Consider the following 52452-nt stretch of genomic DNA (forward strand, 5'->3'; position numbering starts at 1 on the left):
CTAAAGCCTGCCACAAACACGGCATCGTCGGCCATCAGGCGCAGGTCGCAGGCCAGTGCAATTGCGAGGCCTGCTCCGGCAGTAGAGCCATTGAGCGCAGCGACAACCGGGACGCGGCTGTCTACGATCTGGCGTACCAGCGGAGCATAGCGATCCAGTACGTGCGTCTGAATCTCTTCGGGAGTTGGCGAAGGATGCAAAAACTGGAGGTCAGCGCCCGCGCAGAACGTTGAGCCTGCAGCGTGCAGCAGAATAGCACGGACGTCATCGCGGTGGGCCACAGATTTCAATGTGGTGCGCAGCGCCTCGTCCAGTTCGGGGCTGAGTGCGTTACGACGATCGGGCCGGTTCAGTTGTACCGCGGCTACCGCATTATCTACAGAGACGGTAACCAGATCAGCGTGCTCAGGCATAACGAAAAGAAAGAAGGTGAGAGGAAGGTTAGAGACTGCAGCAGGGTTGTAACTCCATCAGTCTGGCGTTTCAGTAGCTACGCTCCTCGCCGCGTATGCATCTGCCCGAGGCTTCTAAACCGCAGTTTCTGAACATAGCTTTGAGGCACTGCACATACACGGTACAAACGCAGACGGTGATATGGAAGTCGCCGACCGATTCTGAGCCGAACCTTGATACCAACACGAAAGGAGGCAAGACCGCGTATCCACATCTATATTAGCGTCCTAAAGCATTAAACACGCTGTATGATGGCCAATGCCTGTTGACTGAAAGCGCTTTTCTCGTTATAATATGAATCGATGTGTAAACACTGTAAAGCTGTAATCAAAAACCTATACGTAATTGTCATTAAATAGTGGTCAATATGAAATATGTGGTTACAACATGGTGCGTGATTCTACTTGCGCTCCTTACAGGATGGGGAACATTCGTACAAGCTCAAAACGTGCAGGGCACGGTTGTTGACACTGAGGGCGAAGCGCTTCCGGGTGTTAATGTATCTGTCGTAGGTACATACCGGGGTACAACAACCGATGGACAAGGTCGCTTTGCTATTAATGTACCGTTCGATGGCGAGCCCGTCAGTCTCCGGTTCACGTTTATTGGATTTGAGCCAACCGAGCAGGTGCTTGAAGGGCCTACGTCAGACCTGCAGGTTACCATGCGAGAGAGCGTCTTTCGAGGAGACGAGATCATCGTATCCGCCTCGCGTGTTGATGAGCGCATTCTTGAGACGCCCGTGACGGTCGACCGGCTCACCGGACGCGACCTCGCATCACGCCCTTCTACCGAGCTTATGGCAAGCCTGGAGTCGCTCAAGGGCATTGATGTGAGCCGGTCCAGCATGCTCATCAGCAGCCTCTCTACGCGCGGGTTTAACAGCGCAAAGTCAGAGCGTCTCATCCAGTTGGTTGACTACACTGACTACCTCTCTCCGTCGCTGTCGATCTATCCCGGTAACATCTCGGGCCCACCACAGATCGACCTTGCCAGCGTTGATGTGATCCATGGCGCTAACTCAGCGCTCTACGGCGCCAACGCGTTTAACGGGGTGGTCATTATGAATACCCGCGACCCGTTCGAAGACCAGGGGATTGAGCTGGATGTGCGTGGCGGCACGCGCGACATGTACGACATCTCGGGTCGATATGCCGAGACGTTTGGCGACCGGTTTGCCGTAAAGCTCGTTGGGCGCTTTATGCGCGCCGATGAGTTCATCAGCAATAACTTTGATGCCCAACGGAATAGCGTCGTGCCCGGCAATAATGAAACGGGAGACCCGCGCGGATTCGATGCGGTGAACCGGTATGGTGCCATCAACCTGAGCACAAACGCCGACATTGCGCCGATCCTGCAGGGATTTGGGATCGACACCAGCACCAACAACATCTTTACGCCGGGCTTCGAAGAAGCATCGCTGGTGCCAAACGACTTCCGCGCCGGCATGTGGCAGATCAGCCCCACCGTAAGCGTGCTCCTGAGCGACGATATCAAAGCCACCTACTGGTATCGCTATGCGGAGGGGCGAGGCATCTACCAGAGCTCGAACCGCTTTCTCTTCGACGACATCAGCATCAACACCCACTCGCTGTCGCTCGAAAGCAACGATTGGACGATACGTGCCTACCGTACGGCCGACAAGCCGGGCGACACCTTCGACCTGAACCTGCTCGGTGCACTCATGAACCAGCGCGCCTACCGGATCGGCGACCGCGACCTTAGCGAACTCAGCGACACGGAGCGCGACCGGGCTAACTTCCTGCAGAACCTGGCCGTTCCGTATGCGGCAGCCTACGCAATCGTTTACGGACAGGCGTATCAGGAGGCCGTGGCAAACGGAGCCGCCAACCCGTTTGAAGTGGCGCAGCGCGAGGCCAGTGGCGTGCTCCCGCAGCCTGGACAAGACCGGTTTGCAGAGGCACGCGGCGCTACGCTCGGGCTCCCCCCCAGCGGTGCCAGCCCGGTCTTCGATATCGACTCGCAGGTGTACCACACCGAAGGGCAGTACACCCTCCAGTCTGATATCGTCGACGTTACCGTAGGAGCAAACTACCGGCAGTTCCGGCTCACCTCAAGCGGTACGCTCTTTACCGACGGCCCCAACGCCTCGCCCCTGCAAGGCGACGAAGGAGATACCCGCGCCGTGCGCGATGGTATCGATAACTACGAGTACGGCGGGTTCCTGCGCCTGCAGCGCCGGCTCATCAACGACCGTCTGAGCCTCTCGGCTGTCGGACGCGTCGACGAGTTCAAGAACTTCGATACGCAGTTTTCGCCACGGGTCTCCGGGGTGTTCTCGCTCGACGAACAGCGCCGGCATAACGTCCGTGCCAGCTACGCCCAGGCGTTCCGCGCTCCGGCTCAGCTCGACCAGTACATCTATCTCGACATCGGACCGATCCTCCTCCGCGGTAACTCTGAAAACGGATACGTAGCGGCTGATCCGTTCAGCGAAACGCCCGTGGTGCAGCAGGTTCAGGAAGAAAATCTCTTCCAGATCGACCCGCTCGACGTCGAGAAGATGAATAGTATCGAGGTCGGATACAAAGGAGCCGTCGGCGGGTTTTTTGCCGACGTTAGCTACTACCGAAGCAATTACACCGACTTCATCGGCACGCGGCGGTTCATCGGAAAGGAAGATGGCACGAACATCACCCTGGCCGACCTCGCGCGTGACGAAGACGACCCGCGCCGGGCGCGCCTGATGCAGGTGTGGCTTAACGCCGACCAGGATGTTACCACGCAAGGACTGCAGCTTGGGCTGGAGTACCGGTTCAACCGCGAGCTTACGCTAAGCGGCAACTACACGTGGTCCTCCATCAGCGATGATGAAGAGCTTCGTGGGGCAATCAACCTTGGCTTCAACACGCCCGAGCACAAGTTCAACCTTGGCGCCCGCGGCGAGCTCTTCCAGCGGCTCACCTATAACGCCAACGTACGCTGGCACAACGATTACGTCTATCAGATGCCCTTCGCCGAAGGCACCATCGAGAGCACGGCGGTCGTCAACGCGCAGCTTGGCTACAACTTCCCCGAGCTACGCACCACCGTTAACCTGGGCGGTACCAACCTCACCGATGCCAACAACATCACGGCTTACGGGTCGGCTCCCATGGGTCGCATGATCTATCTGGGTGTCTCGGTTATGTACTAACGCGTATCAACAGGCTCACTGCCTAACCATCCTACAGACATGCGATACGAGCATGCAGTAGGGGGAATGCGAGCGCTGCAAGGCTTCGCATCCAACGGGCGCCTCCGGATCTGCTCCGGGGGCGCCCGTTTGTAGGTTACGGGCATCGCGCAGGCGTATGCTCTCACCTCACGGCGAAGTCAAGGATGCGTACAGGTCACAGCGGCGTGCCCCGTGGCTGTAGACGCATAAACATATAGACGCGTAAACAAATGTAGGGGAAGCCAGATGCGAAGAGCCACCTCTCCTGTACAAGGTGCGACTCATAAAAAGAGGGACGCCGCACGCTGCGGCGTCCCTCTGGTGGATCATTATCATACTGGTGTATCACAAAAGCCGCGCTGTGCGCAAGGCTCGTCAGTACCCAGCGGCCTGCCCGTCTACGCGCGACTCAGAAGCGCCGTAGAAGACGCCCTGCTCCGCATCATACCGGATGCCCTGGTAGCGACCATAGAAGCCGCCGCCGATCGTCACGTTATGTCCGCGCTGTCGCAGGCCGCGCACCACATCGTAGTCAACACTCGACTCAATAAAGACACGCCCGCCGTCTTCGAGCGCGTCCTCAACCGAGGTCGTGGGCGCTGTAGAGTCGTAGTGGCGCCAGCGAAACGCATCCCCGGCTTCCTGCGTGTTCATCCCAAAGTCGATGATGTTGGTCAAGATCGAGAGATGCCCGATCGGCTGGTAGGCCCCGCCCATATTCCCGAAGCTAAACCAGGGCTCGCCATCTTTCGTGACAAAGCCTGGAATGATGGTATGAAAGGGCCGCTTCCCGGGCTCGTATACGTTCGGGTGGTCGGGGTCGAGCGAGAACAGCTCGCCGCGGTTCTGGAAGCTGAACCCTGTGCCCGGTACGACAAACCCCGTGCCCATGCCACGAAAGTTACTCTGAATGAGCGATACCATATTGCCTTCGCTGTCGGCCGTTGTCAGGTAGATGGTGTCGCCGTCTTCCATCAGCTCCACGCCAGTGGTAACGCGATCGGAGGCGGTATCGTCGATAAGCGCGCGGCGCTCATCGGCATACGCGTCAGAAAGCAGGCGCTCCAAGGGCGCGTCGTAAAAGTCAGGGTCGGCGTAGTGCTTGGCGCGGTCTTCGTAGGATAGCTTTTTGGCTTCGATCATAAGGTGCAGCGTCTCTTCCGTGCCAAACCCTTTCGAGGTTAGATCATAGCCTTCTAAAATCTGAAGCATCTGCAAGACGGCCGTTCCCTGGTTGTTGCCGCCGATCTGGTGCACGTCGTAGCCGCGGTAGTTCACCGATACCGGATCGACCCAGTCGTCGGTGTGGTTCTCGAAGTCCGACTTGCGCAGAAAGCCGCCGTGCTCGCGCATGAACGCGTCGATACGCTCGGCGATAGCACCCTCATAGAACGCGCTGCGTCCGTCTTCAGCCAGAAGGCGCAGGGTAGCGCCAAGGTCGGGGTTGCGAAAGATCTCGCCGGTTTCGGGGCCGCGCCCGTCGATCGTGAACGTTTCTTCAAATGCGCCGACATCGCCTATGCGGTCAAGCAGGAACGGCACGCTACGCTGCCACGACTGCGCGATCTGCTCACTTACCGGAAACCCTTCTTCGGCATAGCGGATCGTGGGGGAGAGGATCGCATCCATGTCGAGCGCTCCGAAGCGATCGTGGATCGAGAACCAGCCGCTCACCGCGCCCGGCACCGAGATCGACATCAGGTCGTAGGGGGGAATGCTGTCGGCATCGCGCGCATCCAGCTCCTGCAAGAGCTGCTCGTACGAAAGCTCCTCAGGCGAGCGTCCGCTGGCATTGAGCGCGTAGAGCGACTCCGTGTCTGCATCCCATATGATGGCGAAGAGGTCGCCCCCGATGCCGTTTCCGGTCGGCTCCATAAGCCCGACAGCAGCGTTGGCAGCGATGGCAGCGTCCATGGCGTTGCCGCCTTGCTTTAAGATATCGAGCCCAACCTGCGTAGCCAGCGGCTGGCTGGTGGCAACCATGCCGTTGGCGCCGATGACTTCAGAGCGGGTCACAAAATGATCATTGGAACGGTCGATCTGAGCATGTACATGGGCCGGCCAGGTAGCGCTCACAACAAGCAGGAGCGATAACGCGCCCAAAATGAGCGACCAGGTAGTAGAGTGCAAGTCCGTAGAGTGCAAGTCCATAGTGGGTGTAAGACAGATGAGAGTATAGCGGGCTTCCGCAGGGCTGAGATGCCGTGCAGGAGGGTACCGGGTAGATATGTAGAATACGGAGCAGGCCCAGGAAGTGAAAGGGAAGCGCCAGAACTCCGTTATATGTCGCAGCTTTGTTGAAGCCGTTGACTGCGCTGGCCGAATATACCTGCTGATCGAGCGGGCGGGGGCTCCACCGAATGCGCATTCGCGTCTGCCTATGCTTCAGCGTACACATCGGGGCTCCAGCTCGAAAGCCCCAGCTCGAAAGCCCCAGCTCGAAAGCCCCAGCGCAGATCGATGTTATAGTTATGCCAGGGCGTCTACGCTCTGGTGCAAGAGGTCCTGACTGTGGCGCGTGTCGATGGTTGGTCTGAGCTGGGCCATCAGGCTGAAGAGCCCGACCAGTACTTTGTTGATAAAGATGAAGTGATGCGACCCTGAGGTTTCGCGTAGCTGCGACCCTTCCTTGAAGCACGCTTTCAGCTCGTCATAAAAGGCGTCATCGCCAAAGTCGAACGTGTCGCTGCGGTAGGGACGCACGATAAGGCGGCCAAAGCGCTCAAAAAACGACGTGACTCGTTCACGCGTAGACGCGTTCATTTCGTCGTGCAGTATGTCGAGCTTGTGGAGCATGGTGTCGATAGCATCCTGGTTATCGTGGATGCGCGCGTTCCACAGACGCAGCATGTCGTCGCGGAAGTTCTGAGGGAAGCGCTTTACGCACCCGAAGTCAATTACGCCGAGGCGTCCGTCGTCCCGAAAGAGAAAGTTGCCGGGGTGGGCATCGGCATGCAGCGTGCAGTAGTTACTGGCAATCTGATCGTGAACGAAGTCCCACAAGAGCTGTCCAAAGTGATTGCGCCGCTCCTGCCCGGGCTGTCCGGCAAGAAACTCCTCCATGTGCTGTCCCTCGACAAACGTCATGGTAAGCACCGTCTGCGAGGTGTACTCGTGCACGGCTTCGGGCGTAACGACGCCATCGTAGTCGTACTGGTCAGCGAAGAAGTCGATGTTCTCGGCTTCGTTCTCGTAGTCGGTTTCGAGCATAAGCATCGAGCGCACCTCTTCGAAGTACTCGTCGAGGTAGGGGCCATTTACAAGACGGCCGAACAGCTGGCGCGCCACCGTCAGGTCCGATTCGATGGTGTTACGGATGTTCGGATACTGCACCTTCACCGCCACGTCGCGGCCGTCGCTGAGGGTAGCGCGGTGCACCTGCCCGATTGAGGCAGCAGCGATCGCATCCCCCTGAAACGAGTCAAAGAGCAGTTCCGGGTAGCGCCCGAGTCCGTCACGGATGCGTTTGCGCACAAGGGCCTGGTTCATAGGCGGTACCTTATACTGCGCCTGGGCCATCACGTCCATGAACTCATCGGGCAACACGCCGGTGTCCATACTCATAGACTGCGCAAGCTTCAGGGCAGTGCCCCGCAGTTTGGTGAGTTCGGCGTAGATATCTTTGGCGTTCTGGGTGTTCAGGGCTGCCTTCTGTGCGGTTTTGTCGCCCTTGCGGTTTGTGACGCGGTCTTTCAGGTAGCGTGCATAGTTGGCGCCTACCTTCAAGCCCGTTTTGGCAAAGATCTTTCCGCGGTCGAATTTAGAGGCCGGGAAATCGGTGCTGGAGTCGGAATCAGACATGGGGGGGTACGGAAAGTCGGAGGTACAAATGGTCGACCCGTTGGGCATATGCGGCACGTCTGCAGCGAGGAAGCCGTTCCAGGGGGGATGTGAGATTGTCGATGGATCTGCGCGCCGACTGGTGGCAGTCCTCCTCTGGTTTGTGGGCGGAGGCAACCGGCGCAGCGCGGCGTGCGCATCCCTCGTACCTTGACGGGTTTCGGCGGGCCTTGCTCTGTTCGATCTGCCTTTCAGGGCGGGCTGATTCAGGACCCGAAGAACCAGCGGACGACCGGCAGGCGGCTGAGGCCAAGCACGTCGACCTTGGTGGCGTACCAGGCGAGGTCGGCACCGCGCTGCACGCCGCGAAACGTGACGACCTCGGCGGTGAAGCTGACGAGCTTGTCGATGAGGGCGGTGGTGGCTTCGCGGTTGGTACTGGTGTCGTGCATCCAGAAACGGATGATGCGCAGCACAGCCTCCGTGAAGAGCGTGTACACGGGCCACTGGCGGGTCACGACGCGGTTGGTCTCCGGAACGGTGTCTTCCTGGAGCAGGCGCTGGAGCTCGGCCTGCACGTGTTCACGGAATGCAGCTTCGCAGCGAATCTGCGTGTCGAAGGTCGCCTGCACAAAAGCGCGCTGCTCTTCGAGCACATCGGTCAGGATGTAGAGGAACGTGGCGAGCCGTTCCTCGAACGAGAACTGTGCGTAGCCCTCGGTGGAGAGACGAATCAGGTGGTACTGCTCAAACACGAGCGTGTAGAACGCAGCGAGGGCGTCTTCGGGCGCATCAAAGTATGAGGCAAACGTGATGCGGTCGGTGCGAGCCACCTGGCAGATGGCTCCGGTTGTGAGCTTGCCGGGGTCGTCGTTGTAGACAGCAACGGCTGCATCAACGAGCTGCTTCTTTTCGGCAAACGCGTCAGGGTCGATGTGCATGAGTAGGGCAGAAGTAAGCAGCAGAAATAGGCAGGAATAGAGAACAGTGGCAAGTAGGTCGACAGGCACAAGCCAACCGCCGGCGAGAGGCCACGAGCGTGGCTACGGAGCAAACGAGAGCGAGTCGACCTCCACGTTTTCGACCTCGGGGATGCCGGTTGCCTCCCACAGGTCGTCGGCGTCCCAGCCACGGCGGGGGGCGTCGTTGGCGGCGCGCACTGCAGCCACCTGTTCGGGCGACACCGCGGTGGTGTCGTTGCCGAAGCTCTGGCGTACGTAGGTAAGTACGGCAGCCACCTCGTCGTCGTTCAGGTAGCTAAATCCGGGCATCACGCCCCGGTAGGTTTCGCCGTGTACCTCCATCTCACCGCGGACGCCGTGGAGCACCAGTCGAATGAGGCGGCCCTTGTCGTCGTTGACCCATGGGTTGGGCGGGGTAAGTGGGGGGAAAGCACCCGCAATGCCCGCGCCGTCGGGCTGGTGGCACGTCTGACAGCGCAGGGTGTAGATGCGTTGTCCGTACTCGTACGGATCGGCGGCAGCGCGTACGCCGTCGCCGTCGTCACCGGCACATCCGGCGAGGCTTACAAGTAACAGCCCGAAAAAGAGCAGGGCAGGAAGGCAGTAGCGGAGAAGCATGAATGCAGGGATAATCGTAGAAACGAACGGTAGTACAGCGCTTAACTCGCATCTGAAGCGTAGCGTTGCATCAACATTTCCTGAACGCTGCGTGTGTTCGTGCCGTCGTCGGCGCGTACGTAGCGCCCGTCAGGGCCGAGGACCCAGGTGCGGGGGCGTGGTTCAAGTGCAGCTTTCAGGTGGTCGATGAGGCGGTCGCGTAGCTGTTGGTTGAGCACCGGCACAGCGGCCTCTACGCGGTCGTCGAGGCGGCTGCTCTGCCAGTCGGCGCTGCTGATGTACACCCGCGGCGACCCGCTGGCCCAGAAGCAGAACACGCGATCGTGCTCCAGAAAACGGTCTACGATGCTGTGCACGCGAATGGTGTTGCTTACACCGGGCACGCCCGGACGCACGCGGCACTGTCCACGCACAACCAGGTCGATCTCCACGCCCGCCTGTGAGGCGCGGTACAGCTCCTGAATGAGATCTATGTCTGTCAGTTCATTCATTTTCAGGAGGATGCGAGCCTTGGCACCCTGTCTGGCAGCGTCTATCTCATCGCCGATGTGAGACTGCCACGTTGAGCGCATCGACTGCGGAGCGGTAACCAGTTCGTCGTAGGTCTGGTCCGGTGCGAATCCGGTAAGAAAGTGAAACAGCTGCGTTAGGTCGCGGCTGATCGCGGGGTGGGCGGTGAGCAGTCCGTAGTCGGTGTACTGCCGGGCCGTGCGTGTATTGTAGTTGCCTGTGCTGATGTGTGCATATGTGCGTGGGCCCCCCGATTCGCGCCGCACCACGAGAGCGGCCTGCGCGTGGGTTTTGAGCCCGACCACCCCGTAGGCGACGTGTACGCCCGCATCCTCCAGCTTGCGTCCCCAGGCGATGTTCTTTTCTTCGTCAAATCGTGCCTTCACCTCAACCAGGACGGCCACCTGCGTACCTTGTTCGGCTGCATCGATGAGCGCGCGAACGATAGGAGAGTCTTCAGAGGTGCGGTAGAGCGTCATCTTGATGGCGAGCACCTCTGGGTCGTCGGCGGCTTCTTCGATGAAGCGCTGTACGCTGTCTTCGAACGAGTGATACGGGTGGTGCAGCAGCATGTCGGTATCGCGCACCGCGTCGAAGAGTGAATTGTCGGGGGCACGGGTGGGATGAGGCAGATCAGGATGAAGGGTGGGGGTCCAGCTCGGAAAGCGAAGCGAGCGGTCGAAGCGCGCGTCGGGCACATGCAGGTCCGCGAGCGCGTCGACATCGGTCAGGTCGAGCGGGTCGTCGGTGGTGTATACGTCTTCGTCGGGCACGTCGAGCTTCTCCTGTAGGAACGACTGCACGCCCCGGGGCATGTCGGTGTCGACTTCCAGGCGTACGACGGGCGCAAAGCGGCGCTCGCGCAGACGTTCGGAGATCGATTCCAGCAGGTCATCGGGGTCGTCATCGTCGCGTGGCACCTCCGCGTTGCGTGTCACCCGAAACGGATAGACGCCGGCTACTTGCATCCCTGGAAAGAGCCGGTCGACATGGGCTGCGATAAGCGCCTCGATCGCGATAAACTCCATGGGGGCATTGAGCGGCACCCAGCGCTTGCGGGCTTTCGGGACCTTGACACGTGCGAAATGCTCGGTTCCGGTCGACGGGCTGGTGAGGATGACTGCAAGCGAGAGGCTCATGTTCGAGATAAACGGAAACGGACGCCCCGGATCTACAGCGAGGGGCGTCAGGATCGGCACGATATGATCTTCGACGTAGGCCGCCAGGCGCGACTGGTCCTCAGGAGGAACGTCGTTCCACGAGCGAATGGTAAGCCCGATGGCCTCTTCGGCAGCGGGCGCCACCACATGGGTCCAGGTGTCGTGGATGGTATCGTGCTGGTTATGCACCGCGCTGGTAATGAGCGCGAGCTGCTCCTCGGGCGTGCGCCCGTCGGCTCCGATGCGCACGTCGCCATTGGCCACCCGGCGTTTGAGTCCGCCCACCCGTTTGCGCACGAAGCCATCCAGGTTCGATGCGGCCAGTCCGATAAACCGAAGGCGCTCCATGAGCGGCGTGCGGTCGTCGTAGGCCAGGTCGAGCACGCGCCAGTTGAAGTCGAGCCAGCTTAGCTCGCGATTCAGGTAGAGGCTGGGATGGTCGAGCGAGGGCGACTCGGGCACCGGCTGCGGACTCAGGGCATGGTGGATGGGCAGAGAGGACACGGAAGGGGATGGGGCGGAGGCAGCCATAGCACGTAGGGCGGTGAAGGAGATTATCCGGTGGGGGGCGCGTTGAGGTACGCTTGCGACTTGACGTGTTTGCGAAGCTTATGCAGCTTCATCAGGCGGTTTTGCAGGGAGGTGACCGCGTCGTCATCTCCTGAACGGTCGGCGCTGTGTAGACGCGTGCGCACGTCATCGAGCGCTTCGTCAACGCGATCCAGCTTCAGGTAGGTCATCGCACTTGCCGCGGCTTCGTACGGACGCTCGTTCATGCGGGGTACCCGTATGTTGCGGCGGCGCTCCCAGTTCTCTGATGGACTGTACGCATCCACCCGTACCGATGCCGCAAGCTGTTGGAGCGTTTTGCCTTCTTTTCCTTGTTCAATGCGTTCGGTGCGCACGTCGCCGTTTTTGTACATACGCATCAGGCAGTTGACCAGGTCGCGTACGGGGCCTTCGCTGAACTCGTCGAGTGCCATGTGCTGGAGCACGTAACGGATCATACGTGCGCCTTTTTCGAGCATGAGGCGCAAGAGCAACCGCTCTTCAGGAAGCACTTGGGGCGGGCGCCTCGTTTCGTTGGGTTGGGGGGAGGCGTGGCGCTCGCGGTTGGTAGCAGGAACGTCGTCGTTGGGTGGGGGCGGCTGTGGGCGCGGAGCCGACGGACGCTGGGAACGATGCGTCTGCGGCTGATGGCGCTGCTCGTCTTGTTGCCGGTTTCGCTGTTGATTTCGCTTTTTTCGCTGCTGGCGGCGCTGCTTCTTGGCCTGTAGTTCGTCGCGCTGCTTCTCAAGCTGCACAAGCAGATCGCCAGGGGGAACGTCAAGCACGTCCGCAGCCTGGCGAACGTATTCACGGCGCAGGTTAGGGTCAGGAATTTCGGCGATAGCGGCCACTACATCGCGCTGCACCTCAACGCGGTCTTCCGGGGTGCTCATGCGTCCGGCTGCGTGTGCCTGGTCGACCATGAACTGCGGCAGATCGCTTCGCGTGTTTGCAACGTGGGCGTGCAGGGCATCGGCGCCGTGTTCGCGCACATAGCTATCGGGATCGTGGCCGGCGGGAAGGGTAACGGCATATGCGCCCATCCCCTCAGCCATGACCGTCTTGAGGCCGCTCTGGGCCGCCCGTCCGCCAGCTTCATCGCCGTCGAAGAGCAGCACCACGCGCTGCGCATACCGATCGAGCATCTGCACGTGCTTGGGCGTGAGCGACGTGCCACACGTTGCCACCACGTGCTCGATACCTGCTTGCTGCAGTGCCATCACGTCGGTATATCCCTCAACGACCCAGGCTTCTTTCTCGTGCCGAATCGCCGACTTGCCCTGGTAGAGCCCGTACAAGACGTTGCTCTTGTGGTAGACGTCCGTTTCAGGCGAGTTGATGTACTTGGGCTGATCGGCGTCTGCATCCAGAATGCGACCGGCAAACCCAACCACCTTGCCAACGTGCGAGAAGATCGGGAAGATGACCCGTCCGCGATAGCGATCGTAGTAGCCGTCGCCGCTGTTGCGCTCAATGATGAGCCCGGCCTCGTGCAGCACCTCCGGCTTAACGTGCTCCTTTTTCGCGTGCTTGAGCAGGGCATCCCATTCGTCGGGCGCATAGCCGACGCCAAACGTCTTGAGCGTTTCAGCGGTAAAGTCGCGCTCGCTCAGGTAAGCCCGTGCTGGCGCGCCGCGCTCTGACTGCGTACGCTGCCGGTAGAAGAAGCGGCCGGCTATGCGGAGGGCCTGGTAGATGGCTTCGCGCTGCGAGGCGGCCTCGGCGTCGGCATCCGACTGCGGGAGCGTGATGCCGGTGCGTTCAGCCAGCCAGCGAGCGCTTTCCAGAAAGCCGATGCCCTCCATCTCTTGCACAAAAGAAAATACATCGCCCCCCTTCTGGCAGCCAAAGCAATAATAGAGGTTGTCGTCGGGGTTGACGTGGAAAGAAGGGGTGTTTTCATCGTGAAACGGGCACAGCCCCTTGTAGCTCTGTCCCGAACGCTTCAGGCGTACGTAGTCGCCCACCACATCGACGATGTCGACGGTCGAGCGGATCTCGTCAACCTTCTCGTCAGGGATGGCCATGCAGAGATAGCAGTCAAGTGGAGGCGGGGAGGGAAGCGAATGAGTGGGGACCGAACGGCAAGCGCGTTACCCGTACACGCGCTGGCCGTACATTAGCCATACAACATTAGCTATACAACGGCATAGAGGTAGATCCGGGGGCCTCGGGCGTCTGGAGCTGTGCCTCTTCTTCGTCTTCAACCGGGCCAATGTCAGGTTTGTTGGAGCACTGGCATCCACCAATGTAAAGTGGGGCGCAGAGGGCGAGGAGAATAAGGGTGCGACGGAGCATAAGCGGAATCGACAGATTGTGAGTAGAATCGTTGGCTGTGCGTGCTACATGGTGCCATCCGGACGTATAGAAGGGGTGGGCATGCAGCACAAACATATGACGCAAAAATGTACAGGCGCTGTTGGCACAGAGATCCGCATCCCTGAATGGAGGGACGATGAACCTGTACCCCCGACGATGTTTTCACAGCCTGTGCCTTTACAATACCCCATGTGCATTGCATGTTGAAGGCTGGTTTGCTCGCTTTAATGACTCTAATGCCAGAAAAAAATAGATGGTTGACGTAGAGGCCCTCCGTAATCGAATCGAAACATTAGCATCTGAAGACGACCCCAAGGCGGGCGTCGCTGGCGACGCTGTCGCTGATCTGATCCGCGCACTGAACACCGGCACGGTACGCTCAGCCTCGCGCCGCGACGACGGCACATGGACGGCTCACGCCTGGGTGAAGCAAGGCATTCTCCTCGGGTTTCGTATCGGGCGCATTGTAGACTATTCAACGAAAGGCTTCCCATTCTTTGACAAGCACACGTATCCGGTAAAGCCTGTACAGAAGTCCGATGGTGTCCGCCTGGTGCCGGGGGGGTCATCGGTGCGTACGGGAAGCTATCTGGCGCCGGGCGTGGTGTGTATGCCACCGATGTATGTGAATGTAGGGGCTTACGTCGACGAAGGTACGATGGTCGATTCGCACGCGCTCGTTGGTAGCTGCGCGCAGATCGGCAAACGCGTTCACCTGTCGGCGGCTGCACAGATTGGCGGCGTGCTGGAGCCGGTAAACGCTACACCGGTCATCATTGAAGACGACGTGTTTATTGGCGGACAGGCCGGGGTCTACGAAGGGTGTATTGTGCGCGAAGGGGCTGTAATCGCTGCAGGTGTGCAGCTGACCAGCTCTACGCGTCTCTACGATGCGGTACAAGAGCAGGTTATTACGGCGGAGGACGGCACGCTTGAGGTGCCTGAAAACGCCGTCGTTGTGTCCGGTACGCGTCCGCTCAGTGGCGATTTTGGCGCCGAGCATGGGCTCTCGCTCTACACGCCTGTTATCATCAAGTACCGCGACGGCAAGACCGATGCGGCTACAGCGCTGGAAGATGCCCTGCGCTAACGGGCGGGTCTGCCGCAAATTGAGTGTGCCTCCCCGGCGGAGGCGCTATGCAGAATACGTTTCGCGAGACACGCAGCGCTTCGCATCCCTCTACCCCTATATTGCTTCATGGATCTATCTTCGTACCACATGCGTCGCGACCGTCTCACCGATCAGTGGGTGGCGTGCGCGCCAGACCGTGGGGGGCGTCCCAAGCGCACCCAGGTTGAAGCGCCCGATGAGACGTCCGGTCCTGTAGCCGGGTGTCCGTTCTGTCCAGGTAACGAGGAGATGCTTCCGGGCATCTTGGACGAGATTGTGACCCGGGAAGGGGGCTGGCGCGTGCGGGCCGTCCCGAACAAGTATCCAGCGTTTCAGAATGAGGTTCGTTCTGAAGTGGCCACAAACCAGATCTATGAGGGGCGGTCGGCATATGGATATCAAGAAGTGCTGATTGATACGCCGCATCATCATCGGCACTGGGCGTTTCTGGATGTAGAGCAGCTAACGGCTGTGCTGAAGCTCTACCAGCGCCGCCACGCGGCAGTGCGTGCGGAGCATCCTGATCTGTACCCAGTGCTTTTCCGTAATCATGGAGGGCGCGCAGGCGCGTCATTGGAGCACCCCCACAGTCAGCTTATCGCTCCACCACTTCCGCCCACGCAGATGGCTGCAGAGGAGCAGCGCTGCCGCACCTATTACGAGAAGCACGGCGAGCCGTTGATGCAAGCGGTTCGCGTACGTGAGGAAGGGGGCGAGCGCATGGTTGCTGAGAACGAGCACATGGTCGCGTTCGTGCCGTATGCGGCCCCTGCCCCGTTTAGCGTATGGATCGTTCCCCGTCGCAACATGGCGCACTTCGGGGCAATGACGGATGCGGAGCGCCAGTCTTGTGCCGAGCTGGCGCGCACGATCACGCGGCGTTACGTAGAGTGTGCGAGCGACCCAGATCATAACATGACGGTGCACACGGCTCTCGATGCAGATGCGGCGGCGCCGCACCTGGTGTGGAGCCTGCGCTTTACGCCGCGGATGTCGGTGCGAGCAGGATTTGAGCTGGGCACCAACATGCTCATCAACCCGTCGCTCCCCGAGGGCGACGCACGCATTCTGCGTGGCGAATAGCTCCCCTTTAGCTTCATTGGTGCCCGCTCTCACCTGCAAACCGAAACAGGGTTCTGGACGTTAGAAGGCCCCGCTCTGCTCCTGGTGCTTGTGTGCTCAGCTGCGTGCTACGGGGTAGCTCTTTCCCTCAACGCCGAGCGTGGTTTCTGGAAAAGTATCGCGCGCCACAGCCAGCGACTCTTGCTTGTCGCCCGGCGGGAGGTGCACCAGCACGAGCTGCTTGGCCTTCGCAGCGCGCGCAACGTCGGCAGCCTCGACCATGCTGCTGTGCCCAGGCCCGGCGCCGTTGGACTCGTGGACGAGCAGGTCGGCTTCGTGAGCCAGCTCAACCACGGCATCGCAGGGCGCCGTGTCGCACGAATAGGCCATCACCGTACCTGAGGGCATATGCTCTACCCGCAGGCCAAACGTCGGAGGGCCATGGTCGACAGGCGCGCTGGTAACACGCCAGGGATTCCGGGTCCACACAGGGGCACCGGCCTTGCGGGCTACCACATGCGGAACCATCTCGGGCATGCCGTCCCACCCGGCTGTGACCGACGCAAATGCATCCATGCACCGGTTGGCCTGGTCGATCGTCTCCTGGTAGCCGCATATCGGCAGATCCCCCTCGCGATCAGAGAGCCACGTTTTCTCCATAAGCAGGGGCAGTCCGCTGATATGGTCGGGATGCACATGCGTAAGGATGAGCGCCGCCATGTCGCGAATCTCGCCGCCTACGGCCTGCCAGCGCTGCAAGGCATCGCCGCCGCAGTCAACCAGGAGCGACTGATCGGGATGTGCGTCGTCTGAGAAGGCGAGCATCGTCGTGGTGCGATGAGGGTCGCTGATAGCGGCGCCCGTGCCCAGTAGATGACAGAATACGCTCATAGTAACAAAGCAGTCCAGGAAAGATCAGAGAGATAGAACCTGTTTTGATTTCTTAATTTGGGCTGCGATCGGCTCCGCTGGACTGCAAATTGTCCCCGATATACGGGTGTCAGTCGGGCTTGCGCCCTCGTGTCGGCCCGTAACCCCGGCTACGAACCTCTATCGTGGTTCAATTTTCGCCGCAGCGGCGCTCGCTCTTGCCCGCAAACCAAAACCCAAACAGGTTCATAGAGAGCGGAATGGCAACGCAGCAGCAGCACGGCAGGCCCTGCCAAATTACCGCTTACATTACCGCTTCCGCTGAATTGTGAACTGAGTCAGTCCAAGCAGTGCATCGCGCGCCTCTGAGGGAGGAAATGCTTCGGCCAACTCATACGCTTCTGTAGCAAGCGCTTCCATGCGCTCACGGGCATATGCAATGCCTCCGTGCTCTTTAGCAAAGGTGGCAATCGCTTGCATGTCTTCGGCCGACTTGTCGTCGGTGCGTACGTGCTTCATAACGGCTTTGCGCTCGGACTTCGAGGATTGCTCCAGCGCGTGAATCAGGGGGAGCGTCATCTTCTTCTCTTGCATATCGATGCCAACGGGCTTACCGGCATCGACTGCTCCGAAGTCGAACAGGTCGTCGCGGATCTGGAACGCGAGCCCGAGCTTTTCGCCGTAGGTCCGCATCCGCTCGATAATCTCCTCGTCGTTGGTCACGCTGAGTGCGCCGCTCGTGGTGCAAGCAGAGATAAGCGAGGCGGTTTTGTCGGAGATAATACGGAAGTACGTCTTCTCGTCGATATTCAAAAAGCGGGCTTTTTCGATCTGCAGCAGCTCGCCCTCGCTCATGCGGCGCACCGCGTCCGACAGTGCATGCAGCACGGTGTAGTCGTTATGGTCCAGCGAGAGCAGCAGGCCCCGGCTCAGAAGAAAGTCGCCCATCAGCACAGCGATCTTATTCTTCCAGAGGGCATTGATCGAAAACATGCCACGGCGCGTGTCGGCGTCGTCGACGACATCGTCGTGCACCAGCGTAGCGGTATGCAAGAGCTCTACGAGCGCAGCGGCCCGGTAGCTCATCTCGTTAACCTCGCCACAGACCTTGGCCGACAGCAGCACGAGCAGCGGGCGGATGCGCTTGCCCTTCTGCCTGAGCACGTACTGCGTGATCTTGTCAAGCAGAAAATGGTCTGATTCCATCGCCTCGCGAAAGTACGGGCGAAACGCATCCAGCTCATCTGCCACGGGGGCGCGGATGGCATCCAGCGTAGTCGGCAACGACCGCTCGCGAGACGAAGGCTCCGACGAGCGGTTCGACGTGAACACCGAGGCGTCTATCATCGCAGTTTTCAGTAATCATTGAAAGGTCGGATTCACGTAACGTAGCATCTATCGTTAAAGTTTGCCCGCTCGTTATACATTTTTGTCGTAGGGGTACCGTCCGCGTTACGTCTGTACACGACAAGGCAGGCGATAGGATATATCGTGCGCCGCTATCCTGCAAGGGGGCTACCCTGCCTGCAAGGGGGCTACCCTGCAATCGGGCTACACCGCAATGGGCGCTGGCAACGCCGGATGATGCTGGTAGTCATGCAGGGTGATGTCTTCGACGCGATAGTCGAAGATTGAATCGGCAGGTTGGATGGTGATATGCGGAAGCGGATACGGCGTGCGTTTCAGCTGGGTGCGTACCTGGTCGAGATGATTCTGGTAGATATGGCAGTTGCCGCCGCTGAAGTGCAGGGTACCCGGCTCGTACCCGGTTTGCTGGGCCAGCAGGTGGGTGAGCAGCGCGTAACTGGCTATGTTGAACGGAAGGCCCAGAAACGAGTCGACTGAGCGCTGTTGCCACATCAGCGAGAGACGGTCGGGGCCGTCGGAGACGGGTTCTACGTGGCACTGAAACGCATAGTGACAGGGCGGGAGAGCCATCTCGTCGACGTCGGCCGGGTGCCAGGCGCTTACCAGGTGCCGCCGTGAGTAGGGATTCGCACGCAGCGCCTCGACCAGGCGCGCAATCTGATCGACGCCGTCAAAGCTACGCCACTGGCGTCCGTACACCGGGCCGAGTTCGCCCCACTCATGGGCGAACGCGGCATCGGTGCAGATCCGCTCCTCGAATGCCTCCTGTGAAAGCGAGTCGCCCGTTGCCTCCTGGTAGCGCTGCAGGGGCCAGTCCGTCCAGATCGAGACGCCCTGTTCTACAAGCGGGCGGATGTTCGTTTCGCCGCGCAGAAACCACAGCAGTTCAACGATCACGCCGCGCATCCATACACGCTTAGTAGTAAGAAGTGGAAATCCCTCATCCAGGTCGATGCGGAGGTGCTCGCCAAACAGGCTCAGGGTGCCGGTGCTGGTGCGGTCGGGCATGGGGGTGCCCTGCTGCAAAATACGCGACAAATACGAAAGATAGCTGTCCATACAGGCCGATACGTACGGGGGAAGAGGGAACGTCCATTTTTGGGATGCCGTTCGGCATCACCACGACAATAGACACGCTACCTCAACCCAACACGTTTCCGCCATGGCTGTGGACCCAGACATCCCGATAAACAAGCACATCAAGCAGGCTGTTAACCATCTGGAGAAGGTGCTCAACTATGCGCCGATGGTGGCTGAAGGGCGCGACGCAACGGTGCATCTGACCACCCAAGACTGGCACGTGGTGGCTGATGCGCTCTTCAAACTGGATACCCCCGAAGAGGCCCTGCCTGAGCAAATTGAAGACTATGGCCTCGCCGACCGCAACGAGGTGATTGTGCTCACGACGCCCGACTACGACATCCGTGTTGAGATGGTTGCTGCGTAAGCCCGGAAGACTCGGGCAAGGTGCTTCTAAGAGAGCCTGCCCATAAGATAGCTCTAAGATAGCTCGCCCAGTGCGTGCTACTCGGACGGCCTATCTTGGGGCCAACACCTGTCAATCCCCTGATTTACTTAGTTTGCGGCGGCATGTAGCGGAAACGATGGGAGGGCGATGCGCACACGTTCGCCGTTGGGGCGCTGCGCCAGGTAGTTGCCCTCTACGACGGCGTCGAAGCTGCTTACCGTGCAGCGCTCATCAAGCACGTGCTTGCGGCCTGCGGGGATGATAGGGCGCTTGCCCAGATCATCGCCTTCGGTGGCCTGTAGCCGTCCGGTCGCCTCCTTGATTGTGAATCGCTTGCGGATCAGCTCCAGGTCTTCATGGCCGCGGTTGTAGAGATGGATTGCGTAACTGAAAGCAAACTCCATATCCATGAAGCTCGAAGGGTCGTCCAGGTAAACGGGCCACACCCGAGCAGTGACGCCGTACGTGGTCGCTGTGTAAACAATCATGTGAAGACGCATTAAGGGATTAACAGAGAAGCGGGTACAATGCAGAGCAGATACAATGCCTGCCTGCACACTGTCTGTTACGCAGATGTAACGTATTGTTCGCTCGCGGCGCTTTGTCTGGGGAATTCCATGTGGGTGTGAGACAGGGTCTCCCGGTACGCACGTTCTCGTTCGGTTGGCCAAATGGGACGACTGACAAACTGTACCTTTACGCATCTTCCCTCTGCGTATCTGACATCACAGTTACGTAATGCAGCACATGCAACATGTGTAGCAGGCATGCAGCCGCATAACATAGAGCCGCGTAGCACAGCACTAAGGTAGTACAGCACCAACAGCACCAACAGCACCAACCTAAGCGTCACCGACTGGGTGTCGCATACTACCTGGTGCAACACACAACATAACACACGGATCTTCGCTTTTGTCGTTCAACCTGAGAGGCACCCATGACTACGCCCTCCGATTCAGCCCACTCATCTGATACTGCGCTCCGCTCGATTCCTGAGGCCACCGTGCTTTTTGCAGGCGACTCGGGCGACGGGATGCAGCTTACCGGTTCACAGTTTACGCTTGCCTCGGCGCATGCGCGCAACGATCTGGCTACGCTGCCTGACTACCCCGCCGAGATACGCGCCCCTGCAGGCACGACGTATGGCGTAAGCGGATTTCAACTGCACTTTGGTACAGTTGACATCAACACGCCTGGTGATAAGGTCGATCTGCTCGTGGCGATGAACGCTGCGGCGCTGAAAGTACATCTTCCGCGTGTACGACGCGGCGGTACGGTGCTGCTCAATACAGACGCCTTTACCCCGCGCGACCTGGAACTTGCCGACTGGGAAGACGCCGATCCGCTGAACGACGACACGCTTGAGGGCTACCACGTTATCGACGTAGCGCTCACCACACTCACCCGCGAGGCGCTCAGCGATACGGATCTGTCTAAAAAGCAGGTCGATCGCTCTAAGAACATGTTTGCGTTGGGTATGACGCTCTGGATGTACTCGCGCCCGCTTGAGCCCGCACGATCCTGGATCCGCGAGAAGTTCGGCGACCGACCGGCGATCCGTGAGGCCAACCTCACGGTGCTCGAAAAGGGCGCCCACTATGCTGAAACGATAGAAGCCATCGGCGTGCGGTATGAGGTCGACCCGGCCTCGATGAAACCGGGCACCTACCGCACGGTGCGCGGCGCCGAAGCCGTAGCGCTCGGACTCGTAGCCGCTGCCGCCCAGAGCGGCCTCTCGGTCTTCTATGGATCGTATCCGATAACGCCAGCTTCCGACATCCTGCACGAGATCAGCAAGCACAAGAACTTCGGTGTGGCTACGTTCCAGGCTGAAGATGAGATTGCAGCGGTCGGTTCAGCGATCGGGGCCAGCTTTGGTGGAGCCCTCGGGGTCTGTGGCACAAGCGGTCCGGGCGTTGCCCTGAAAACCGAGGCGATTGGGCTGGGCGTAATGACGGAGCTTCCGCTCGTGGTGGTGAACATGCAGCGCGGCGGTCCCTCTACCGGACTGCCCACTAAGCCGGAGCAGAGCGATCTTCTACAGGCGGTGTATGGGCGCAACGGCGAAGCCCCACTTCCGGTGCTGGCGCCGGCCTCGCCAGGCGATTGCTTTTACATGGCCTACGAGGCCTGCCGCATCGCAACCACCTACATGACGCCTGTCATGCTTCTGGCCGATGGATACCTCGGCAATGGGTCGGAAGCCTGGCGCATTCCCGATGTCGACACCCTGCCTCCGTTTGAGGTGGAGCAGACCACCACTCCAACCGACGCCAACATGACGACCGATGGTGACGGCAACCCGCAGTTTCTTCCGTACGTGCGTAACAGCGACACGCTGGCGCGTCCATGGGCTGTGCCGGGTACGCCCGAATTGGAGCATCGCCTCGGCGGGCTGGAGAAAGAGCACAAGACCGGTAACGTGTCGTACGATCCGGCCAACCACGAGCGCATGGTGAAGCTGCGCGCGGAGAAAGTGCAGCGCGTTACACAGACCATTCCGCCTACGCCCGTAACGGGGCCGCGTACCGGATCGCTCCTGGTACTGGGGTGGGGCTCCACCAAAGGCGCCATCGACGAGGCGGTCAGGCGGTGCCGCGAGCAAGACACGGCGGTCAGTGCAGCCCACCTGCGCTACGTATGGCCACTGCCCGCAGATCTTGCGGCAATCATTGACGGATTCGACCGCGTGCTCGTCCCCGAACTCAATAACGGACAGCTTATCCGGCTTCTCCGCGATGCGTACAAAGCCGACTTCGTGCCGCTAAACAAGATTCAGGGACGGCCCTTCCGCGCTGAAGAGATCTGCGCAGCGATCAATGAGGCTACGAACGAGGCCACAGGCACGCCCGCTGTAGCCTCCTAAACACGCCAACCTGCCTGTTACGCCGTCCCGACCCTGCTGCTCTGACCCACTTAAGCTCAACATAGAATCATGGCTGACTCAACCTCTTCCAACGGAACGGCCTCCGACAACACCAAGAAACCGAGCGGGCCCCCTGGCGCCAAGAAGCCGGCTGGGCCGCCCGGTGCAAAAAAACCAGCCGGGCCGCCTCGCGGAACGTCGCCCAAGAAGCCGACGCTGCCACCCGGCTACGGCGGCGATAGCGGCGGTGACGCCCTGACCCGTAAGGACTTTTCGAGCGACCAGGACGTGCGCTGGTGTCCGGGATGTGGCGACTATGCCATTCTGGCTACCATGCAGCGCCTCTTGCCCGAGCTTGACGTTGCAAAAGAAGACGTGGTGTTCATCAGCGGCATCGGCTGCGCCGGGCGCTTTCCGTATTACATGGACACATATGGGATGCACACCATCCATGGCCGTGCTCCCACCTTTGCAACCGGGCTGAAGTGCGCCAATCCTGAACTCGATGTCTGGATCGTAACAGGTGATGGTGACGCGCTCTCGATTGGAGGGAACCACCTCATCCATCTGTGCCGCCGTAACCTGGATACGCAAGTGCTGCTCTTTAACAACGAGATCTATGGCCTCACCAAAGGTCAGTACAGTCCGACCTCGGAGGTGGGCAAAGTGACAAAGAGTACCCCTCACGGATCCCTCGACCGCCCGTTTAATCCGGTGGCCGTTGCGCTTGGAGCCGATGCCTCGTTCGTGGCGCGCACCATGGATCGCGACCCGAAGCACATGAAGTCCATGATGAAAGCCGCGCACAACCACGCCGGAACGGCCTTTCTGGAGATCTACCAGAACTGCAATATATTCAACGACGGGGCTTTCTTCGAATTCACCGACCGCAACACAAAGGCCGACCGTGCGCTCTTCGTGGAAGACGGCGCGCCGCTTACGTTTGCCGATGGCGACCAAGGGCTCCGACTCGACGGACTCACGCTTGAAGCGGTCGACCTGACGAATGGACGCTGGTCGGTTAGCGACTGTCTGGTCTATGATAGCGGCAACCGCGAGATGGCGCATCTCCTCGGCCGCATGTTCGATCAGCCCGATCTACCGCGCCCGTTTGGCGTGCTCTACCAGACGGACCGGCCTACGTATGAGCAGCAGCTGCATGAACAGATCAACGCAGTGCGTGAAAAACGGGGCGCTGGCGATCTGCAGACGCTGCTCCACCAGGGCGATACCTGGACCATCGAAGGATAAGAATCTGCACTGCCTCCATTTTGCCTCTATCCCTAATCCACGTTCTCCGGAAATGGCCTCACTGGACCGCGTCATCTGGGCAGACGCCCTGCATCAAACTGCAGAAGCATGGACTGACCCCGACTATGGGCCCCGCGTTGATCGCATTACGAGGGCCTGCGAAACAGAGGCCTACCCCTTTACAGAGGAGCACATCACCTTTGCGGTCAATCAGCAGATGGATGCGTGCCTGCGGGCTTCCTTGCAGTCTGTAGCCGCAGCCCCGAAGCTGGATGTGACTGCGGCACACCTTCACCTGCAGGGCCAGCGCCCGCTGTATGGATTGCCGCTGATCGTCTACCTGACGCTTCGAGGAGTCACGGTGCATGTGAGCACCACGCATGTGCAGCCGCTGCTTCAAGATCTGCTGCAGGCCGTTCGTACACAGGCCAATAGCGAACAGAATAGCGAACAGAACCCGGTACCGGAGGCGGCACCTGTGCAGTGGGAGGACACCGTTCCAGCAGGGATGCCCATACTGACGCTGGGGAGTGGCAACAGCAGCGCGAACGACGACGATGCCGCATGGACGTACGTCGAGCGTCCTGCAGTGGTCGTGCTCGATGGAAATGAGTCGGCCGATGAGCGCGAGGCGCTGGCCGAGGACATTCTGGTCTACGACGGCCGTGCGCCGCAGCATGTGGGGCTGATCTGGGCACCTGAGGGACTCGCGCCGGACGCATATCTTGAGTCGCTTGCGCACATGCGGGGAGCGATTCCGGCACATGAGAGCATTCCGGGCACCCTGCAGATGCAGCAGGCCTTCCTTGAAGCGCAAGACGCCCCCCATGCCTATGCCGACGACCTGACCTTCTTGTTTAGCAGAGGCGCCCCCGAGATACAGTCGGGGCTGCACGTGCGGTGGGCTGAGTACGCTGGCCTGGACGAGGCCGGCGCCTGGGTGGCTGGTCGTGCCAGTGCGGCAGGTCCGGTGCTTTGCCGCGAGGGATTGTACGACCGGGTGCAGCGCGTCGTGCCAGACGGTCAGCGTGTAGCTCGTCTCGGCACACTCCATCGCGCCGATTGGTGGCCGCCCTCCGTACAGGCCCTTCAGTCATTTGTCTATGAAAAGAGCCTGCGTAGCCCCGAATCCCCAAGCCTGGATTCGTAGTGGAGGCGCGTTCTACCGACCTGTTCGGAGAAGGCAACACGGCTTCGATTCGGCGCATGATCAGGCTGCGAGCCTATTTTACGTGCTCACATTATGCGCTTAGATGCTCGGTGATAAGGGCACGGGCCCTGGGCAAGATAGTACCCCACGATGTGTCATCTGTCTTCGTGATCGTCACGAAAGCAGGGGTCATGAATACATCGACAACGCCGTCGATGCCAATGAGGGCTTCTCCGAGCGCGTCGCCTTCCGCATCAGCTGCGGTCTTGATCGCGAGCATCGACGCCTCGGTAACGGGGCCACTGCTCGGGGTGAGCTTTACGCTGTTCGGGTTGGGCGTTGGGTCAGTTTCGATTGTCATGAAATATCAGGTGAACGCAATACAGAGTACAGATAGTGCAGTGAGGGTCCTGGCTGCGGGGCCTTGCTGCGGATACACAGACGCGACTGGGTGCTCATATGTCGCGTATGTGCAGAGGCCGCAGCGAACAACTGGAGACCGATGTGGGGTATATTGACGATGCAGGCGAAAGTGCCTGGACCTGAACGGTTCCCCCTGAAGAGTGAACCAGGTATTCACTTGCGATATGATGCTGAACCGCTATATTAACGACTACCTATAATCTTGTATCACGCCGCATCTTATGGAGCCGACTTCCCCTGCGTCTGACCCATCTGCTTCGCCGAACGGATCGAAGACCCGCATGGAACGCATTGCGGGGCATGCTCAGGGCGTGGTGGCCGACCTGCGCCGCTGGGTCGACCTGCGTGTAGACCTGGCAGTGATGGATCTCGAAGCTAAGCTCGACGAGCGCCTCAACGCCGTCGTGATTGGCATCATCCTCGCTGTGTTTGGAGGCCTCGCCGCGTTCTTTACGCTGGTAACTGTAGCACTGGGACTGGGATGGCTGCTCGGGCATCCGTTCTGGGGGTTCTTGATCGTGACAATCGGACTCGGCGCCACGGCTGCTATCGTGCGGTCCCGCCAGCCTACGCTGGTGCGCACGAAGCTCTACCAAGAGTGGCAGAAAGCAAAAAAGCAGGCCCGCGAAGAAGCGGCAGCATCCAATGGCGCTTCGGCATCCTCCGAGCCCCCTGAGAAGTCCGCAGAGGCTGCCACGGCCCCATCATCCAGCAATGCACCTGCCAGCAATGCACCTAACAGCAGCTCCTCGGCCTCTGCCAGCTGAACAGGCCGAAGGCGCTCCCCCGCGAAAACGGCTCCCCGTCGTCGACTGCTTCATCTTGACCATATTCCTCTATGCCGACCTCCTCATCCTCGTCGCGCGAAGACGTATCGTCGCAGCTTAAAGAGGCGCAAGAATCGCTCTTTTCGCGCTTTGACGCGCTGCGCGACGAAGCCGACGACATCAAAACTGCTGTACGCCAGAAGCTGCGCGCCTACCCACTCGTTAGCGCGGCTGGGGCCCTGGCAGCCGGGTGGGTCGTAGGCCGTCTGCTCAGCCGCCCCCGTACCCGCAGCCAGTGGGCCACGCGTTACGCTACTGCGGTAGAAGAAGACCTGCGCGCCGCCATCGAGTCGGGTGCCGACGCCGACACCATTGTCGACAACGTTTTGCGCGACCGGGTGCCGGTGCTGGTCGAAGCAGCTCCATCTCCAGAGGCGCCCGGGCTCCTGCAGCGCGCCGTGGGTGGAGCGCTACAGATCGTGGTTCAGGTTGTGCTCATCGAAGTGTCGCGCCGCCTCGCCGACCGCGTATTCGACGAGCCATCCAACAGCGCCGATAGTGCGTAACCACCCTTTCGTTTTTCCATTCAACCCCCCGCATCCCCTATGCGCTTACTTCTGTTTGGCCCGCCTGGCGCGGGCAAAGGCACCCAGGCCCGCAAGCTCGTTGACCGGTACGACCTCACGCAGATCGCTACCGGAAATATCATCCGGGCCGCTATGAAAAATGAGACCCCCGTCGGACTCGAAGCCAAGTCGTACGTCGAAAAGGGCGAGCTCGTCCCCGACGCCGTAGTGCGCAAGCTGGCCGAAGGTGCCATTGCCGACGAAGACTATGACGATTTCATCCTCGACGGCTATCCGCGTACGCTGCAGCAGGCCACGTGGCTGACCACGTTCCTGACCGAGCACGACGCGCCGCTCAACGCCGTGCTTAGCCTCGAAGTCCCCGACGAAGAGATCGTGGATCGCCTCTCCAAGCGCCGCGTGCACGCCGAAACCGGCGAGAACTACCACCTCGACGTGAACCCGCCGCCAGACGAGGTCGACGACGATCTCATCATCCAGCGCCCCGACGACAAGCCTGAAACGGTGCGCAATCGCTTGCAGGTCTACCGCGACCAGACCGAACCGCTGAAAACCTATTACAAGGAGCGCGATCTGCTCGTCCCCGTCAATGGCACCGGCACGCCCAGCGACGTGCACGCACGCATCACAGAAGCCGTTGAAGCCCACACCTGACCCTCTCGCATTTCAGGAAACGCGCCTGCAATGCCAACGCGCGTGTTTCAGAGGGATGCGCAGCGAGGGGCTCGTTAAGATCCGTTCACAGCAGTCTTGATATGTCCGACTTCGTGCCCGTAGACACGCTTCGCAGGCGATGCGATGCCGCTCTCTCGACACTCGTCGCTGGTCGCAAGCCTGACGTGCTATACGCTCCGATTCGGTATGTGCTCAACGGAGGCGGAAAGCGGGTCCGTCCGGTGCTGGTTCAGCTTACGGCACAGACCTACGGGGTTGCCCCCAACGTCTCCGAACCGGTCGCCCTGGCTGCGGAGGTCTTCCACAACTTCACGCTCGTGCACGACGACATCATGGATGCGGCTCCTGAGCGCCGCGGACGGCCCACTGTGCATACGAAGTGGGACGAGAGCACCGCCATCCTGGCGGGCGACTGGCTCATGGGCTGCGCCACCCGTCTGCTGTGCGATGCTGAAGCTCCAACCGAAGACCTGCTCGACGTCTACCACCCCATGGTCAACGCGCTCTGCGAGGGGCAGGCCCTCGACACGGACTTCGAGACCCGTGCCGAGGTATCCGTCGACGCGTACATGCGCATGATCGATGGCAAGACCGGAGCGCTTCTGGCTGCGTGTATGGCATGGGGCGGCGTCATAGGGGGCGCATCCCCCGAAACCCGTGAGCAGCTGCACGATGCCGGCATGGCTATCGGGCGCGCCTTCCAGATTCAAGACGACCTGCTTGACGTGATTGCCGACCACGACGACTGGGGCAAAGCGGTTGGAGGCGACCTGCAAGCCGGTAAGAAGACATTCGTTACCCTTATGGCGCTCGAACGGGCGTCGGGAGCAACGCATCGCATGCTAAAGCGTACGCTCTTTGAAGAGGGGGGCTGCCCGCCCGATCAGATTGAGGCCGTTCAGAAGACGATGCAAGATCTGGGCGTGTTTGAAGCAGCGCGTGGCGCGGTAGCACGCTACACCGAGGCGGCCCACGGCGCCCTTGACATCCTTCCGGAGGGGCCCGCCCGTATGGCGCTGCTCGACCTGCTCAACCAGCTTCAAGAGCGTGCCTACTAAAAACTCCCAGATCAAGAAAACAGGCTCGAAGAGGCATTCCAGGCCTTCTCCTCCTTTTGCATTTGCTGTTGCGTATCGCATGACCGAACAGACTGTCGTCGTATCAAACAAAGCTGGCATACACACGCGTCCGGCCTCTATCATTGTGCGCACGGCCTCCACGTTCGAATCAGAGATCTTCATCAAGCGAGGCGTGCACGAGATCAACGGCAAGAGCGTGATTGGCGTAATGACGCTGGCTGCGCAGCAGGGTACCGAACTCACGCTTAAAGCAGACGGCCCCGATGAAGAAGAAGCGCTTGAGGCGCTTAAGGACCTGTTCGATCGTGGCTTTGGGGAAAAAGAACCGGCTAAGTCAGAATGAGCGAACCAACAGACAGCAGATCGTCCGATGACGAATCCGATGGAGAAGAAGGCAAACGAGCCCCCGACCCAGAGCGGGTAACGTCAGAAGTGCGTCTTTCGGGGTATGCAGTCGCATCCGGCACAGCCTTAGGACCAGCCTGGTACCACCCCCCCATTTCTGTTGACATCGACACGACGCCGCTTCCGTCTGATGCCGCTTCGGACGAGGAGGCCCGCTTCATGCAGGCGGTGGACCGCGCGCTCAGCGAGTTGAAGACGGTCGTTGATCTGGCCCAGAACCGCTTGGGACGTGAGAGCGCGTCCATCTTTGAGGCACAGGCCATGATCTTGCGCGACGAAACGCTGCTTCAGGCGGTACGCGATCGCATCCACATGCACGACGAGCATGCCAGTGCTGCCGTTCATGCTGTGCTTAAGCGCCACCGCACACGCCTCGAAGAGAGCGATAGCCAGTACCTGCAAGAGCGCGCTGCAGACCTTCGGGATACGGAGCACCGGCTCTTGCGCGCCCTGCAGCACCGAGAGATGCCCGATACCAAGCGCCGGCACGGCATTGTAGTCGCCGACACGCTCTCTGCAGCCGATATCATCCGGTTTAGCCAGGGTAACGTGCTCGGGTGCGTGTCAGCAACGGGCGGACCTACGTCGCACGCGGCGCTCATTGCACGCGCGTTGGAGCTTCCAACGGTGATGGGGGCGACCAACCTGCCCGACCATGTAAACGACCGAGATTGGCTGCTGCTTGACGGATCCACCGGTGAGGTTGTGGTGCGTCCGAGTACGGAGACGCGCGTTGCCTTTCAGGACCATGAAGCCTCGCAGGCAGACAACCGTGCCGCCCGGTCAGCAGGGCCGCTCTACACGGCCGACGGCACGCGCATCCAGATGCTGGCCAACGTCGAGTTTGCAGACCAGTACCGGGTGCTTGCGGCGCAGGGCGCTGAAGGAATCGGACTACTGCGCACCGAAATGCTGTTCATGATGCAGTCGCGCAAGCACTTGAACGAAGAGGTGCAGTACGAGCAGTACGCAGCAGCTATGGACGTACTTGCCGACGACCAGCCCCTGACGATCCGGCTGCTTGACATCGGGGGCGATAAGACAGAACCCGCGACGGGTCCGGAAATGGGGTCGTTTCTGGGGCTGCGGGGCATCCGGGTTCTTCTGGGTCGGCCCGACCTGGTCGAGCCCCAACTGCGTGCTATCGTGCGTATGTCTGAACAGCGCGCAGTGCGCATGCTGCTCCCCATGGTCACAACACAGGCCGAGGTCGTAGCAATCCATGACCGCATTGACGAGGTTGTTGATGCGGTAGGGCTTGCAGAACGGCCCGCAAACCTGAAAATTGGTATCATGGTTGAGGTGCCGGCAGTGGCGCTGCAGGCCGAGCAGTTTGCTGAGGACGTCGACTTCTTTGCGCTTGGCACGAACGACTTGACGCAGTACACCCTGGCTGCGGCTCGAAACAACGCAGAGGTGGCGCACTACGCCGATGCGCTGCATCCGGCGGTTCTTGCGCTTATGCGGCAAACCGTACGCGCTGCACAGCATGCCGACATTCCTGTAAGTATATGCGGAGAGGTCGCATCTGACCCGGTGGCCGTACCGGTGCTGCTCGGACTTGGGATTCGCACGCTGAGCATGGCGCCTCCGTTCATCGACAGAATACGATCGGTTGTAGCACAGATCGACTGTGCGGAAGCTGAGACACTGGCTAAGGAAGCGTGTGCTGCGCGCGATGCAAAGAGCGTGCGCACTCTCTGCACGGAGTGGCAGCATGCACAAGGCATCACGCAGTAGATAGCTGTGCAGTAGGCATCATGTAGTAGGTAGCCGGAAGCAACAGGATGCCTGCGACAGAATCCCCGCGACAGAATCCCGCAGACCCAGGGTTGCGATAAGAAACTGGGGCGGTAGGGCAATGGTGAAAGCATCTGTATAAGCGAACATCAGGCAGCGTTGCGCATCCAACATACGCTGATTTGCATGCCGTCTGGTAGCGCACTGAGCACAGGGCATGCGCACATATTCGAGAATACACGATCCTTTTGTATATTTTCTTAGGTCAACATGTTAGACCAACTCACCGATAACATTAAAGACGCCATGCGAGCCAAGGACAAGGTGCGTCTTCGTACGCTCCGTTCGCTGCTCGCAGCACTGAAGAAAAAGCAGATCGCCGCCCGCGATGGGTCGGGGGATGAGGCGGTGCTTTCGGAGCAAGAAATGCTGACGGTTGTCCGTAAAGAAGCCAAGCAGCGCAGAGAGTCGATCGAGCAGTTTGAAGAAGCCGGGCGCGACGATCTTGTTCAGAAAGAGCAAGCCGAGCTAAACGTGCTGAAGGCTTACCTACCTGACCCACTGACCGATGATGAGCTGGAGGCTGTGATTGACGAAATCATTGCAGACACAGGTGCTTCGTCGATGGCTGATATGGGGCAGGTGATGGGAACAGCTATGAGCAAGCTGCGCGGCAAAGTAGATGGCGGGCGCGTGCAGCAGGTGGTAAAGCAAAAGCTCGCCGGATGACCACATATTCCAGGAAGCCCTGAATACGACCATGTCTCTTCTCGATATTGGCATTCTTGCCATACTTGCCCTGGCTCTGGTACGGGGCTATACCGCCGGTGGACTGCGCCAGATCACCAGTCTGGTCGGCATGATCATCGCGTTCATCTGTGCGGTGCAGTTCATGCGCCCGTTTGGAGCCTACATGGTTGAGGCCTGGGAGGTATCGCCTATGTTTGCTGAACTCCTGGCGTTCACCGGAATCTTCCTCGGCGTATATGGTGGAGTGGCGTTTGTTGTACGCATGTTCGAGCGCGTAGTGAAGGCGCTACGGCTCGGACTGTTAGATCGCGTGCTGGGTAGCGTTGTTGCCGGGGGGAAAGTGATTCTGGTCGTGAGTGGCCTCTTCTTGCTGCTTGCACATGCAGGATGGCCCGCACCGGAAACGCGAGAGGCGTCAGCGTTCTACGAGCCTGTGCGCGAGGCCTTACCTACAGCGTGGGACCATACGGCTGCTTTCATCGGCGAGACAGAAGAGCTACACGAGTTCTTTCCAGGTGCTCTAAACGGCGGTGATGCGACCTCCAGGTTCGAGTCGTCGACCCAGCTCTTCCCGATCGTTGTGCCCGACCCCGACGATACGCCCGGACTCTTTGAGGATACGGCAGCGTCCTCGAATGAAGAAGCTGAACGGGCCGGATGGTAGCACCTGAGCCATTCAAGACTCGGACCACCAAATCCTCTGCGGTGCTGCCATGGGCGGGCCTGCTGCGAGTGGGCACACGCCTGCTACGGGCGCGCACTTTCGAGAGCAGAAAGCCGCTTCTCAAACTGGCTCATCCCCATCGACACAAACAGATCCGGGGTAATGTCAAATGGATAGGGGGCCGTGTACGGACTGAGAGTCTCGTGAATATGCTCGGTGACAAGCGCAAGTCCGTCGCTGAGAGCCGTTTCAATGACGGGCCATACGACGCTGTCGTGCTCTTCGATAAGCGAAGTGAGCAGGTGGATGCCATAAGCAACGTGCCGGGCCTCATCGCGCTGTACGTAGGTGACCAACTCGCGAATGCCAGGACATAGGTTGCGCTCTTTGAGCACCGCGCGATACGCCCCATATCCTGTTTCGGCGAGTGTGCCTTCTACGATAATTTGGTAGGTGGCACAGGCGCGGGCCAGGGTCGCCGGGTCGCCGTTGGTATGCAGCGCGTCCATAGCATCTGGAAGCCGCTCGGTGAAGAGCGTGCGATAGGCTGGGGTGAGATAGCTGTCGAGGTCGTCTTCTGTGCCAATCACCTCATCAAGAAAGCGGTGAAAGCCCTCTACGTGCTTGGCCTCCTCCCAGAGGTAGGCGGTCAAGAACATCTCATCCTCGATACGTCCGTGCCGGCTCATATACAGCAGGAGCGGGAGCAGGTCGCGCGTGACGGATTCCTCGCCGGCCTCAAACTGTGCAGTTAGGCGTAGCAGCAGGTCTTGCTCACGATCGGAGCATCCGGCCCAGTCTTTAGCATCCTGGGAAAAGTCGATTGCTGCAGGGTCCCAGGTGCCGAGCGATTTGGCCTTGCGCCAGAGCTGCATGGGGCGGCTGTCCAGATTGAGGCGTTTGCGGGTCGTTGTAAGTAGGTCAGGCATAGGAACAGCAAAGGTAAAGAAAGAGAGGAGACCGTACGCTCCAAAATACAACAATAAACTTGGCTGTGCAAGAGAAAAGAGAAAACAGCCCGACGCTCGTTGCTGGCTCGTTCGGTGATCGAGAAGTGTTTTGTGGCGGAGCGATCGGCACAGGCGAAGCATTCGCCCGGGAAGAGACACCACCGCGCGAAAAGTGTGCTTTACGTCTTGCTTCGGATGCGGCGCATCCACACAACGCCTCCAATGATGAGGCTGCCGCCGATAATCTGCAGAAGCGTTACGGACTCCCCAAGAAACCAAGCGCCCCCGAGCACAGCGACGAAAGGGACCAGGTTGTTGTATACGGCGGTGTTAGACGGTCCTACTTCTTTGACAGCAGTATTCCAGATTACGAATGCGATACCTGTCGACAGAGCGCCAGAGTAGATAATAGCCCACCATACCCACGCGTCTACAGCTGACCAGTCGACGGTTGACCAGTACGGAATACCAGTTGCGATAAGAAGCGGCCAGGCTACAAGGAGGCCAAAAAACGTAACGCCAAGCGGCGATACGTTGTGCACAACGGCCTTGTTGAAAGTCGTAAATGCACCCCAGACCACAGCCCCGACAAGCATGACCAGGTTTCCGAATAGCATGCCGGACTGTAGTGGAGAAACTGAGCTATTGGCGCTGTCTATCACGACAAGCACCGTACCTACGAGCGATACGAGCAGAGCAATCCAGGCAACTCCCCGCAGCGTTTCGAGCCCGGTAAGGCGCCCAATGAGGGCCGTCCAGAGCGGAGCGCCGGCCATGATGAGCGCAGCGCTTCCGGCTGTCGTATTGTTTACACCGACGATAAAGAGAATCTGATATACGAAATACCCCATCAGGCCGAGTCCAATCACGGCTTTTCCGCGCTTACGAATCGGTGCAAAGAACGAAGCATTCTGGCGCGTCCATGCATAGATAATGCCCAGGAGCCCCACTGAGATGCTAAAACGAAAGATATTGAGCACAAACGGATGCATAGCCTCCAGCGCGGCTTTCAAGATAGGGAAGTTGGCCCCCCATATGAACACCACGGCGATTAAAGAGAGATCGGAGCGCCAGGAGCGCGAAGCGGTAGAGGAGGCCATGCATGTTGGGGCTGTAAGCAGAGAACACGTCGTAGTACCTCGCAACTTGCTATGCGTTGGTGCATAGGCTTGAACAATCGTTGAGGAACCGTAAAATAACAGCCTTCTGTGTGCACTGCGCAGCAAAAGAGAACGAGTAGAAAGCGTCATGCAGCCGTGGTTGCCGTCAGGTAATGGCTTCGCATGAGCGGCCCAGTGAAATGGAAGAGAGTAGACGAGATACGCATGTGTTATGAAAGATAATCAAAGCGAATCGATGTACTCGATCCGAGAGGTCAGTATGAAGCTGGGGCTTGAGCCCCACGTACTGCGGTACTGGGAGACGGAGTTTGATGCGCTTCAGCCCGACAAAGATGCATCTGGGCAGCGTGTGTATACACATGCCGATCTTAAGGTGGCACAGCGCATTCAGTATCTGCTAAAAGAAGAGAAGTACACAATTGAGGGAGCCCGTCGAGCACTGCAGCGAGAAAGCAGCCGCCAGCATGTGGTGCGTAACCTGCATAATCTTCGTGGCCTGCTACAAGAACTGTCTGACCAGCTCTAAGGAATGAGAGTCGGAGGTATAAGGGAAGACGAAGCGCTGTGAAAACTGTGCAGATGTAGCGTCTAAAGCATCGCACCCCTTGCAGAGAACGCCTATGCGACTCTCCGTCCGTTTTCCGTGAACCACTTGCGGAAACCTTGGCGGTGGCTTTTGTTATGAGAGCATACCATTCGGGACATGGCGCAGCCCGGTTAGCGCGCCGCTCTGGGGGAGCGGAGGTCCCCGGTTCAAATCCGGGTGTCCCGACACACATTGCACACCGTTCTACACAAGCAAGGGCTGGGTGCACGAAGCAGAACGAGGCGGATCCCACGGTGTGGTACTGCCTCAGTACATTCCACCATGTGCATCTTAGCCGTCTGGTCTGCGTCGTTTCTGGCAATTGTGCTGGAAGCGACGTTTTTTATGGTCCCCCCACCCCCCTGACACAGACGCTGGAACTGCTACCGCATGCCCGATACAGCCCCCGAAGCCTCCATTCAGCGATTCGTACACGACCTGACCCGCATCCGGGACGCCCGCGACGTGTCGCGTGACGACATTCAGGAAGCCACGCGCGTCTCCGATGACGTGCTTGAAGACTTTGAGTCCGGATCGCTTTTCGAACGCACGTCTTTCAACCAGGTCTACCTTCGTTCGCTTGCGAAGTCGTATGCGCGCCTCATCGGCGTTACGCCACCCGAGCGTGTGCTCAAACACTTGCAGGCTGCCCTCAACAACCGCTACGCGAACGAACTTGCTGTCGAAGAGCTCGACGAAGAGCCTCTCTCCGTTGAATGGCCGGAAGAAAAAGAAAAGGCTGCGAAAGAAGAAGGCACCACAGCGGAGACAGGTGGGGGAGGCACTGCGTCTTCCCTTACGGAAGCAGATACGAAGGCAGACAATCCGAAGTCAGCACGCCGATGGACGTCGTCGCCGGACGCCACAGCAGGGGATGGAGGCAAAGCTAATTCGGCGTCGGGTGGGGCGTTTCATGTGGCGTGGCAGCCGGTCGTTATCGGCCTCGTTATATTGCTGATTGTAGGCGGCGGCATCTTCGGGTTGGTGATGCTTTCAGGTAACGGCGAGGCGGCTCCAGATGAACCTGATGTGGATGAGGAGACCGCTGCCGAGGCGGTTGCACCTACAACAGAACCCGATGACGCCCCTGAATCGCTCGACGATGGCCCCGACGGGCCTCCTGTACAGTTAGGGGCGACTATCCATGCAACGATCTGGGCTGATGGGGGAAACGTTGACGGTGTACGTGTGCAGCGCGACAACGACCTGCGCCGTCCATACTGGGTCGAAGAAGGCGATGCGGTGGTGCTCCCGTTTCAAGAACGCATCGTTATAGAAGGCCAGTTCGATCAGTTTACGCTTTTTATTGAAGAGCGTCCTATGTCCTTAGAGCCGCTGGATGCACAGGGGCGCCGTGTGCTCTCGCGTACCGACCTGGAAGCATGGGCCGACACGACCCGCACCTCCCCGGCCAGCGAACTGCCTGTGCCTGCCGACACGCTCCGCATCCCGTAGCTGCGCGTACTGCTCCCCTTGCTTTGTTACACGCCTTGCGTATACGCTCTCTTCTGCACGGTACTGCCGCAGGCATTGCATCTTATAGAGCCCGTGTGCTTCGCATCCCTCGATCGCCATATATCCACCATGCCCAACGAACTCCTCCCGAAAACGCGCGCGCTTCAAGAGCAGCTCGATCAAATTATCTGGGATACCCTCTCGTCCGACGAAGCCGAGGCCCTCTACGAGACGCTCGTTCCTGTAGTACAGGCGCACGACGAGCGGTACTATCGCCACGACGACCCGCTCATCCCTGATCCTGAATATGATCGCCTCTTTCAGGCACTTCAGCGCATTGAGGCTGATTTCCCAGAGCTGCAGCGCGACGACTCACCCACACAGCGCGTGGGGTTCGATCCGCTTGATGCATTCGAGAAGCACACCCATCCTGAGCCGCTCCTGTCGCTCTCAAATGCCTTCGATGCAGGCGAGGTGCGCGAGTGGTACGAGCGCTGTCAGCGGGGCCTCGCGGAGGCGCACGGGTCAACCACTCCGGCGGTCGTTGCCGAACTGAAGATCGACGGGCTGGCCGTGGCGCTTACCTACACCGACGGGCAACTCACGCTCGCTGCAACGCGGGGCAACGGAGTGCAGGGGGAGAACATCACCCGCAACGTGCGCACGATCCGCCGCATCCCCCTTGCGTTGGAAAACGATACGAATGAGATCCCCGAGTCGATGGAGGTGCGCGGCGAGGTCTTCATGCGCAAAAGTGAGTTTGAAGCGCTCAACGAGCGTCTGCGGCGCGAAGAGAAACAGCCGTTCGCCAATCCGCGCAACGCCGCTGCCGGAAGTCTTCGTCAGCTCGACCCGCGCGTCACAGCTCGACGTCCGCTCAGCTTCTTTACCTATGCCCAGGGCCCAACCGAAGGCCCTATGCCCGATACCCACACCGCCGTTCTGGAGCAGCTGGGGACCTACGGTCTACCGCTGAATCCGCACTGGGAGCGGTTTGAGGAGATTGAAGACGCAATCGCGTTTTGCGAAGACTGGGTAGACCGCCGCGAAGACCTTGACTATGAGATCGACGGCGTGGTGCTAAAGGTTGACCGGCATGACTACCAGGACGAACTCGGTGCCATCGCAAACGCACCGCGTTGGGCCGTCGCGTTTAAGTTTCCTGCCCGAGAGGCTACCACCACGCTACGCGACATTGAAGTGAACGTGGGTCGAACCGGGGTTGTAAAGCCCGAGGCAGTCCTCGAACCGGTCGGGATCGGTGGCGTGACGGTCTCGCAGGCTACGCTTCACAACGAAGACTACATTGCGGAGCGCGACATCCGCATCGGCGACACGGTGGTGGTGAAGCGGGCCGGCGATGTCATCCCACAAGTCGTGCGTCCGGTCGTAGAGGCCCGGACCGACAGCCAGACGCCCTGGTCATTTCCCACTCGCTGCCCGGTATGCAGCTCAGAGCTGGTGCGCTTACCTGACGAAGCCGACTACTACTGCCTGAATACGGAGTGTCCGGCTCAGTTCAAGCGACTTGTTGAGCACTTCGTAAGCCGCAACGCCATGGACATCGAGGGCCTTGGGGAGCGTGTGGCGGCCCAACTTGTAGATACGGGGCGTGTTGAGCAGCTCGACGATCTTTACCGGCTCACAGTCAACGACCTGACGACGCTGGAAGGGTTCGCCGAGAAGAGCGCGCAGAACCTGACAGAGGCCATCGCCGCGTCGAAAGAGCGGCCGCTTAGCCGCTTGCTGTTTGCGCTTGGCATTCGCCATGTGGGGCGCACGGTAGCCGAACAGGTTGTCGCCGAGGTGCCGTCTATGCAGGCCCTTTCCGAAGCGTCCATCGGCGAACTGGAAGCTATTGACGGGATCGGTCCGGTGATCGCTGAGAGCATCCACGACTGGTTTGCCGTTGAGGACAACCGGGCCCTGGTCGACGCGCTGCGCGACGTGGGCGTAAACACGGAGCGCTTGCCTGAAGAGAGTCCGGACGAAGGCAGACAGGTGCTTGACGGAGAAACTTTTGTGCTTACCGGGTCTCTGCCATCGTTTACGCGGCGCGAGGCCACCGAACGCATTGAGCAAGCTGGCGGGCGGGTCACGTCGAGCGTAAGTGGCAACACTGACTACCTGGTGGCAGGAGAGAACCCTGGCTCGAAGTACGATGATGCGGAAGAGCGTGGCATCCCAATTCTGAACGAAGAGATGCTGCTGGATCTGTTAGACGGTGCGGCTCGTTAACACTTCCCAATACCACACCCCACAAATGCCCTCTGGGTGAGCAGCACCTGAATGAGCAGCACAGCGCCAAACGAGATTAAAGGAGCACTGTGCGAATCAATATGCATATGCTCAAACATGCAGATGCTTTGCTTACCAGCGCGCAAAGTCGACGGTAGAGCTGCACGACGCAGCTGATGCCGTGGCGAACTACCCTGATTGGTCGTAATCCAATATTATGAAAAAGTGGCTGGAACGCCTTGGCCTGCGTCCTAAGAAGTCGACGCCGGTAGGCACGCAGCTTGAACACGGAGGCAGTGATGCTGAGGATACGCGCCGCCGTGACCTTATCGTGCGCACCGTGCTTCTGGCCGTGTTGGTACTGGGTACCCTGGCCGCCTTTCCGCGCGGAGAGGTCTTCGAGTACACCGTACAGGTGGGCGACACCTGGCGCCAGCCCACCCTGGTGGCTCCATTCAACTTTCCCATCTACAAAGACAGCGACCAGGTGCGCAGCGAGCGAGAGCGTGCCCGCCGTACCACTCCGCCCTACTTCGCGGAGGTGCTGAACCCCGAGCAAGTCAGCCAGGCGCATCGCGACACCCTGCAGCAGCAGGTCAACGAGGCACTTGATGCGTACACCGATTCACGCGTGCAGCGCCTGCGCGACAATCACGAACAGGCCGAGGCCGACTCAACCCGATACGTACAGCTGCGGCGCAATGCACGTGTTACGCTTAGTCCGGAGCAGTGGGAAGTGCTTACGCGCAATGCCTTGCGCCACATGCCAGAGCAGCCCGACGACGCGATGCGGGCGCCTCCGGACGAACCACGAATGGACCGGCAGCTCATGCAGGCCGTGGGGGAGGTGTCGCGTAACTTGCAGCGGCGTGGCGTAATCGATATACCGCTCGACTCGGTGTACACCGATCACGTTATCGTTCGAAATGAGGAAGAGCGCATCCAGCGGCGCATCTCTGTCGATCGCCTCGTTGGCATCGAAGAAGCCTTCCGGCGGGGCGAGGAGCAGCTGCGCGAACGGTTTGACGACCGGCCAGATGCAGCGCAGATTGCTGTTGCGTTCTTTCGCGATACATTTGAACCGGTCTACCGCTACCAGGAGTCTGCAACGCAAGAGCGCCGCGACCAGCGGGCTCAAAACGTGTCGCCCATATCAGGAGGCGTAGAGCGTGGCGAAGTGATCGTGCAGCAAGGCGAGCGCGTGACAGCTGAGACAAAGCAGAAGCTCACGTCGCTGGAGCGTGAGAAAAACCAGCGGGCCGCTACGACCATTGTGTGGCGGCAGCTATCGGGAGAGCTGGTCCTGGTAATGATCACGTTTCTGTTCTTCTTCGGTTATCTTTATCTTGTACAACCTTCCATCTGGAATGACAACGGCACGCTGATGCTGATCGCCTTGCTATTTGGGCTGGGGGTGGCCCTCTCTGGCATCGTCATCCGCTTTGCCGACATCGATCTGTACGTGGTGCCGGTGGCGTTGATATCCGTTACAATGGCTATTGTGCTCAACGTGCGTATTGCGCTGTTTGGCACGCTGGTACTGGCGTTTCTGGGGGGGCAGATGCTCGGCATGAATCTGCAGTATACGCTTGCAGCATTTATCGGAGGGGCGTTGGGGGTGTTTAGCGTACGAGACATTAAGAACCGTGGACAGTTTCTGCTGAGTGCGCTTCTGGTGTTCGTGGGGTACGCACTGGTCATAATAGGCACCTGGCTCTTCCTGGGTACTCCGGCAGCCCGTCTGGGGAATGAACTCACCTTTGCGGCGATCGGGGCCTCATTCACAATCGTGGCACAGCCGATCCTGTGGCTGATCGAGCGCGCATTCGGCATCACAACCGATCTTACACTGCTTGAGCTGTCGGATACGAACCGCCCTCTCCTAAAACAGCTTAGCATCAAAGCCCCCGGTACGTTTAACCACTCAATGCAGGTGGCCAATCTTGCTGAAGCGGCCGCCGACCGGATTGGTGCTAATGGCTTGCTGATACGTGTAGGGGCGCTCTATCACGACATTGGCAAGATGATTAAGCCCAACTATTTTGTTGAAAACCAGCGTGGTGGCAAAAATCCGCACGACGATGAGAAGCCGCGCATCAGCGCGATGGTAATCACGCGGCACGTGAAAGAAGGACTGAAGATGGGCCGAAAGGAGAATCTGCCCGACCAGGTGCTTCAGTTCATCGCAACGCACCATGGTACCGCTCGTGTTGAATACTTCTACCAGAAGGCGATCCAGGAAGCAGAAAGCGAGTCGCAGGTGAATGCATCGGATTTCCGCTATCCCGGACCGCGTCCGTTCTCCAAAGAAACCGGAATACTGCTTCTGGCGGATTCGGTAGAGGCGGCCTGCCGAAGCCTCGACGACCCGAGCGAAAGCAACCTTCGAAAGCTGGTAGAGAGCATCTTTCAGCGTCACACTGAAACCGGACAGCTCGACGATACCGATCTCACATTCAAAGAGATTAGTACGATCAAGGCCCAGTTCATGCAGATGCTGACGGGGGTCTACCACAGCCGGGTAAAGTATCCCGGACAAGAAGAAGAGCCTGTCGAAGAAGAGCCCTGGATCGCTCCCACGTCGTTCGACGAAGACAAGGATGTTTCGGTGGTCTGGAAAGAAGATGCCTGGTATGCGGGGGCCGAGACAGTCTCCGCCGACGAGTTAGAAAAACTGCCTGGGGTATACAGTCCGCGCGCTGTGCGTCCTGAGGTGGCTGAGGCATCCATTCATGGCAGCGGCAACGGCGCCCATGGACAAGCCCCCATGCTCTCGCACCCTGCAAGCGATATAACACGCTCGGGCAACGCGTCCGATAAATCGGATAAAGAGGCACCAGGCGGCAACGCACCACGTGGTGAGGGGCCGGGGGACGACGGATCTGAGGGGGCAGCTTCGGATCAGAAAAATGAAGGCCAAAAAGATGGAGACCAGAAGGAGAAAGGCGAAACACCTCCGTCGTCTGATGGTGCTGGCTCGGGGGAGAGCAACACGCTCCAGAAAAAGGGCGCACGCGAGTAGAGGGGGCGATGCTTGACGGCTGCCGAGAAGTTAAGTGGATCCAGAAAAGAATCCTTGAGCATGCGGTAGTGGATAAACGCTAAATGACAGGATGATCAAGCACCGCAGTTTTGTCTTGCTCAAACCCCCTCTGTCTTCGAGCTTCGCCGCAGGCGTGATCCTGTGGACATCTCCCCCTTAGCTAAGGGGGAGAAACCCGTAGGGAGAGGGGGTTTGAGCAGGTTGCGATGATGTGAACCACATGTCAATCACTTAACATCTTCCCGCTACCGAGCATGTCATTGTGATGAGCGCCAGCGAGTGCCTTTAGGGTGCAATCTTGTGCCTTCAAACTGAGTGGCACTGTCCAAGCGCAAGGCATGAGATCGCCACCTCGGTCGCAGGCTCCCTCCTCGCGATGACAAGGTGTAAACGTATTTTTGCCGACTTAACTCAAGCCGGAACTAAGCCGGAACGGCAGCGGCGAGCGCATCGAGCGAGTCGGTGCTGATGAGTACCTGAAACAGGCTGTGGGTTTGGTCCGGGGTGAGATGGGTGCGCACGCGGCGTTTGCTTTCGGGCGTATAGAGCACGCAGGCGACCTGTCCGATAAAGCTACTGAGATGGTCGGTCCCTTCATCGACCGACGCAGCGATAACCTGTCCGTTGAAAGCGGCGTGCTGGCGCAGTAGACTCGAAAGCGGCGCGATGCTGCCACGGCGGCGTGTAACGAGTCCGACGGTGCTATGCGAGGGCAGGCGAGTGAGACGGTCGAGCACGCGGCTGGGTAGATGCGTCACAAACCCGAGCACATCGGCCCGAGGCACCTGCTGCTGCGCATCGTGCAGGTGGTCGTAGGGTGTGAACACATAGTCGGCATCTTCGTGGCGTTGCAGCGCCGCCAGCGTGCAGGCGCGCACGGGCTGCTGCAGACGTTCGCTAATCTGGTCGGCCCAGAGCGTGTTTAACTCCGGGTTGGGGCCCGCAATGAGCAGCTTGCGGTCGAAGCCTACATAGTCGAGCTGGGCCGCTTGTTCTTGCATGAGCGCTTCGATTTCGGGCTCAGTGCAGCCCAGGCCGATGAGGCGTTGCAGCGCGCCGTGCATTACCTCGGCGCCCCGCTCCATGCGTTCAGCCTTCTCGAAAGGGCGTCGCTCCTTTACGGTGTAGCCGCTGCCCACGCGCGAGTCGAGGAGCCCGTCTTCCTTGAGGGTCTTATACGCCTTGCGGACGGTATGGAACGAGATGTCGAGCTGTTCGGCGAGGCGCCGGGTTGAGGGCAGCGATTCATCGATGGCGTATTCGCCCCGCGCAATCTGGTAGCGTAGCTGTTCTACCAGCTGGTCGTGTACCGAAGTCGGGGCCGAGCGGTCTATTTCGAGCATATTGTGCGAGCGCAGGCAGCAGAAAGAGACGGTGTACAAATGGAGATGCCGCGATGCATGTCAGCAGCGGCGTGCGGCTCAGATGGCACGATGCAGGCAGGAGGGCACCGCTCCTGCGCATCCAATAGAAGTTTGCTGCTGTAAGCAACAGGCCAGGGTGTGCAGACAACAACGCCCGCCGTGCCGTAGCGTGCCCCGGCGCAGAATGCGAAAGGGCGTGAGCCAGGCAAGACGGGCGTAGCAGCTGTGCACGGGTCAGCTGTATGCCGACCGGTATCGGCAGAGGCGGTATCTACAGGTTCATGGGCTGATCATAGGCCACATGAGTTGCCTCCATGATAGCTTCTGACATGGTGGGGTGCGGATGCACGGCTTCCATGATCTCGTGCCCAGTGGTTTCGAGTTTGCGTGCCACAACCGCTTCAGCGATGAGCTCGGTGGCATCGTAGCCTACGATATGGCAGCCGAGGAACTCGCCGTACTTTTTGTCGAAGATGACCTTCGCAAAGCCTTCGGTCTCGCCAAGAGCAGCCGCTTTACCGGACGCGGTGAAGGGGAATTTGCCGACGCGGATGTCGTATCCGGCCTCTTTCGCCTCGTCTTCGGTATATCCGATCGAAGCGATCTGGGGCTGGCAGTAGGTGCAGCCTGGAATGTTATCGAAGTCGAGGGGCTGCACGTCGTGTCCGGCAATGTGCTCGATGCAGATAGTGCCTTCATGGCTGGCCTTGTGGGCAAGCCAGGGGCCGCCGGCCACGTCGCCGATGGCGTAGACGCCATCCACGTTGGTTGCCCCGTACTCATCGATCGTGATGTAATTGTTTTCGGTTTTGATGCCCAGCTCTTCGAGTCCGATGTCTTCGATGTTGCCGGTAACGCCAACGGCTGAGAGCACCTGGTCGCATTCCACGTATTCGGTATCGTCGCCGACCTGAATTTCGGCGCGCAGGGCCCCATTGTGTTCTTCAACGCCCTGGAGCATAGCACCGGTGAGTACGTTGATACCCTTCTTCTTGTACGAGCGTTCGAGGACGCGCGAGACCTCTTCGTCTTCGACGGGCACAAGGTGGTCTTGCACTTCTACGATCGTGACTTCGGTGCCCATGTGGTGGTAGAAGTAGGCAAACTCAACGCCGATGGCGCCGGCCCCTACGATGAGCAGGCGGTCGGGCTGCTCTTTCTGCATCATAGCCTCCTTGTACGAGATGACGTTCTCGCCATCGATAGGAAGCGGCGGGATTTCACGAGCGCGGGCGCCGGTAGCGATGACAATCGCATCGCCGGTAATGGTGGTTTCCTCGCCGATCTCGTCGCCATCCATGTTCACGGATGGTGTAACGTGCACGGTGTTGGGATCGGTGAGGCGACCGTGCCCCTCAATCACGTCGATGTTGTTTTTGTTCATGAGGTACTGCACCCCCTTGTTCATGCGATTGGCCGTCTGGCGGCTACGCTCGATGACCTTCGGGAAGTCGGGGGTAACGGTTCCTTCGAGCGAGAGCCCGTAGTCGCTGAGGTGCTCAGCCTGCGCCATAACCTCAGCGCTCTTCAGTAGGGCTTTGGTAGGAATACAGCCGACGTTCAGACATACGCCGCCAAGCTTGTTCTTTTCGATAACAGCTGTTTTCAGGTCGAGCTGGGAGGCGCGGATGGCAGCTTCGTAGCCACCAGGGCCCGTTCCGATAATGATGCAGTCATAATGGGTAGCCATGGGCACAGCAGAAGATTCGTGCGAAGGGGTATGCGAAACGTCAAGGGGGAGGCGGCAGCGGTTTCTTGGCTGGGTGTGACGCCGAGGACTGCACACGCATAAGCTGACAACGATATGGTGCGTGACAGCCGGTTGGGTGCGTTGCGGCGCTACGTTGCAGCACTACGTCGTGTGGGTCGTCATACGCTCGTATGGGTCGGCGTAAGCATTCAGAAAACGTACTGGATGTTGGTTTGCGACGCCAGAAGAGGGCGTGGTAGCCCTGCTGCACACGCCTGGACTCTTAACATACAAGACGGCGGGTACCGTTCCCACTCAGAGAGGGGATGCAGGGCGCAATCTTGTGTGAATTGGGGAGTAGCAGGCTGCCGTTGAAGCAGCGAGCGGTATGGAGGGGAGGACGGATGCAGGTCTACCGTCGGCGCAACCATCGGGTTGGGTCGTCGGAGCCGCTGGCGTTCATGTCGAATATGGCGAAGAAGACGCCAGCGCCACGTGGTTCGTTTTCGGTGCCGGCCCAGGCAATTCGGTCGCCTGCCGACACGGTGTCGCCCATCGACACGTCGAGGTCAGAGAGGTTGCTGTAGACCGAGAGGAAGTTGCCGTGACGGATAACGAGGTAGATGCCAAATCCGGGTACAAAGTCGATTCCGCTTACGCTGCCGTCGAAGACAGACCGCACGGGGGCACGAGGGTTGGTTGCGATGGTGATCCCCGGATTGTTGGTGGTGGTCCCATGCACGGGGTCTACCTGGTCGCCATAGCTTTCGGTGATGGCGCCCTGGGCCGGCCAGGGCAGCTGACCGCGGTTTTCGGCAAAGGAAGCAGACAGGCGCTCGTAGGCTGCATCGCTTAACGCAGCGGTTGAGCCTTCGCCACGGGCTTCTTCCTCGGCAGCGGCGATAAGGTCTTGAATACGCTGCTGAAGCTCTTCGACAGAGGCCCGCTTCGCCTCAATCTCATCGCGCAGTTCCGACTGCTCAGCTTGAAGCTCTGCAATCACCTGGCGACGGTCGCGCCGCAGCCCCTGCAGCTGGTTTCGCTCGGCACGGGCGTCGGTAAGGAGCTCTTGTGTGCGTTGCTGAGAGGCGCGCAGCTCGGCCTGCTGGGCTTCGATGGTCGCCTGTGCCTCTTGAATGGCGTTGCGGCGCGAGCGACGCTGGGCAGAGAACTGGCGCAAGTAGCGTACGCGCACGATCATCTGGTTGATCGACTTCGACGAGAGAATGAGCGCCAGGTCGTGCAGGCGTCCGTAGCGATAGGCGTGGTTGGCCCGGGCCTTGTATTCACGAACAAGTGTAGCGCGGGCACTGTCGAGCGTCTGCAGGGTATCGCGTGCCGCGCGTTGCTGCTGCTGCAGCTGGCGCAGGCGCCGCTCGTACGTCTCCACAAGCTCTTGCCGCAGCGCAATCTCACGATTGAGCTCGTCGAGCCGGTCGCGCGTGTCGCTGGCACGGCGCTCTGTCGTGCGCAGGCGCTCCTGGTCGCGTTCAATCTGTTCACGCAGCGACTCCAGCCGCTCCTCGGTTACTGCGCGCTCTTCCTCGGGCGACTGCCCAAGAGCCAGCGCAGGCAGCATGAGGCTGCAAAACAGGAGCAGGCCCAGTGCACGCACGATCCTACGAGGCGGAGCAAGAGGGCACCGTGTAGAACATCGTATAGCGCATCGTGTGCTGCAGGCATCACGACTGCTACGGAAGTGCAACACGTCGGATATCGGAAGGCACATCCAGAGAGAAAGAGAGCGAGTCGGGAGTCAGAGTGAGCGACCGGTACGTCATGATGGCACGTACGTCGTCGCCGGGGCGGCGCAGCAGAATGCGGTTTGGTACGACAACGCCATCTACGCGTACGTGGTCGGTGAACACACGTTCGTCAATAATTGAGCCGTTCGCATCCCGCTCCACAAACCGAACGACGCGCCAGATCGAGGGATCCACCGAGTAGGTACGGTGCCCTGCAGGGTCGTCGAGGTGGTAGAGCTCGTTGTCGTGGCGCAGCGTCCACTCAGAGGTGATCGGTGGCACAATGAGGCCGAGCAGGTTCTGGAAGAGCGCGTCGCCATTGGGCGGTACGGGAAGCACCTGCTGGGCGGATTCAACGGAGCCGACGGCGAGTTCCTCTTCGATGCGATTATGCACGTAGAAGCTGTCGGCCGTTATGAGCATGCGTGCGGCGTTGATGCCGAGCGGGCCACGCACGTTCATCCAGAGCGAATCGGCACGCTGCTGGCGCAGCGTAGCGCGAAAGCGTCCGCTCTGCATCGGACTGTTGACATCCATGCGCACCTCTCCTTCGAATGCACGAAGCGTATCGGTGGTGCCGCGCACCGCATCCACAATCGTTGTCATGCTATGGTCTGGAAACGCCTCGGGCTGGGGGGTATCTTCCATCGCGGGACGGCTGGTACCACAGGCGCTGAGTACCACGAGCAGGGTCCCCAACAGAAAAGCTACGCCCCCCTGAAAGAGAGCAGCACAGTACGAATGGCATGACCCGGAACACTGAAAGGAAATACGCATGGCGACAAGTAACGTAAACGCAAATGGAATAAGAGGATGCAAATACGCAGCGATTTACATGTGGCGGTCTGCACAAGAGATCCACAGGTAGCATAACGCACAGACGGTACGCATCCGTACCTGCACCTATGCATTTGCTCGGGTGATTCTGTACGGGTGATCTGTGTGGACATCGGGCGAGTACGGTAGTCTTCACCTGCATACAAAGCTGTTTTCAAACAACGGTTGCGCACGCCACCCTCTTTTCGTATACTGAATCTTCACGTCTGTACTCATTTTTGCAATAGCGTATACAGTCATGGGCGAACAAAATGTAAAGCAGGAGCGCGACCCTCGCCGGCTACGTGCCTTTGCGCGCCGTCTCATTCATGACATGCGTGCTTTGGAGCGCATGCTGGATGAGGAGATGTTTGAAACGGATACGCGGCGCATCGGTGCCGAACAGGAGCTTTTTCTGGTCGACCACCGGGGGGAGGCAGCGCCTGTCATCGAACAGATGATGGAGCGTAACACCGACGACCGCATCGTGACTGAACTCACGAAGTTCAACGCCGAGTTTAACATGGACCCGCTGGTCTATGGCGGCGACTGCTTCAGCACGATGGAGGCGGCTACCCACGAACTGCTGGGAAGCGTGCGCGACCTGGCAGCACACGAGGGGGCCGAGCCCGTTCTTGTGGGTATCTTGCCCACCGCGTATCTGGCAAACTTCTCGATGGACTTCATGACGCCGAAGCCGCGCTACTATGCGCTCAACGATGCCATTACCCGGCTTCGTGGAGGAGCGGGTCGGTATCAGATTCGAGGGCTTGACGAGCTCTTTGTAAAGCACGATTCAATTATGCTGGAGGGCTGCAATACCAGCTTCCAGACCCACTTTCAGGTGACGCCCGATGAGTTTCCCCGTTTCTATAACATTGCCCAGGTGGTAGCTGCTCCGTGTCTGGCGGGAGCCACCAACTCGCCCCTGCTGTTTGGGAAGCGTCTGTGGCGCGAAACGCGTATTGCGCTCTTTCAGCAAGCCGTTGACACGCGCTCAAGCAACCTGTACCTGCGCGAAATGAGTCCGCGCGTGCACTTCGGAACGGGCTGGGTGGAGTCGTCGGTAACGGAGATCTTCAAGGAGGATATCTCGCGCTTCCGGGTGCTGCTGTCGACCGACTTTGAAGACAATCCGCTCCAGCAGTTGGATGAGGGGCGCATCCCCAACCTGAGTGCGCTGCAGCTGCATAACGGTACGGTGTATCGCTGGAACCGGGCCTGCTATGGCATCACTGATGGCAAGCCGCATCTGCGCATCGAAAACCGCATCCTTCCCTCAGGGCCCACCGTTGCCGACGAGATGGCGAACGCGGTCTTCTGGTATGGCATGGTCACCGGCATGGCCGATCGCTACCATGACATCTCAGAGGTCATGGACTTCGACGATGCCCACCATAACTTCATCGCAGCGGCCCGACACGGGCTGGCGTCTCAGTTTAGCTGGATCGACGGATCGAAACGCCCAGCGCGCTCGCTCATCCTCGAAACAATGCTGCCTATTGCTCGCGATGGACTCGACGCCTCTGGCATCGACACCGACGACATCGACCGCTATCTCGGCATTATCGAAGCACGCGTGGCTTCGGGGCAGACCGGATCGCAGTGGCAGCTTGACTCGCTCGCGTCGATGAATGGCGGTACACGCGCCGAGCGCCTGAGCGGAGTGACGCGCGGCATGGTGCGCCGACAGATCGAAGGAGAGCCGGTGCATACGTGGACCCTCGCCTCATTGGGCGAAGCCTACACGCCGGGGCATATCCGCGAAACACGCGTAGAGGACTATATGAACACCGACCTGATGACGGTGCATGAGCAAGAGTCCGTCGAGTTTGTAGCCTGTATGATGGATTGGCAGCGCCTGCGCCACGTGCTTATTGAAGACGAGTCGCATCGTCTTGTTGGCATCATCAGCCACCGCCGCCTGCTGCGCCACATGGCCGAGCGCGACGGCACCGAAGAAGATGATACTCCTATCGGGACAATCATGAAGGAGAACCCGGTGTCTGTAACGCCCGATATGCCTACGCTGGAGGCGGTACGCCTGATGCGTAAAAAGCAGATCGGTGCTCTGCCGGTCGTGCGTGAGGGGCAGCTCGTAGGGATCATTACCGAACGCGAGTTTATGGACGTTGCCCACAACCTGCTCGACGACTCTGACGAGGGCGATGAGAATCCATCGCTCGTGCGTGAAGAGGTGGGCGAGGAATAGCAGGGCAAAGAGGCTCCGAGAGGGCGCCGCGGGCGGCGTTTGATGCACTACCTGACCTGCTGCATTGTTACGCATCCGTTCGTGTGGAACGCCCCCGTTCGGGCCTTGGTGTCATGCGGTGGGTTGTAATGTACCGCGGTGAGACAATACCCGGACAGTGCAGCCCTTCACCCTATCGATGAATCATCCTACTACAATATGGCTGATATCAAGAAACAAACGATTAACGGACTGGAAGTGCACATCGACCGTTCGCTGTGCATTGGCTCAGGCAACTGCGTCAATCTGGCGCCTGATGTGTTTACCATTCGCCAGGATGCCCTTGTAGACTTCGAGGACGAGGTCAACGAAGACATCGATCCCGGTCAGCTTATTGAGGCCTGTGCCGTGTGCCCGGTCGATGCGCTGCTTGTGTACGATGATGAGGGCGAGCAGGTGGTGCCGTAAGTGGTGCTGCAGCATAGTCTCCCCCGGCCCATTACCGGCCGTATCCTTCGCCAGGCGCGGCCTGATAATGTAATAATAGCATGCAAGGCTGTGCATATGCGGATACAGACCCTCGCAACTTCTTGCAAGCCCGGCCCCCCAAACGGCCGGGCTTGTCTGGGTTTAGGCGATCTGCGGGGCGCGGTGCCGGGCATTCTTTGCTTTGATGCGTATATTGGTTATCATATTAGTCAGTAGATGGATATCGCTCAAACACCGTTGGGGTTAGAAGTGGAATCCTGAAACATGGCGCTTTAGCAGATCAAGAGGCACCTAATACTATGCTATTATGCAAAGGACGCTTCGAAATACGCTTATAGCACTGACAGGCTTGCTCTGTATCCTGGGTGGTGGGAGCGTGCACGCCCAGGCTGTCGACGCAGAAGGGAAGGCCTACCCCGATGGACACGGCGGAACGGTCTTCTTTCCGATGGGCGATGTATCCTTTGCCGACGAAGTGGTTGGCTACACCGTTGGCACACCCGATGGGGGCTCGTTCTCGGAGCGCCCCGAAGCGCTGCTGGGGCCGCCCGAGTTTGAGACTGCCGGTGCGAGTAGCGTGTTCACGCTGGGGTGCGGTGGCCACATCGTGCTTGCCTTTACCGAAAACACCCTCATCGATGTACCGGGAGCTGACCTACACGTGTTCGAGGTGGGGCGCGACATTGAGGCCATCGGTGTCGCTGTTTCAGAAGACGGTGAGACGTGGATACGCGTCGGGATGGTGGCTGGGGGCAATGCCGAAGTCGATGTCGCGCCGTTCACACCTGCCGGTGCACAATACGACTACGTGAAGCTTGTCGATCTTGAGGAGGTCTGCGACGGACGCACGCCTGGGGCCGACGTAGATGCCGTTGGCGCAATCGGAACCGCAACACGCGTCCGCATCGATAGTGCGGTCTTGTTTGCGACCGACGAGTACATCCTCAGGCCCGAGGCCTCCAGGGCAATCGACGCAGAAATGTCGTCTATCCCCAATCCCAATGCCGTTCAGATAGAGGTTGCGGGACATACCGACAACGTCGGGTCTGCAGCGTACAACGAGCGCCTCGCTCAACGCCGCGCCGATGCCGTAGCAACATATCTGGTTGAGCAGGGCGGACTCGATGCAGAGGCTGTAACCACAAATGCGTATGGCGAATCGCGTCCGGTGGCGTCCAACGAGACGGATGAGGGGCGGAGCCAGAACCGCCGCGTAGAGCTTACCGTTCGGTCGCGGCAGGCCCATGCCGAGCAAGGCACTCCGGTTTCACGCCGGGTACTCGGCATCTGGGATACGCCCGGTTATGGCATTCTCGAACTGCAGCAAGACCTGGACAATCAGGGCGTCAACGGCACGTATACCGTACGTGGGGGCACGCTGCGCGGGCAGTTCACGACCGATACGGTGTTTGAAGGCGTATGGACGCAGGAAACCGGAGAGCACCGATGCGCTACCGAACGCCATGATTCGGCCTATTGGGGCAACGTACGTCTGGAATTCGACGGCCCCGACCATAACGAGTTTACGGGCACCTACGGCCACTGTGAGGCGCCGCCTGATCATGCCGGATGGGATGGGCACCGCATGATGTAGCTTGCACATGACACGATGTAGCGCGCCTATGACAGCATACCCCCGAAAAGTCGGCCCGCGATACGGGAGCACGTACGGTATAAAGCGTAGACACCCCCACAAATAGACGTCCAACTGATTGATGATACCAGCATGCGCGTGTCGCGCCGTCATGGAAGCGCCTGTAGAGGCGCCTGTAGAGGCGCCTCCGGAAGAAGACGAGCAGAAAGACGAAGATACCGCTACGATCCACATCCCGCAGTATCACGTAATTCTGCTCGACGACGACGATCATTCGTATGAGTATGTCATCGAAATGCTGGGCGATGTGTTTGGGCACAGTCCGTCGAAAGCCTACCGGATGGCGGTGAACGTCGACAACAACGGGCGCGTTATCGTCGAAACCACGAATAAAGAGCGGGCAGGACTCCGCAAAAAGCAGGTCGAGGCCTACGGTCCCGACTGGCGCATCCCACGGTGCAAAGGCTCGATGTCGGCGACCATAGAGCCTGCAGAGACATGAGGCCGGCGACGGGTCTGTCGAATGCGCGCCGCTCAACAGCTGGCAGGCAGGCCGCGGCACGCTTTCAGGCACGGCATACCGCAAAACGCTATACCGCAAAACAGCACACGAAAACGCCCGGCTCAAAGACAGAACCGGGCGCAAACAATGATAAAGTGGACAGCTATCGTTCAGCAGGCTCCCATCATGAGAGCGGGCGAGCGGCAAGGCGCATCTGTCTTTGGTAGCGCTCTGCTTTCTGGGTGTGGCGGGCGGCCTTGGCTAAGTGCCGATCCAGGCGGCGCTGATCGCGTGCCATCTTCTTAGCCAGTGCTCGTTCATGGTAGTACATGCGTACGGCGCGGTCACCGATGTACTCCACATGCGAAGGTACATACGTGAGTGAACCGCTGCGCGTGGCATGAGCCGCTCGGTTTACAGCATTGCGGCGATTGATCGTATCCATAAAGCGCTGGTCCTGGATGGTGTAGAGCGCTGATACAGCCATGATGCGTAGCGGGTCGTTGGTGTCGTTCGCATAGATCTGAACAAGGGCCGGACCCGCAGCGCTCCAGTCGTAGGCAGACCGGTCCCGGTGGGTGAGAGTGATGATGTTGCGCATCGCTTGCTCGCGGATGCGTGGGTCAGGAGACTGTAGCAGCGCAACATGCTGCTGGCTAATCTGTGAACGAAAAAGCGCCTCAGTAGGAGACGCGTCGGCTGGTAGGGCGGGCGACTGCGCTGTGGCAGGCAGCACCGCAAGGAGCAGTAGGGTCAGGGCCAACAGGCCACCGATCGTTGCTCCTGTAAGACGTACAGGAAAGATAGCCATGGGGGGATGACGACACAACGTCGATTAGGTGCATGAGGCTAAGTGCAATTTTTGTTTTGGTATAGCTGTAAAAACAGCCAATTTTATTGCGC

The 52452-nt window shown here is 59.5% G+C and carries 42 protein-coding genes, 1 tRNA gene and 1 pseudogene; 24 read left to right on the forward strand and 20 right to left on the reverse strand.

Going from position 1 to position 52452, the window contains the following annotated elements:
* Nucleotides 1–413 (reverse strand): enoyl-CoA hydratase/isomerase family protein (locus PPP56_RS01290; protein WP_353561983.1); only part of this gene is annotated, 413 nt, incomplete at its 3' end.
* 407 nt (nucleotides 414–820) lie between these two features.
* Between PPP56_RS01290 and PPP56_RS01295 the strand changes: the two genes are divergently transcribed.
* Nucleotides 821–3610: a TonB-dependent receptor gene (locus PPP56_RS01295; protein WP_353561985.1), complete on the forward strand. Its 2790-nt coding sequence runs from the start codon at nucleotides 821–823 to the stop codon at nucleotides 3608–3610.
* Nucleotides 3611–4006: 396 nt separating this feature from the next.
* Here PPP56_RS01295 and ggt read toward each other — a convergent pair whose 3' ends face one another.
* The 7 genes from ggt to PPP56_RS01330 all read right to left on the reverse strand — a co-directional run bounded on the left by ggt (nucleotide 4007) and on the right by PPP56_RS01330 (nucleotide 13508).
* The gene (gene ggt / locus PPP56_RS01300; protein WP_353561987.1) at nucleotides 4007–5782 is read right to left on the reverse strand and encodes a gamma-glutamyltransferase; all 1776 of its coding nucleotides are present in this window, start codon (nucleotides 5780–5782) and stop codon (nucleotides 4007–4009) included.
* Between the two features lie 318 nt (nucleotides 5783–6100).
* Nucleotides 6101–7432, reverse strand: a complete 1332-nt coding sequence (locus PPP56_RS01305; RefSeq protein WP_353561989.1) for an ABC1 kinase family protein — start codon at nucleotides 7430–7432, stop codon at nucleotides 6101–6103.
* A gap of 245 nt (nucleotides 7433–7677) precedes the next feature.
* Nucleotides 7678–8352 (reverse strand): hypothetical protein, encoded by a 675-nt coding sequence (locus PPP56_RS01310; protein ID WP_353561991.1) that lies wholly within the window; start codon nucleotides 8350–8352, stop codon nucleotides 7678–7680.
* A 102-nt stretch (nucleotides 8353–8454) separates the two neighbouring features.
* The gene (locus tag PPP56_RS01315; RefSeq protein ID WP_353561993.1) at nucleotides 8455–8991 is read right to left on the reverse strand and encodes a c-type cytochrome; all 537 of its coding nucleotides are present in this window, start codon (nucleotides 8989–8991) and stop codon (nucleotides 8455–8457) included.
* Nucleotides 8992–9032: 41 nt separating this feature from the next.
* Entirely contained in the window at nucleotides 9033–11192 is a 2160-nt protein-coding gene (gene ppk1 / locus PPP56_RS01320) for a polyphosphate kinase 1 (RefSeq protein ID WP_353561995.1), read from the reverse strand.
* A gap of 23 nt (nucleotides 11193–11215) precedes the next feature.
* A complete protein-coding gene (gene dnaG, locus PPP56_RS01325) occupies nucleotides 11216–13237 on the reverse strand; it encodes a DNA primase (protein WP_353561998.1) in 2022 nt (673 codons plus the stop codon).
* A 106-nt stretch (nucleotides 13238–13343) separates the two neighbouring features.
* On the reverse strand, nucleotides 13344–13508 hold the full coding sequence (locus PPP56_RS01330) for a hypothetical protein (RefSeq protein ID WP_353562000.1): 165 nt from the start codon (nucleotides 13506–13508) through the stop codon (nucleotides 13344–13346).
* Between the two features lie 274 nt (nucleotides 13509–13782).
* Between PPP56_RS01330 and PPP56_RS01335 the strand changes: the two genes are divergently transcribed.
* Nucleotides 13783–14619, forward strand: coding sequence for a 2,3,4,5-tetrahydropyridine-2,6-dicarboxylate N-succinyltransferase (locus PPP56_RS01335; RefSeq protein WP_353562002.1), 837 nt, complete (start codon nucleotides 13783–13785; stop codon nucleotides 14617–14619).
* A 108-nt stretch (nucleotides 14620–14727) separates the two neighbouring features.
* On the forward strand, nucleotides 14728–15723 hold the full coding sequence (gene galT, locus PPP56_RS01340) for a galactose-1-phosphate uridylyltransferase (protein ID WP_353562004.1): 996 nt from the start codon (nucleotides 14728–14730) through the stop codon (nucleotides 15721–15723).
* 96 nt (nucleotides 15724–15819) lie between these two features.
* On the opposite strand, the gene PPP56_RS01345 is transcribed toward galT, so the two are convergent.
* The 3 genes from PPP56_RS01345 to PPP56_RS01355 form a co-directional block, all read right to left on the reverse strand.
* Entirely contained in the window at nucleotides 15820–16593 is a 774-nt protein-coding gene (locus PPP56_RS01345; RefSeq protein ID WP_353562006.1) for an MBL fold metallo-hydrolase, read from the reverse strand.
* Between the two features lie 288 nt (nucleotides 16594–16881).
* Nucleotides 16882–17919 carry a polyprenyl synthetase family protein gene (locus PPP56_RS01350; RefSeq protein ID WP_353562008.1) on the reverse strand — a complete coding sequence of 346 codons (1038 nt, stop codon included), beginning with the start codon at nucleotides 17917–17919 and terminating at the stop codon, nucleotides 16882–16884.
* Nucleotides 17920–18123: 204 nt separating this feature from the next.
* Nucleotides 18124–18999, reverse strand: a complete 876-nt coding sequence (locus PPP56_RS01355) for a thymidylate synthase (RefSeq protein WP_353562010.1) — start codon at nucleotides 18997–18999, stop codon at nucleotides 18124–18126.
* A 103-nt stretch (nucleotides 19000–19102) separates the two neighbouring features.
* Here PPP56_RS01355 and PPP56_RS01360 point away from each other — a divergent pair, with 103 nt between their 5' ends.
* Nucleotides 19103–19387 (forward strand): hypothetical protein, encoded by a 285-nt coding sequence (locus PPP56_RS01360; protein WP_353562012.1) that lies wholly within the window; start codon nucleotides 19103–19105, stop codon nucleotides 19385–19387.
* Between the two features lie 128 nt (nucleotides 19388–19515).
* Here the strand turns inward: PPP56_RS01360 and PPP56_RS01365 are convergent, their stop codons facing one another.
* Nucleotides 19516–19896 (reverse strand): ApaG domain-containing protein, encoded by a 381-nt coding sequence (locus PPP56_RS01365; protein ID WP_353562014.1) that lies wholly within the window; start codon nucleotides 19894–19896, stop codon nucleotides 19516–19518.
* Between the two features lie 449 nt (nucleotides 19897–20345).
* On the opposite strand from PPP56_RS01365, the gene PPP56_RS01370 reads away from it, so the two are divergent.
* From PPP56_RS01370 to PPP56_RS01380, 3 genes are all read left to right on the forward strand, one after another.
* Complete coding sequence (locus PPP56_RS01370) at nucleotides 20346–22274, forward strand: 2-oxoacid:acceptor oxidoreductase subunit alpha (protein WP_353562017.1); 1929 nt, start codon at nucleotides 20346–20348, stop codon at nucleotides 22272–22274.
* 69 nt (nucleotides 22275–22343) lie between these two features.
* On the forward strand, nucleotides 22344–23525 hold the full coding sequence (locus tag PPP56_RS01375) for a 2-oxoacid:ferredoxin oxidoreductase subunit beta (protein WP_353562019.1): 1182 nt from the start codon (nucleotides 22344–22346) through the stop codon (nucleotides 23523–23525).
* Nucleotides 23526–23577: 52 nt separating this feature from the next.
* Nucleotides 23578–24675, forward strand: coding sequence for a hypothetical protein (locus PPP56_RS01380; RefSeq protein ID WP_353562021.1), 1098 nt, complete (start codon nucleotides 23578–23580; stop codon nucleotides 24673–24675).
* Between the two features lie 91 nt (nucleotides 24676–24766).
* Here the strand turns inward: PPP56_RS01380 and PPP56_RS01385 are convergent, their stop codons facing one another.
* Nucleotides 24767–25036, reverse strand: a complete 270-nt coding sequence (locus PPP56_RS01385; RefSeq protein ID WP_353562023.1) for a NifU N-terminal domain-containing protein — start codon at nucleotides 25034–25036, stop codon at nucleotides 24767–24769.
* Between the two features lie 283 nt (nucleotides 25037–25319).
* On the opposite strand from PPP56_RS01385, the gene PPP56_RS01390 reads away from it, so the two are divergent.
* The 8 genes and pseudogenes from PPP56_RS01390 to PPP56_RS13860 all read left to right on the forward strand — a co-directional run.
* A complete protein-coding gene (locus PPP56_RS01390) occupies nucleotides 25320–25865 on the forward strand; it encodes a phage holin family protein (protein WP_353562025.1) in 546 nt (181 codons plus the stop codon).
* Between the two features lie 71 nt (nucleotides 25866–25936).
* Nucleotides 25937–26431, forward strand: a complete 495-nt coding sequence (locus PPP56_RS01395; protein WP_353562027.1) for a hypothetical protein — start codon at nucleotides 25937–25939, stop codon at nucleotides 26429–26431.
* Between the two features lie 39 nt (nucleotides 26432–26470).
* Nucleotides 26471–27106: an adenylate kinase gene (locus tag PPP56_RS01400; protein WP_353562029.1), complete on the forward strand. Its 636-nt coding sequence runs from the start codon at nucleotides 26471–26473 to the stop codon at nucleotides 27104–27106.
* A gap of 101 nt (nucleotides 27107–27207) precedes the next feature.
* Nucleotides 27208–28185: a polyprenyl synthetase family protein gene (locus tag PPP56_RS01405; RefSeq protein ID WP_353562032.1), complete on the forward strand. Its 978-nt coding sequence runs from the start codon at nucleotides 27208–27210 to the stop codon at nucleotides 28183–28185.
* A 79-nt stretch (nucleotides 28186–28264) separates the two neighbouring features.
* Nucleotides 28265–28549 carry an HPr family phosphocarrier protein gene (locus PPP56_RS01410; RefSeq protein WP_353562034.1) on the forward strand — a complete coding sequence of 95 codons (285 nt, stop codon included), beginning with the start codon at nucleotides 28265–28267 and terminating at the stop codon, nucleotides 28547–28549.
* The gene (gene ptsP / locus PPP56_RS01415; RefSeq protein WP_353562036.1) at nucleotides 28546–30351 is read left to right on the forward strand and encodes a phosphoenolpyruvate--protein phosphotransferase; all 1806 of its coding nucleotides are present in this window, start codon (nucleotides 28546–28548) and stop codon (nucleotides 30349–30351) included. The genes PPP56_RS01410 and ptsP overlap by 4 nt, the downstream gene beginning before the upstream one ends.
* Nucleotides 30352–30621: 270 nt before the next feature.
* Nucleotides 30622–31080: a GatB/YqeY domain-containing protein gene (locus PPP56_RS01420; protein ID WP_353562038.1), complete on the forward strand. Its 459-nt coding sequence runs from the start codon at nucleotides 30622–30624 to the stop codon at nucleotides 31078–31080.
* A 31-nt stretch (nucleotides 31081–31111) separates the two neighbouring features.
* Nucleotides 31112–31483: pseudogene (locus tag PPP56_RS13860) on the forward strand (CvpA family protein); the annotation flags it as partial.
* A 365-nt stretch (nucleotides 31484–31848) separates the two neighbouring features.
* On the opposite strand, the gene PPP56_RS01430 reads toward PPP56_RS13860, so the two are convergent.
* Both PPP56_RS01430 and PPP56_RS01435 read right to left on the reverse strand, forming a co-directional pair.
* On the reverse strand, nucleotides 31849–32694 hold the full coding sequence (locus PPP56_RS01430) for a R2-like ligand-binding oxidase (RefSeq protein WP_353562042.1): 846 nt from the start codon (nucleotides 32692–32694) through the stop codon (nucleotides 31849–31851).
* A gap of 200 nt (nucleotides 32695–32894) precedes the next feature.
* Nucleotides 32895–33815 carry a DMT family transporter gene (locus PPP56_RS01435; protein WP_353562044.1) on the reverse strand — a complete coding sequence of 307 codons (921 nt, stop codon included), beginning with the start codon at nucleotides 33813–33815 and terminating at the stop codon, nucleotides 32895–32897.
* Between the two features lie 232 nt (nucleotides 33816–34047).
* Here PPP56_RS01435 and PPP56_RS01440 point away from each other — a divergent pair, with 232 nt between their 5' ends.
* From PPP56_RS01440 to PPP56_RS01460, 5 genes are all read left to right on the forward strand, one after another.
* A complete protein-coding gene (locus tag PPP56_RS01440) occupies nucleotides 34048–34362 on the forward strand; it encodes a MerR family transcriptional regulator (RefSeq protein ID WP_353562046.1) in 315 nt (104 codons plus the stop codon).
* Nucleotides 34363–34533: 171 nt separating this feature from the next.
* Nucleotides 34534–34608, forward strand: a tRNA-Pro gene (locus PPP56_RS01445).
* Between the two features lie 204 nt (nucleotides 34609–34812).
* Nucleotides 34813–35877 (forward strand): helix-turn-helix domain-containing protein, encoded by a 1065-nt coding sequence (locus PPP56_RS01450; protein ID WP_353562048.1) that lies wholly within the window; start codon nucleotides 34813–34815, stop codon nucleotides 35875–35877.
* A 129-nt stretch (nucleotides 35878–36006) separates the two neighbouring features.
* The gene (ligA, locus tag PPP56_RS01455) at nucleotides 36007–38115 is read left to right on the forward strand and encodes an NAD-dependent DNA ligase LigA (protein ID WP_353562050.1); all 2109 of its coding nucleotides are present in this window, start codon (nucleotides 36007–36009) and stop codon (nucleotides 38113–38115) included.
* Between the two features lie 217 nt (nucleotides 38116–38332).
* Nucleotides 38333–41137 (forward strand): HDIG domain-containing metalloprotein, encoded by a 2805-nt coding sequence (locus tag PPP56_RS01460; RefSeq protein ID WP_353562052.1) that lies wholly within the window; start codon nucleotides 38333–38335, stop codon nucleotides 41135–41137.
* A gap of 443 nt (nucleotides 41138–41580) precedes the next feature.
* On the opposite strand, the gene PPP56_RS01465 is transcribed toward PPP56_RS01460, so the two are convergent.
* The 4 genes from PPP56_RS01465 to lolB1 all read right to left on the reverse strand — a co-directional run bounded on the left by PPP56_RS01465 (nucleotide 41581) and on the right by lolB1 (nucleotide 46734).
* On the reverse strand, nucleotides 41581–42501 hold the full coding sequence (locus tag PPP56_RS01465; RefSeq protein ID WP_353562054.1) for a GntR family transcriptional regulator: 921 nt from the start codon (nucleotides 42499–42501) through the stop codon (nucleotides 41581–41583).
* A gap of 292 nt (nucleotides 42502–42793) precedes the next feature.
* Nucleotides 42794–44212, reverse strand: coding sequence for a dihydrolipoyl dehydrogenase (lpdA, locus tag PPP56_RS01470; RefSeq protein WP_353562056.1), 1419 nt, complete (start codon nucleotides 44210–44212; stop codon nucleotides 42794–42796).
* Nucleotides 44213–44624: 412 nt separating this feature from the next.
* Complete coding sequence (locus PPP56_RS01475) at nucleotides 44625–45791, reverse strand: murein hydrolase activator EnvC family protein (protein WP_353562058.1); 1167 nt, start codon at nucleotides 45789–45791, stop codon at nucleotides 44625–44627.
* 112 nt (nucleotides 45792–45903) lie between these two features.
* Nucleotides 45904–46734 (reverse strand): lipoprotein insertase outer membrane protein LolB1, encoded by an 831-nt coding sequence (lolB1, locus tag PPP56_RS01480; RefSeq protein ID WP_502912537.1) that lies wholly within the window; start codon nucleotides 46732–46734, stop codon nucleotides 45904–45906.
* A 298-nt stretch (nucleotides 46735–47032) separates the two neighbouring features.
* Between lolB1 and PPP56_RS01485 the strand changes: the two genes are divergently transcribed.
* The 4 genes from PPP56_RS01485 to PPP56_RS01500 all read left to right on the forward strand — a co-directional run bounded on the left by PPP56_RS01485 (nucleotide 47033) and on the right by PPP56_RS01500 (nucleotide 51549).
* Complete coding sequence (locus PPP56_RS01485) at nucleotides 47033–48985, forward strand: CBS domain-containing protein (RefSeq protein ID WP_353562063.1); 1953 nt, start codon at nucleotides 47033–47035, stop codon at nucleotides 48983–48985.
* A gap of 198 nt (nucleotides 48986–49183) precedes the next feature.
* Nucleotides 49184–49432 (forward strand): ferredoxin, encoded by a 249-nt coding sequence (locus PPP56_RS01490; RefSeq protein WP_353562065.1) that lies wholly within the window; start codon nucleotides 49184–49186, stop codon nucleotides 49430–49432.
* Between the two features lie 328 nt (nucleotides 49433–49760).
* Nucleotides 49761–51047: an OmpA family protein gene (locus PPP56_RS01495; protein WP_353562067.1), complete on the forward strand. Its 1287-nt coding sequence runs from the start codon at nucleotides 49761–49763 to the stop codon at nucleotides 51045–51047.
* A gap of 151 nt (nucleotides 51048–51198) precedes the next feature.
* Nucleotides 51199–51549: an ATP-dependent Clp protease adaptor ClpS gene (locus tag PPP56_RS01500; RefSeq protein WP_353562069.1), complete on the forward strand. Its 351-nt coding sequence runs from the start codon at nucleotides 51199–51201 to the stop codon at nucleotides 51547–51549.
* Nucleotides 51550–51733: 184 nt separating this feature from the next.
* Here PPP56_RS01500 and PPP56_RS01505 read toward each other — a convergent pair whose 3' ends face one another.
* Entirely contained in the window at nucleotides 51734–52360 is a 627-nt protein-coding gene (locus PPP56_RS01505; RefSeq protein ID WP_353562071.1) for a hypothetical protein, read from the reverse strand.
* Nucleotides 52361–52452 lie beyond the last annotated feature (92 nt).

It is taken from the genome of Longimonas sp. (assembly GCF_040409695.1).
In the GTDB taxonomy this organism is placed as follows: Bacteria; Bacteroidota; Rhodothermia; order Rhodothermales; family Salinibacteraceae; genus Longimonas.

Excerpts from the sequence above, each read along its gene's own strand:
- PPP56_RS01295 (WP_353561985.1), top strand. The coding sequence starts at position 821 with ATGAAATATGTGGTTACAACATGGTGCGTGATTCTACTTGCGCTCCTT.
- ggt (WP_353561987.1), bottom strand. The coding sequence starts at position 5,782 with ATGGACTTGCACTCTACGGACTTGCACTCTACTACCTGGTCGCTCATT.
- PPP56_RS01305 (WP_353561989.1), bottom strand. The coding sequence starts at position 7,432 with ATGTCTGATTCCGACTCCAGCACCGATTTCCCGGCCTCTAAATTCGAC.
- PPP56_RS01310 (WP_353561991.1), bottom strand. The coding sequence starts at position 8,352 with ATGCACATCGACCCTGACGCGTTTGCCGAAAAGAAGCAGCTCGTTGAT.
- PPP56_RS01315 (WP_353561993.1), bottom strand. The coding sequence starts at position 8,991 with ATGCTTCTCCGCTACTGCCTTCCTGCCCTGCTCTTTTTCGGGCTGTTA.
- ppk1 (WP_353561995.1), bottom strand. The coding sequence starts at position 11,192 with ATGGCTGCCTCCGCCCCATCCCCTTCCGTGTCCTCTCTGCCCATCCAC.
- dnaG (WP_353561998.1), bottom strand. The coding sequence starts at position 13,237 with ATGGCCATCCCTGACGAGAAGGTTGACGAGATCCGCTCGACCGTCGAC.
- PPP56_RS01330 (WP_353562000.1), bottom strand. The coding sequence starts at position 13,508 with ATGCTCCGTCGCACCCTTATTCTCCTCGCCCTCTGCGCCCCACTTTAC.
- PPP56_RS01335 (WP_353562002.1), top strand. The coding sequence starts at position 13,783 with ATGGTTGACGTAGAGGCCCTCCGTAATCGAATCGAAACATTAGCATCT.
- galT (WP_353562004.1), top strand. The coding sequence starts at position 14,728 with ATGGATCTATCTTCGTACCACATGCGTCGCGACCGTCTCACCGATCAG.
- PPP56_RS01345 (WP_353562006.1), bottom strand. The coding sequence starts at position 16,593 with ATGAGCGTATTCTGTCATCTACTGGGCACGGGCGCCGCTATCAGCGAC.
- PPP56_RS01350 (WP_353562008.1), bottom strand. The coding sequence starts at position 17,919 with ATGATAGACGCCTCGGTGTTCACGTCGAACCGCTCGTCGGAGCCTTCG.
- PPP56_RS01355 (WP_353562010.1), bottom strand. The coding sequence starts at position 18,999 with ATGGACAGCTATCTTTCGTATTTGTCGCGTATTTTGCAGCAGGGCACC.
- PPP56_RS01360 (WP_353562012.1), top strand. The coding sequence starts at position 19,103 with ATGGCTGTGGACCCAGACATCCCGATAAACAAGCACATCAAGCAGGCT.
- PPP56_RS01365 (WP_353562014.1), bottom strand. The coding sequence starts at position 19,896 with ATGATTGTTTACACAGCGACCACGTACGGCGTCACTGCTCGGGTGTGG.
- PPP56_RS01370 (WP_353562017.1), top strand. The coding sequence starts at position 20,346 with ATGACTACGCCCTCCGATTCAGCCCACTCATCTGATACTGCGCTCCGC.
- PPP56_RS01375 (WP_353562019.1), top strand. The coding sequence starts at position 22,344 with ATGGCTGACTCAACCTCTTCCAACGGAACGGCCTCCGACAACACCAAG.
- PPP56_RS01380 (WP_353562021.1), top strand. The coding sequence starts at position 23,578 with ATGGCCTCACTGGACCGCGTCATCTGGGCAGACGCCCTGCATCAAACT.
- PPP56_RS01385 (WP_353562023.1), bottom strand. The coding sequence starts at position 25,036 with ATGACAATCGAAACTGACCCAACGCCCAACCCGAACAGCGTAAAGCTC.
- PPP56_RS01390 (WP_353562025.1), top strand. The coding sequence starts at position 25,320 with ATGGAGCCGACTTCCCCTGCGTCTGACCCATCTGCTTCGCCGAACGGA.
- PPP56_RS01395 (WP_353562027.1), top strand. The coding sequence starts at position 25,937 with ATGCCGACCTCCTCATCCTCGTCGCGCGAAGACGTATCGTCGCAGCTT.
- PPP56_RS01400 (WP_353562029.1), top strand. The coding sequence starts at position 26,471 with ATGCGCTTACTTCTGTTTGGCCCGCCTGGCGCGGGCAAAGGCACCCAG.
- PPP56_RS01405 (WP_353562032.1), top strand. The coding sequence starts at position 27,208 with ATGTCCGACTTCGTGCCCGTAGACACGCTTCGCAGGCGATGCGATGCC.
- PPP56_RS01410 (WP_353562034.1), top strand. The coding sequence starts at position 28,265 with ATGACCGAACAGACTGTCGTCGTATCAAACAAAGCTGGCATACACACG.
- ptsP (WP_353562036.1), top strand. The coding sequence starts at position 28,546 with ATGAGCGAACCAACAGACAGCAGATCGTCCGATGACGAATCCGATGGA.
- PPP56_RS01420 (WP_353562038.1), top strand. The coding sequence starts at position 30,622 with ATGTTAGACCAACTCACCGATAACATTAAAGACGCCATGCGAGCCAAG.
- PPP56_RS01430 (WP_353562042.1), bottom strand. The coding sequence starts at position 32,694 with ATGCCTGACCTACTTACAACGACCCGCAAACGCCTCAATCTGGACAGC.
- PPP56_RS01435 (WP_353562044.1), bottom strand. The coding sequence starts at position 33,815 with ATGGCCTCCTCTACCGCTTCGCGCTCCTGGCGCTCCGATCTCTCTTTA.
- PPP56_RS01440 (WP_353562046.1), top strand. The coding sequence starts at position 34,048 with ATGAAAGATAATCAAAGCGAATCGATGTACTCGATCCGAGAGGTCAGT.
- PPP56_RS01450 (WP_353562048.1), top strand. The coding sequence starts at position 34,813 with ATGCCCGATACAGCCCCCGAAGCCTCCATTCAGCGATTCGTACACGAC.
- ligA (WP_353562050.1), top strand. The coding sequence starts at position 36,007 with ATGCCCAACGAACTCCTCCCGAAAACGCGCGCGCTTCAAGAGCAGCTC.
- PPP56_RS01460 (WP_353562052.1), top strand. The coding sequence starts at position 38,333 with ATGAAAAAGTGGCTGGAACGCCTTGGCCTGCGTCCTAAGAAGTCGACG.
- PPP56_RS01465 (WP_353562054.1), bottom strand. The coding sequence starts at position 42,501 with ATGCTCGAAATAGACCGCTCGGCCCCGACTTCGGTACACGACCAGCTG.
- lpdA (WP_353562056.1), bottom strand. The coding sequence starts at position 44,212 with ATGGCTACCCATTATGACTGCATCATTATCGGAACGGGCCCTGGTGGC.
- PPP56_RS01475 (WP_353562058.1), bottom strand. The coding sequence starts at position 45,791 with ATGCTGCCTGCGCTGGCTCTTGGGCAGTCGCCCGAGGAAGAGCGCGCA.
- lolB1 (WP_502912537.1), bottom strand. The coding sequence starts at position 46,734 with ATGCGTATTTCCTTTCAGTGTTCCGGGTCATGCCATTCGTACTGTGCT.
- PPP56_RS01485 (WP_353562063.1), top strand. The coding sequence starts at position 47,033 with ATGGGCGAACAAAATGTAAAGCAGGAGCGCGACCCTCGCCGGCTACGT.
- PPP56_RS01490 (WP_353562065.1), top strand. The coding sequence starts at position 49,184 with ATGGCTGATATCAAGAAACAAACGATTAACGGACTGGAAGTGCACATC.
- PPP56_RS01495 (WP_353562067.1), top strand. The coding sequence starts at position 49,761 with ATGCAAAGGACGCTTCGAAATACGCTTATAGCACTGACAGGCTTGCTC.
- PPP56_RS01500 (WP_353562069.1), top strand. The coding sequence starts at position 51,199 with ATGGAAGCGCCTGTAGAGGCGCCTGTAGAGGCGCCTCCGGAAGAAGAC.
- PPP56_RS01505 (WP_353562071.1), bottom strand. The coding sequence starts at position 52,360 with ATGGCTATCTTTCCTGTACGTCTTACAGGAGCAACGATCGGTGGCCTG.